Annotated in this window: 46 protein-coding genes, 10 tRNA genes, 3 rRNA genes, 1 other RNA gene and 1 riboswitch (2 of these 61 running past the window's edge); of the genes, 54 read left to right on the top strand and 6 right to left on the bottom strand. The window is 46.3% G+C overall.

The features are described 5' to 3' along the window. A riboswitch (cyclic di-AMP (ydaO/yuaA leader) is annotated at positions 1 to 38 on the bottom strand (it extends 101 nt beyond the left edge of the window). 214 nt (positions 39 to 252) lie between these two features. Both NSU15_RS00550 and NSU15_RS00555 read right to left on the bottom strand, forming a co-directional pair. Further along, complete coding sequence (locus NSU15_RS00550; RefSeq protein WP_339288740.1) at positions 253 to 1,050, bottom strand: hypothetical protein; 798 nt, start codon at positions 1,048 to 1,050, stop codon at positions 253 to 255. A 44-nt stretch (positions 1,051 to 1,094) separates the two neighbouring features. After that, positions 1,095 to 3,101: a M1 family metallopeptidase gene (locus NSU15_RS00555; protein ID WP_042123217.1), complete on the bottom strand. Its 2,007-nt coding sequence runs from the start codon at positions 3,099 to 3,101 to the stop codon at positions 1,095 to 1,097. Positions 3,102 to 3,204: 103 nt separating this feature from the next. Between NSU15_RS00555 and NSU15_RS00560 the strand changes: the two genes are divergently transcribed. After that, the gene (locus NSU15_RS00560) at positions 3,205 to 3,711 is read left to right on the top strand and encodes a YwhD family protein (RefSeq protein ID WP_042123218.1); all 507 of its coding nucleotides are present in this window, start codon (positions 3,205 to 3,207) and stop codon (positions 3,709 to 3,711) included. Between the two features lie 97 nt (positions 3,712 to 3,808). Here NSU15_RS00560 and NSU15_RS00565 read toward each other — a convergent pair whose 3' ends face one another. Both NSU15_RS00565 and NSU15_RS00570 read right to left on the bottom strand, forming a co-directional pair. Then, positions 3,809 to 4,282, bottom strand: a complete 474-nt coding sequence (locus tag NSU15_RS00565) for an AbrB/MazE/SpoVT family DNA-binding domain-containing protein (RefSeq protein ID WP_042123219.1) — start codon at positions 4,280 to 4,282, stop codon at positions 3,809 to 3,811. A 203-nt stretch (positions 4,283 to 4,485) separates the two neighbouring features. Further along, complete coding sequence (locus NSU15_RS00570; protein ID WP_339288742.1) at positions 4,486 to 6,546, bottom strand: PBP1A family penicillin-binding protein; 2,061 nt, start codon at positions 6,544 to 6,546, stop codon at positions 4,486 to 4,488. Between the two features lie 224 nt (positions 6,547 to 6,770). Here NSU15_RS00570 and NSU15_RS00575 point away from each other — a divergent pair, with 224 nt between their 5' ends. From NSU15_RS00575 to argS, 3 genes are all read left to right on the top strand, one after another. Next, positions 6,771 to 7,955 carry a hypothetical protein gene (locus NSU15_RS00575; RefSeq protein WP_339288744.1) on the top strand — a complete coding sequence of 395 codons (1,185 nt, stop codon included), beginning with the start codon at positions 6,771 to 6,773 and terminating at the stop codon, positions 7,953 to 7,955. A gap of 334 nt (positions 7,956 to 8,289) precedes the next feature. Continuing rightward, positions 8,290 to 8,733, top strand: a complete 444-nt coding sequence (locus NSU15_RS00580) for a DUF1934 domain-containing protein (RefSeq protein WP_060623897.1) — start codon at positions 8,290 to 8,292, stop codon at positions 8,731 to 8,733. Continuing rightward, positions 8,730 to 10,415: an arginine--tRNA ligase gene (argS, locus tag NSU15_RS00585; RefSeq protein ID WP_339288746.1), complete on the top strand. Its 1,686-nt coding sequence runs from the start codon at positions 8,730 to 8,732 to the stop codon at positions 10,413 to 10,415. Before NSU15_RS00580 ends, argS begins: the two co-directional genes overlap by 4 nt. Before the next feature lie 127 nt (positions 10,416 to 10,542). Here argS and NSU15_RS00590 read toward each other — a convergent pair whose 3' ends face one another. Beyond that, the gene (locus NSU15_RS00590) at positions 10,543 to 11,712 is read right to left on the bottom strand and encodes a S8 family peptidase (RefSeq protein ID WP_339291193.1); all 1,170 of its coding nucleotides are present in this window, start codon (positions 11,710 to 11,712) and stop codon (positions 10,543 to 10,545) included. 448 nt (positions 11,713 to 12,160) lie between these two features. On the opposite strand from NSU15_RS00590, the gene rpoE reads away from it, so the two are divergent. The 35 genes from rpoE (at position 12,161) to NSU15_RS00765 (ending at position 39,858) form a co-directional block, all read left to right on the top strand. Continuing rightward, the gene (gene rpoE, locus NSU15_RS00595) at positions 12,161 to 12,709 is read left to right on the top strand and encodes a DNA-directed RNA polymerase subunit delta (RefSeq protein ID WP_042123225.1); all 549 of its coding nucleotides are present in this window, start codon (positions 12,161 to 12,163) and stop codon (positions 12,707 to 12,709) included. Between the two features lie 326 nt (positions 12,710 to 13,035). Further along, complete coding sequence (locus NSU15_RS00600) at positions 13,036 to 14,643, top strand: CTP synthase (protein ID WP_076121335.1); 1,608 nt, start codon at positions 13,036 to 13,038, stop codon at positions 14,641 to 14,643. A 372-nt stretch (positions 14,644 to 15,015) separates the two neighbouring features. Then, the gene (locus NSU15_RS00605) at positions 15,016 to 15,402 is read left to right on the top strand and encodes a response regulator (RefSeq protein WP_042123230.1); all 387 of its coding nucleotides are present in this window, start codon (positions 15,016 to 15,018) and stop codon (positions 15,400 to 15,402) included. Between the two features lie 208 nt (positions 15,403 to 15,610). Then, positions 15,611 to 16,465 carry a class II fructose-1,6-bisphosphate aldolase gene (fba, locus tag NSU15_RS00610; RefSeq protein WP_036679934.1) on the top strand — a complete coding sequence of 285 codons (855 nt, stop codon included), beginning with the start codon at positions 15,611 to 15,613 and terminating at the stop codon, positions 16,463 to 16,465. 188 nt (positions 16,466 to 16,653) lie between these two features. Continuing rightward, the gene (locus NSU15_RS00615) at positions 16,654 to 17,907 is read left to right on the top strand and encodes a UDP-N-acetylglucosamine 1-carboxyvinyltransferase (protein ID WP_060623903.1); all 1,254 of its coding nucleotides are present in this window, start codon (positions 16,654 to 16,656) and stop codon (positions 17,905 to 17,907) included. 164 nt (positions 17,908 to 18,071) lie between these two features. Then, positions 18,072 to 19,424, top strand: coding sequence for a transcription termination factor Rho (gene rho / locus NSU15_RS00620; RefSeq protein ID WP_339288747.1), 1,353 nt, complete (start codon positions 18,072 to 18,074; stop codon positions 19,422 to 19,424). 25 nt (positions 19,425 to 19,449) lie between these two features. Continuing rightward, positions 19,450 to 20,727, top strand: a complete 1,278-nt coding sequence (locus tag NSU15_RS00625; RefSeq protein WP_339288748.1) for a radical SAM protein — start codon at positions 19,450 to 19,452, stop codon at positions 20,725 to 20,727. A 131-nt stretch (positions 20,728 to 20,858) separates the two neighbouring features. After that, on the top strand, positions 20,859 to 21,056 hold the full coding sequence (gene rpmE / locus NSU15_RS00630) for a 50S ribosomal protein L31 (RefSeq protein ID WP_042123239.1): 198 nt from the start codon (positions 20,859 to 20,861) through the stop codon (positions 21,054 to 21,056). 117 nt (positions 21,057 to 21,173) lie between these two features. Further along, an RNA gene (gene ffs, locus NSU15_RS00635) (signal recognition particle sRNA large type) lies at positions 21,174 to 21,442 on the top strand. A gap of 137 nt (positions 21,443 to 21,579) precedes the next feature. Beyond that, the gene (gene dnaX / locus NSU15_RS00640; RefSeq protein ID WP_339288750.1) at positions 21,580 to 23,355 is read left to right on the top strand and encodes a DNA polymerase III subunit gamma/tau; all 1,776 of its coding nucleotides are present in this window, start codon (positions 21,580 to 21,582) and stop codon (positions 23,353 to 23,355) included. A 47-nt stretch (positions 23,356 to 23,402) separates the two neighbouring features. Next, positions 23,403 to 23,714 carry a YbaB/EbfC family nucleoid-associated protein gene (locus NSU15_RS00645; RefSeq protein ID WP_036679924.1) on the top strand — a complete coding sequence of 104 codons (312 nt, stop codon included), beginning with the start codon at positions 23,403 to 23,405 and terminating at the stop codon, positions 23,712 to 23,714. 38 nt (positions 23,715 to 23,752) lie between these two features. Continuing rightward, complete coding sequence (gene recR / locus NSU15_RS00650; RefSeq protein WP_042123249.1) at positions 23,753 to 24,352, top strand: recombination mediator RecR; 600 nt, start codon at positions 23,753 to 23,755, stop codon at positions 24,350 to 24,352. Between the two features lie 137 nt (positions 24,353 to 24,489). After that, positions 24,490 to 24,741, top strand: coding sequence for a DUF2508 family protein (locus tag NSU15_RS00655; RefSeq protein WP_042123251.1), 252 nt, complete (start codon positions 24,490 to 24,492; stop codon positions 24,739 to 24,741). Between the two features lie 32 nt (positions 24,742 to 24,773). Next, positions 24,774 to 25,040, top strand: coding sequence for a pro-sigmaK processing inhibitor BofA family protein (locus NSU15_RS00660; RefSeq protein WP_042123252.1), 267 nt, complete (start codon positions 24,774 to 24,776; stop codon positions 25,038 to 25,040). 303 nt (positions 25,041 to 25,343) lie between these two features. After that, a 16S ribosomal RNA gene (locus NSU15_RS00665) occupies positions 25,344 to 26,901 on the top strand. Between the two features lie 124 nt (positions 26,902 to 27,025). Beyond that, a 5S ribosomal RNA gene (gene rrf / locus NSU15_RS00670) occupies positions 27,026 to 27,142 on the top strand. A gap of 43 nt (positions 27,143 to 27,185) precedes the next feature. Continuing rightward, a tRNA-Ile gene (locus NSU15_RS00675) sits at positions 27,186 to 27,262 on the top strand. Between the two features lie 20 nt (positions 27,263 to 27,282). Then, positions 27,283 to 27,358, top strand: a tRNA-Ala gene (locus tag NSU15_RS00680). A 167-nt stretch (positions 27,359 to 27,525) separates the two neighbouring features. Beyond that, positions 27,526 to 30,454, top strand: a 23S ribosomal RNA gene (locus NSU15_RS00685). Together the 16S, 23S and 5S rRNA genes with 10 tRNA genes alongside form the textbook arrangement of a ribosomal RNA operon. 82 nt (positions 30,455 to 30,536) lie before the next feature. Further along, a tRNA-Ser gene (locus NSU15_RS00690) sits at positions 30,537 to 30,628 on the top strand. Positions 30,629 to 30,658: 30 nt separating this feature from the next. After that, positions 30,659 to 30,735: transfer RNA gene (locus NSU15_RS00695), tRNA-Met, on the top strand. Between the two features lie 8 nt (positions 30,736 to 30,743). Next, positions 30,744 to 30,819: transfer RNA gene (locus NSU15_RS00700), tRNA-Val, on the top strand. A 33-nt stretch (positions 30,820 to 30,852) separates the two neighbouring features. Then, a tRNA-Thr gene (locus NSU15_RS00705) sits at positions 30,853 to 30,928 on the top strand. Between the two features lie 13 nt (positions 30,929 to 30,941). After that, positions 30,942 to 31,019 (top strand) — tRNA-Asp (locus NSU15_RS00710). Positions 31,020 to 31,084: 65 nt separating this feature from the next. Beyond that, a tRNA-Phe gene (locus tag NSU15_RS00715) sits at positions 31,085 to 31,157 on the top strand. A gap of 9 nt (positions 31,158 to 31,166) precedes the next feature. Continuing rightward, positions 31,167 to 31,252 (top strand) — tRNA-Tyr (locus NSU15_RS00720). 5 nt (positions 31,253 to 31,257) lie between these two features. Further along, positions 31,258 to 31,330 (top strand) — tRNA-Lys (locus tag NSU15_RS00725). Positions 31,331 to 31,479: 149 nt separating this feature from the next. Continuing rightward, a complete protein-coding gene (locus NSU15_RS00730; protein ID WP_042123254.1) occupies positions 31,480 to 32,574 on the top strand; it encodes a helix-turn-helix domain-containing protein in 1,095 nt (364 codons plus the stop codon). A 114-nt stretch (positions 32,575 to 32,688) separates the two neighbouring features. Then, the gene (gene ugpC / locus NSU15_RS00735; RefSeq protein ID WP_042123255.1) at positions 32,689 to 33,810 is read left to right on the top strand and encodes a sn-glycerol-3-phosphate ABC transporter ATP-binding protein UgpC; all 1,122 of its coding nucleotides are present in this window, start codon (positions 32,689 to 32,691) and stop codon (positions 33,808 to 33,810) included. Positions 33,811 to 34,020: 210 nt separating this feature from the next. Further along, the gene (gene hprK, locus NSU15_RS00740) at positions 34,021 to 34,959 is read left to right on the top strand and encodes an HPr(Ser) kinase/phosphatase (RefSeq protein ID WP_042123257.1); all 939 of its coding nucleotides are present in this window, start codon (positions 34,021 to 34,023) and stop codon (positions 34,957 to 34,959) included. Positions 34,960 to 34,971: 12 nt separating this feature from the next. Then, a complete protein-coding gene (gene lgt, locus NSU15_RS00745) occupies positions 34,972 to 36,003 on the top strand; it encodes a prolipoprotein diacylglyceryl transferase (protein ID WP_339288751.1) in 1,032 nt (343 codons plus the stop codon). Positions 36,004 to 36,008: 5 nt separating this feature from the next. After that, entirely contained in the window at positions 36,009 to 36,665 is a 657-nt protein-coding gene (gene ppaX, locus NSU15_RS00750) for a pyrophosphatase PpaX (RefSeq protein WP_042123262.1), read from the top strand. Then, positions 36,662 to 37,171, top strand: coding sequence for an acyltransferase (locus NSU15_RS00755; RefSeq protein ID WP_197069730.1), 510 nt, complete (start codon positions 36,662 to 36,664; stop codon positions 37,169 to 37,171). Before ppaX ends, NSU15_RS00755 begins: the two co-directional genes overlap by 4 nt. Positions 37,172 to 37,463: 292 nt before the next feature. Beyond that, positions 37,464 to 38,660 (top strand): acyltransferase, encoded by a 1,197-nt coding sequence (locus NSU15_RS00760; RefSeq protein ID WP_339288754.1) that lies wholly within the window; start codon positions 37,464 to 37,466, stop codon positions 38,658 to 38,660. 43 nt (positions 38,661 to 38,703) lie between these two features. Further along, entirely contained in the window at positions 38,704 to 39,858 is a 1,155-nt protein-coding gene (locus NSU15_RS00765; RefSeq protein ID WP_339288755.1) for an acyltransferase, read from the top strand. A 78-nt stretch (positions 39,859 to 39,936) separates the two neighbouring features. Here NSU15_RS00765 and gntK read toward each other — a convergent pair whose 3' ends face one another. After that, positions 39,937 to 41,457 (bottom strand): gluconokinase, encoded by a 1,521-nt coding sequence (gene gntK, locus NSU15_RS00770; protein WP_339291195.1) that lies wholly within the window; start codon positions 41,455 to 41,457, stop codon positions 39,937 to 39,939. A gap of 348 nt (positions 41,458 to 41,805) precedes the next feature. Here gntK and NSU15_RS00775 point away from each other — a divergent pair, with 348 nt between their 5' ends. The 15 genes from NSU15_RS00775 to NSU15_RS00845 all read left to right on the top strand — a co-directional run. After that, complete coding sequence (locus tag NSU15_RS00775) at positions 41,806 to 43,023, top strand: ATP phosphoribosyltransferase regulatory subunit (RefSeq protein ID WP_042131750.1); 1,218 nt, start codon at positions 41,806 to 41,808, stop codon at positions 43,021 to 43,023. A gap of 70 nt (positions 43,024 to 43,093) precedes the next feature. Further along, entirely contained in the window at positions 43,094 to 43,732 is a 639-nt protein-coding gene (gene hisG, locus NSU15_RS00780) for an ATP phosphoribosyltransferase (protein ID WP_339288757.1), read from the top strand. Between the two features lie 36 nt (positions 43,733 to 43,768). Continuing rightward, positions 43,769 to 45,079 (top strand): histidinol dehydrogenase, encoded by a 1,311-nt coding sequence (gene hisD, locus NSU15_RS00785; RefSeq protein ID WP_339288759.1) that lies wholly within the window; start codon positions 43,769 to 43,771, stop codon positions 45,077 to 45,079. Continuing rightward, positions 45,066 to 45,674, top strand: coding sequence for an imidazoleglycerol-phosphate dehydratase HisB (gene hisB / locus NSU15_RS00790; protein WP_339288761.1), 609 nt, complete (start codon positions 45,066 to 45,068; stop codon positions 45,672 to 45,674). The genes hisD and hisB overlap by 14 nt, the downstream gene beginning before the upstream one ends. A 1-nt stretch (position 45,675) precedes the next feature. After that, positions 45,676 to 46,299, top strand: a complete 624-nt coding sequence (hisH, locus tag NSU15_RS00795) for an imidazole glycerol phosphate synthase subunit HisH (RefSeq protein WP_339288763.1) — start codon at positions 45,676 to 45,678, stop codon at positions 46,297 to 46,299. A 42-nt stretch (positions 46,300 to 46,341) separates the two neighbouring features. Beyond that, positions 46,342 to 47,079, top strand: a complete 738-nt coding sequence (hisA, locus tag NSU15_RS00800) for a 1-(5-phosphoribosyl)-5-[(5-phosphoribosylamino)methylideneamino]imidazole-4-carboxamide isomerase (RefSeq protein ID WP_339288765.1) — start codon at positions 46,342 to 46,344, stop codon at positions 47,077 to 47,079. A gap of 617 nt (positions 47,080 to 47,696) precedes the next feature. Further along, on the top strand, positions 47,697 to 48,455 hold the full coding sequence (gene hisF / locus NSU15_RS00805; RefSeq protein ID WP_042123282.1) for an imidazole glycerol phosphate synthase subunit HisF: 759 nt from the start codon (positions 47,697 to 47,699) through the stop codon (positions 48,453 to 48,455). Continuing rightward, complete coding sequence (hisIE, locus tag NSU15_RS00810) at positions 48,452 to 49,162, top strand: bifunctional phosphoribosyl-AMP cyclohydrolase/phosphoribosyl-ATP diphosphatase HisIE (protein WP_042123284.1); 711 nt, start codon at positions 48,452 to 48,454, stop codon at positions 49,160 to 49,162. Before hisF ends, hisIE begins: the two co-directional genes overlap by 4 nt. 15 nt (positions 49,163 to 49,177) lie before the next feature. Beyond that, a complete protein-coding gene (gene hisJ, locus NSU15_RS00815; protein WP_076116249.1) occupies positions 49,178 to 50,005 on the top strand; it encodes a histidinol-phosphatase HisJ in 828 nt (275 codons plus the stop codon). 23 nt (positions 50,006 to 50,028) lie between these two features. Next, complete coding sequence (locus tag NSU15_RS00820; protein ID WP_042123288.1) at positions 50,029 to 50,979, top strand: ribose-phosphate pyrophosphokinase; 951 nt, start codon at positions 50,029 to 50,031, stop codon at positions 50,977 to 50,979. A 233-nt stretch (positions 50,980 to 51,212) separates the two neighbouring features. Then, a complete protein-coding gene (locus NSU15_RS00825; protein ID WP_339288770.1) occupies positions 51,213 to 52,952 on the top strand; it encodes a tetratricopeptide repeat protein in 1,740 nt (579 codons plus the stop codon). A 201-nt stretch (positions 52,953 to 53,153) separates the two neighbouring features. Then, a complete protein-coding gene (gene trxB / locus NSU15_RS00830) occupies positions 53,154 to 54,107 on the top strand; it encodes a thioredoxin-disulfide reductase (protein ID WP_076116253.1) in 954 nt (317 codons plus the stop codon). 299 nt (positions 54,108 to 54,406) lie between these two features. Next, positions 54,407 to 55,834 carry a glucuronate isomerase gene (gene uxaC / locus NSU15_RS00835; protein ID WP_076116256.1) on the top strand — a complete coding sequence of 476 codons (1,428 nt, stop codon included), beginning with the start codon at positions 54,407 to 54,409 and terminating at the stop codon, positions 55,832 to 55,834. Positions 55,835 to 55,891: 57 nt separating this feature from the next. Next, on the top strand, positions 55,892 to 56,896 hold the full coding sequence (locus NSU15_RS00840; protein WP_076116258.1) for a LacI family DNA-binding transcriptional regulator: 1,005 nt from the start codon (positions 55,892 to 55,894) through the stop codon (positions 56,894 to 56,896). 160 nt (positions 56,897 to 57,056) lie between these two features. After that, positions 57,057 to 57,671, top strand: the beginning of a protein-coding gene (locus NSU15_RS00845; RefSeq protein WP_076116260.1) for a tagaturonate reductase. Its footprint extends 855 nt past the window's final position; the window shows 615 of its 1,470 coding nt (coding positions 1-615); it begins with the start codon at positions 57,057 to 57,059; the stop codon falls past the right edge of the window.

Genomic DNA, 57,671 nt, shown 5'->3' on the forward strand with positions numbered 1-57,671 from the left:
CCCACTTCCCGGTGCAAGGAATTCGGCGTTTTATGCACCAGATAGTGACTTATCGACAAGACTACGACAAATACATGAAGTTATGTAGAAATCGTTTCAAATGATTACAAACTTGTTACCAATGGAACAGGACTTATTGTAACAAAGTCTTTACGATTTTGCAAATCCTCATAATTTGTCTATAACGCGAAAGAGTCCCAGCTCCTGATTCAGGAACCGGGACTCTTATATTATGTGCTGTAAGCCTTTAAATTATTGTGGAAATGCTTTACTGCGCCATAGATGATATTGAGCTGAAATCCCCCACATTTTGAAGAGTGTTGAGGGCAGTGATGAAAGTTGACGAATAAGAAGTGCTGGTAGGCCAGGACAGAAGATACCCGTTAGTCCGCACACTAGCAAAAGGACTAGGCCTGCTGCGCCAAGTATGATTGAAATGCCTATTGCTGGAATCAGCGACTTCAAACAAATGAATAGGGAGGAGAACATCCCCGTGCCGCTGGTATAACCAAACTGCATATATAGAAGGAACAGGCGCACGATAAAGATGTATATAAGCCATGCCAATACGTATGGAACTAGATGAAGCAACAAAGAGTAGTCTAGAAAGGAGGACAAGAATAGCCCGTACATTTTTGGAGCAAGCCAGTATAACGGAAGTAGAGCCAGTACCCATTCGATTAAACTAAAGATAAACACTGGCAATCCATAAAGCTTCATGCCGGGAAAAAAGAACAGGCCACGCTCTCCTTTTCGCTCCTGATGGAGTTCATGCAGTAATCCTGCCCTTATGAAGGGGGAGAGTAGCAGTCGCAAGATAACAAGCCCTAGGAACATCCATAACCAAGTACGTATCGCAGGATCTGTGTTCAAGCTGAACTGCCCTTCGACGTAATAGAGTAGTCTGCCCATTCCGCTGCCTCCAGCGTCTTTATCTGGATAGCGTATTAGAATTGGAACGATAGCAGACCGGATGAAGCCGTACATAAAGTAGCCCCAGAGCAGTCGATAGATGAAGAGCAGAATCAGAATATAAAATTGCTCCTTCATGCTTTGCCAGCCGCGGGTTATCGATGTTCTCACAATCATTCACCTCACCAGACAAGAGTTCCGAGCACGGTTTCAACTAGTTTAGTTACACTTAATGTCCAGCGGGAGAGCGTTTTAGGCTCTATTTCCGCCAGTCTGAAGTTATTAAGATGTTTGTTTTCTAAAAGAACGGTATGCTCAGGATCAATCTCAGCAGAGAGGAGAAGTTTATCGCTTAACAGCTGAAACGTAGTCTCTGCTCCTTCACCGTTCCAGACCCGCTCTGCCGCAGAACCGTCAGCGAATGTGAATTTAATGGGAACGTCAACGTAATGACTCCCTTTGTTTGTAATTTTCACTATGGATTCGTAGCTCTGAGCCTCGCTGCTGCCATTCTTTTTAATCGTAATCGTATCTACTGAGAAATCAGGAGCACCGCCACCATAAACATAATCCTCGAAATAAGGCTGCCACGATTTTTTGGTTACCTTCTCAACGACTTTTTGAAAATCAGATGTAGTGGGATGCTGGAAACGGAATTTACGTGCGTAAGTAGACATGATACTGTTCATTGCTTTAGCGCCTACTTGGCGTTCAATATCCTTAAGTACTAGCTTTCCGCGAATATATACATTTCGGCTATACGATTCTGCCCCGTCATATTTCCATGTCTCTAAGTTCAGCGGCTCTGATTTGGTCACCAGGCTAGATTGCAGAGGGAGATTAGCTTTGACACCATATTCCTGCTCCATGAGTTTGTCTTCAGCGTAAGAAGTGAAGCTTTCGTCTAACCAAGCCTCTTCGAATTCATTGCTGGCGACCATACCGTAGAAGTATTGATGGCCAATTTCATGAACGACGGTTCTCTCAAGTGAAGTATCAGGTGAAGAGTCCGTGGCTCCAAAGGCTGTAATGAGCGTAGGATACTCCATTCCTCCTGCACCATTGCCCTCCTTAGGTGGAACGATAATAGACAGAGTGGAGTAGGGATAAGGACCATACCATTTACTGAAGTAGGTCAGGGCAGCCTTAGCGGCCTGAAGGTATCGTTCCTTTAAGTCTTTGTGCAATGGATCGAGATAGACCTTGATCCGTACACCAGGTACTTCTGGTGTAGAGAAGGCTTCTTCAGCTACTGTGAAATCAGGGGAAGCCGCCCAAGCGAAGTCATGGACATCATCAGCGTAGAACTGATATATTTTTTGATCTTGTTTCAGTTTGGCATTCTTTACAGGAAATCCGGTCGCAGCTACCGTATAGTTAGAAGGAACTGCAATCGTTACATTAAAGATGCCAAAATCGCTGTAAAATTCAGAGGTGCCGTGATATTGATGTAAATCCCAGCCTTCTTCCTTAACCCCGCGTGTGCCCATAGGCTCGTATACACTAAGCTTTGGGAACCATTGCCCAGCCATCACGAAATTCCCTGATGTACCCATACGGGCAAATATTTTGGGAAGCTGGACCTCGTACTTTAGTTTAAGCGTGACACTTTCTCCTCCATTAACCGGTTGTGGGAGATGCACCTTTAGGAGTGTCTTATCGTTGACGTTACCATCGTCAGGTTGTACAAATTGTACTCGTTGCATTAGCGATGTTCCTTCTGTCGTGCGCAGATCGGTTAGAGTCATACTTCCGAAGCCGTTCTCTGGCATGGTGTCACCCCTGAGTGTTCCTCCGGATTCCTTCATAAAGGTAGTATCTGGTGAGGCAAAAGCATTTGGGTACATATGAAAATATAGATCACTTACAGGTTTTACACCGGGGTGTGTCCAGGTTACCGTCTCAGAAGCGATTAAGGTTTCTGTATCTGGAACAAGCTGAACATCGATGTGGTACTCGACAACCCGATGACTTAATGCTTCCTCTGCCGGAACGGGGGCGCTATCAGGAAGATTTTGCTGTGGTGCAGCAGCAGGAGCTGTGCCACTGGAGGACTTGGCCTCTTTTGAAACAAAGCTAGTAACAGAAGTTGTGGAGTTATCCCCCGAATAGACCCATATTCCTCCTAGTAGCACGAGGGCGGCCAGGGTCGCAAAGATGATAATGTACCTTAATGATAGTGACTTCATACTGTGATTCCTCCCGTGACAAGCATCTACGGGATGTATATGTTTGCAATCGCCGCATTATTAGCTAAAATTAAATTATTCGTAAGAGGAAGGGTGTGCACTCGTGGACAACATACAACCGGAGGGCAAGAAACAGATTGCCTTAAATATTGTGAATGCCAAAAGTAAACATAAAGGCTTTGGAGCAGGCTCTATTGAGCTCAATAACGTATCGCCTGTCATTATTGATGGCGGTGAAGCAGTCATTGATATCGGTGCCATGCATGCCAAGAGTAAGGTTGAAAAGGGTATTAAATTCTCCATGAACCGTGAAGATGTACCTAATGGAAGACAGGTTTGGGTGGTATGGGTAGCAGTGGACCGTACCCAGGATAGTCAATTCTATGGTGGAATAACAGCTTGTGAAATGTGGATTGATACGGAAGCGCGTCGTGGCTGGAAAATCCTCGCCGAGCATGTCAATAAGCTGGATGGGGCTCTAAAACGCAAAATCGATGTGGGAGGGCTTGGTGCAGTTGAAAAGGCTGCGCTAAAATCCCTCTTGATCTCTCATAATGAGGCATGGTGGACCGCATCCTCCGATGAACTCAAGGCTGCTCTGACCGAGTAGGAACAATCACCCGGTCAAGATTAAAGGATACAGTAAAAAGGCTTCGACACTCTGAAATAGGAGAGTCGAAGCCTTTTTTGCTATACATGAATTTAGTTTACGATTTGCTTCCCGTACTAAGTTTGCGTTTGAGTTGACTTACTCTGGCTTGACTGATCCCCAGGATTTCAGCAAGCTCTTTCTGATTGGCATATGGATGATCATCTATGGCCCGCTCCAGGCGTTGGCACATATCCTCTGTTTTCGTCTTCCGGATCGTGCTGCTGTGCTCTGACACTTCGCTAGCAAAATCTTGGCGCGTCTCCGGCGCTTGAGACATGCGTTCAGGATCGGCAATTTCTTTTAGACAGCTACTGCAAATAAATTGCTCTTTATAGTAGGTGACATGGTCGTGGCTTCTGCAAAACGTACATTCTGTCGAGGTGTACTTCCTGAGTATGATGGTGTTATCGTTTAATATAAAAAATTCGATAGGATCACCAATGTCGATATTACGAGTCATACGGATTTCTGCGGGAACCACAATTCTCCCAAGACTGTCTAAACTCCGGATCATGCCTGTATCCTTCATCCCATGTCCCTCATTTACATCTTTATATTTTGGTTGCTACTAACTATTATAGCAGTAATTGTGAGTTAAGAGAATGGGGTGATTACATAAAATGAAGCGGTTACATCCTTTGTGGGAGAAGTGAAAACTGAATTTGCCCATCCTATCAATTCTGCAATAAATAAGTTATAAAAAAGAAAAACCTCTTCAATAAATGAAGAGGGCTAATTCAACCACCAGCGCTTAATATTGTTCCACAGGGAACGATTTTCTTCAGCCGGATCTACTTTGCTTTGTGCATCATCGACAGCGGGACCTTTGCCGTGCTGATCACAGTATTCGGTGGGCTCAGTTCCACTAATGAAAGTCTCTAGTTCTTTTTCGGGACAGGCTGCTGTCGCTAGCTTGCCGGACTGCGGATTGATGTATACACTAACCACGCCATCTGGAATGGGGAAAATCTTAGGCGGGATATTTTCCAGAGCTTTTTCAGTGAACTCCGCGAAAATTGGAGCTGCCCGTCGACCGTCGGTAGTTGTAATGTCGCGCCCCTTGTCATATCCAACCCAAACAGCAGTGGATAGCTCGGGGGTGAAGCCTACCATCCAGCCGTCTGTATCCGTAGTTCCAGTCTTGCCGGCTACCGGACGTTTGATTATAGAAGCTACACGGTTCCCAGTTCCTCCAGTCTCGAATACTCCTTCCATTAAACGGGTTAACACATAGGCGGCAGAAGGTTCTACAACGGCTTCACCCTTTGGCTGTGGAGCTTCATACAGGACCACACCCTTTGAATCCGTTATTTTTAGTATGGCTGTGGTGAGCATTTTCTGACCACTGTTTCCTATAACAGCAAAAGCTGCAGCCATTTCTAGCGGACTGATTGGTGAGGTGCCGAGTGCCAGTGAAGGAACACTTTGAAGCGGACTGTCAATGCCCATCTTGGCTGCCATCTCGCTCACTTTATCCGCACCGATCTTCATGATTGTATTCACAGCATAAATATTGTCGGATGCTGCAATAGCTTGTCGCATGTTGATTTCCCCCAGATATTTATCCCCGAAGTTCCGAGGCTGGTAGGTTTTGCGATTGTTATCATAATGGAACATCGTTGGCTGGCTTTTGAAAACGGAAAGACCCGTCATCTCTTTGGAAGAGAGTGCTGCTAAATACATGATCGGCTTAAAGGACGAGCCAGGCTGACGAGTTGTGGCTAGAGCATGATTGTATTGGTTGGTACGATAATTTTTTCCGCCGACCATTGCTTTAATGTAGCCAGTTCGAGGATCAATGGAAACAAGAGCCGTCTCCAGATCACTCTTTTGATCCATCTCTTTGTCGACTGCTTGTTCTGCGGCATGCTGCATGTCAGGGTCTAGGGTAGTGTAAACATTTAGTCCCCCTTGCTCCAGCTCATCACTGCTGATGTGAAGAGATTCTGTGGCGAGATTGCGGATATAATCTCTGAAATAAGGTGCAGCCACAGTGGTATCCTTCTGGCCTTGTGGTTTTAGGTTCAAGTCTTCCTGCCCCGCCTGCCCCGCTTCTTCTTGCGTAATTTCTCCTAAATTAGTCATGACGGTCAAAATAATTTTTTGGCGTTTTTTAGCGTTGTCTAAATGATTGTATGGCGAATAGTAGGTCGGTCCTTTTGGAATCCCAGCTAGCATGGTACTCTCTGCTAAGTCTAAATCTGCTGCAGATTTGCCAAAATACATCTGAGAGGCTGCTTCAATGCCATAGGCACCATGACCATAGTAGATGTTATTTAAATACATGTTCAAGATTTCATCTTTGCTGTATTTCATCTCAAGCTGCATCGTATACAAGGCTTCTTTGGCCTTGCGCGTCCATGTCTTTTCGTGGGATAGATAGAGATTTCTCGCGAGCTGTTGAGTTAGCGTACTAGCCCCTTGTGTTCGATTTCCCTCTTCCAGATTGACGAGTACGGCCCGCGCCATCCCCTTCATATCGAATCCGGAATGCTCGTAAAACTTACGGTCCTCGACGGCTAGTGTGGCTTCAATAAGCAGGGGAGAAATTTGACTTAATTTGACCGGTTCACGGCTACGCCCGTCTGAGGTAAAGGTGGCAAGAATATTGCCTCTGGAGTCGAGTAGCTTGGAGCGCACATCGTCGCCAATGGGAGGAAGATCCTTTTGATATAGGTAACCGAGCAGAGCTCCCGTGGTCAGTAGAAACAATATAATCATGGCTAGCAGCAGCCGGAATAAACGGCGGAAGCGGCTTTTTCGTTTAGGTAGATTTGTTGATTCACGTGTCATGGCACCAGACTCCCTTCTCCTTGTATTATGGGATAGGAACTGGAAGGATATTCATTGTATAACTAGGCGATCTGTTAAAGGGACTATTACCAGAGGCGATTTAAATAGGAGATGACAAACTGTTTCCATTTTGTGACTATTCAATGGTGGATCATGCGTGCTTCAGGAGGTATAAAAGAGTAGAGATTGAAAGCGAGGGTATATATACAATAGGAGGTGTCACTATGAACTGGACGAAAAAGATTCACAGAACGACAATAACCGCCCTTTCGGCGACGTTAATAATGGTTTCAGGCTGGGGTGCATCAGCTTCTTCTGTACATGCTGCGGCATCAGCCGCGCCTGCGGCTTGCGGCACTGGAGACCATGGGCTACTACAGTCTCTGCAAAATAAGCATTCAGGAGACGTATCCACACCGCTTACCTTTTCTGATGTTCAGTTTTTGAATGGAGATATCGGACGGGCAGCAGGTAATGGATTTATGATTGGCACTTCTGATGGAGGCTGCAATTTTCAAGCGATTTATGAAGGCCAATGGAGCTTTAAACAGATTGATTTTCCCGATAACGTGCATGGTTTTGCCCTTGCTTCTGTAGAAGATGGTCAAGCTCGATATTTAATCAGTACCTCTAATGGCGGCTCAGAATGGAAAAGACTTTCGAATAAAGCGGTTAGCTTTGAAAGAATCGATTTTATCGACAGTAAGATTGGTTTTGGGTATAACAGGGCATCAACGTATTACACCAAGGACGGGGGACTTAGCTGGAGTAAGATTTCAACCCCATCCAATACACGCGGTGCTTATTTCAGTGATCGTAATACCGGCTGGGCCGTTGTAACTGTGCCTGGAACCGGCTATCGGGTAATGAAGACTACAGATGGTGGCAAAACTTGGAGTTTATCGTTAAAGGTAGCCTTTACCGATCCAGAGTATGGGCAGATCACTTCAAAGGGAGATCAAGTTGATGTGGTTCTCTTTGGCGGCTCAGGGATGAGTCAAACCTCATACTCCCTATATACAAGTACGAGTAAGGGTAATAGCTGGAATAGAGTGATCGCTCAGGAAACTGCTGGGGGTGGACCTGCTCCGGGTAGTGGAAAAGCTGTAGTAAATAAAGGGCCTGCGTCTGGCAGACCGGGAAATTTGGAGCTGATAGGGAACAGTACGACCTTCTTGGTGGGTTATTCCGACGCAGCAGAAAAAGTAGCGGTAGGACGCACGTATAACGGTGGTAAGCAGTGGACCAATCTTCCGGCGATTGCTGGGTATGATGGGGTAATCTCTTTCACTAGTAATAAAGAAGGCTGGCTGGCCGTTCGCGAGCGCGATTATGCATCGTTATATGTAACGAAAGATGGTGGCGCTTCTTGGCAGCTTAGGTTTTCGTTAAAAATTCTGTCCTTGTAATCGGTGATTTGTAAAGGTAGTAAGCGAGTTAACAGAGCGTTATAGTTAACTAGACGGTTCCTGAGGGGACCGTTTTTTTGTGATTATGAAGCCGGGTGCACTCATGTGCAGTTTTACTACATGTTCCAAGTGTGCTTTTATCCATCAATATGGTAAAATTTTATGAGCTAAGCTAGATCTATTGGATTCAAAGATTGAAATGCTTCTTTGAACTGGATATAGTGTACAATGGGAAAGCGAATAGGCCTTTGATAAAATATAAAAATGTTTAAGTTTCACGATAGACGTTTTTCTTATGCAGAATGCAGAGGCTTGCAGAATGGAGGAACGTGTGATGCCTGAATTACAGTCTGACAAATATGACGTCTCTATTACGCTCGTAAGCCTTCAAGAGGGTCAGCGGAATGTTATGAAAGCGAATGGAGAGGTAGTATCCAAAGGACCGCATCTATATATTCAATATGAAGAGTTAGAGCAGGGCCCTCGAGGAGAGGAAATTTCTGTTCGTACAACGATAAAAATTGCAGGCAATCAGCTAAAGCTAATCCGCCACGGTGGGATACAGTCGGAACAGAGCTTTCAATCCGGACGGCGTTTGCCGGGATTCTATCGTTCGCCATATACACAGTTTAATCTTTCTACAGAAACGAACAAGCTGGACGTGGTGCGCGAAGGGCGTTCCCTAACGGTAGCATGGGAATATGATTTGTACGTTTACGAGGAATTGTCAGGAAAGTTTGCTATTAGTTTGCATATACAGGAGGAACCGAAATTATGACACAGAGAAAGAATCCGTTGGAGCTTGTGAATGAACGGGTAAAAGAAGCCATTGCCGATGCAATTGTGAATGCAGGAATTGTTGCACCGGAAGAGGTTCCGGATATTGTACTGGAAGTACCAAGAGATAAGGCGCATGGTGATTTGGCTACGAACGCTGCTATGCAGCTGACCAAAATCGCAAAACGTAATCCGCGCCAGATTGCTGAGGCAATTATAGAGCATTTGGATACTAGCAGTGCTTCTATTGAAAAAGCTGAGATTGCCGGACCAGGCTTTATTAACTTTACATTGTCCAAGAGTTATTTGTACCCAGTTATCAGCCTTGTTGCTGAGCAGGGTGATGATTATGGCCGTATTAACGTCGGTCAAGGTCAGAAGGTTGAAATGGAGTTCGTCAGCGCCAACCCAACGGGTAGCCTTCATCTAGGACATGCTCGTGGTGCTGCTGTCGGCGATGCGCTTTGCAACGTGCTCGATTATGCCGGCTATCAGGTGACACGGGAATATTATATTAATGACGCCGGTAATCAAGTAGTCAATCTGTGCAAATCCATTGAGACTCGTTACCTGCAGGAGCTGGGTCAAGAAGCAGAAATGCCTGAAGACGGTTACCATGGTGAAGATATTAAGGGATTTGCTAAAGAGCTTGTGGCTGAAAAAGGCGATACACTACTCGAGATGAGCCCAAGTGACCGCGCAGCATTTTTCCGGAACTATGGACTGAATAAAGAGCTCGATAAAATCAAACGCGATCTGGGTCTATTCCGCGTAAACTTCGATATCTGGTTCAGTGAAACTTCGCTGTATGAGAATGGGGAAGTGCTGCGCTCGCTGGACGAGCTTCGTGATCGTGGAGAAGTATATGAGCAGGATGGGGCAACCTGGCTGCAAACGACTAAGTATGGCGATGATAAAGACCGCGTTCTGATTAAGAACGATGGCACATACACCTACCTTACACCGGACATTGCTTATCACAGCGATAAGTATGGCCGCGGTTACGATAAAATGATTAACATTTGGGGTGCTGATCACCATGGCTATATTCCGCGTATGAAAGCGGCGATGTCAGCTCTTGGCAATGATCCTGAGAAGCTAGTGGTTCTAATTGCTCAAATGGTCAGTCTGTTCCAGAATGGTGAAAAGGTTAAAATGTCGAAACGTACCGGCAAAGCGGTTACGATGGAAGATTTGATGGAGGAAGTAGGAATCGATGCGATTCGTTATTTCTTCACCATGCGCAGCATGGATTCCCATCTTGATTTCGATATGGATTTAGCGATCTCTACTTCTAATGAGAACCCTGTATTCTACGTTCAATATGCGCATGCGCGTATCTGCAGTATCTTCCGTCAGGCAGAGGAGCAAGGGATCTCCATTCCTGATTACGCTGAGATTGACTTCTCCAAGCTGACAGCAGTGCACGAATATGACCTGCTGCGCAAAATTGGTGAGCTCCCAGCAGAAATCGCTGTTGCGGCTGAAGGTTATGCTCCACATCGCCTCATCCGTTATGTATATGAGCTGGCTGCGATGTTCCACAGTTATTACAAAGCTGAACGTGTAATTACTGAGGATGCTGCCCAAACTGTGGCGCGTCTTGCATTGCTTGGTGCTGCTCGTACTACCATTGCTAATGTCCTGCGTCTTGTCGGTGTTTCTGCACCGGATCGCATGTAATTCAACATCAAACGACAAAAAATCCGCCTTCCGGTTCCCTCGGAGGCGGATTTTATTTTGTGCCGTTCTTCGCACCGGCACAAGCTGCGCTCACGTCAGAGTGACCCACCCGGGCACCGGGTGGGGTTTACACGTTCGCGGAGGCCGCCCGCTTGGCCCTCACTCCTGCCTTCAGCAGGCGTAGGGCATCGGCAGCGCCGCCGCCAAGGGATGCGCGTCGCTGCCCCTTGCGCAGCCGCACCGGGGATGCGGTGCGCCGCAAGAGCAGTTTCAGCTCCCTTGGCGAGAGCCCCGGTCGCACCGCGAGCAGCAGTGCAGCGGCTCCCGTAACATGCGAGGTCGCCATGGAGGTACCGCTCATCTCTTTGTAGCCCTCCTTCAGCCAACAGGAGGGCACGCCTTCGCCGGGGCCGTATACATCGATGTAAGAACCGCGGTTGCTGAAGCCGGCAACACGATGTCTTTTATCGATGGCACCCACGGCAATCGTCTCAGGATAACGTGCGGGGTAGTCTCCGCCACGCTTGCCATCATTCCCGGAGGAGGCAATGATAGCGATTCCGGCTCGGTACGCTTTTATAACCACATTATGAAGTGCTTTGCTTCTAGTTTTCATTCCGAAGCTCATATTGATGATATCGATTCTGTTCTGCACACACCAATCAATGCCCAGTACTATGTCCGACACATAGGCGGAGCCGCTATGATCAAAGGCCTTGACTGGATATAGCAACGCTCGTGGAGCTACGCCCATCATCCCGCGTGTTCCTCCTGCCGCAGCAAGCGTGCCGGCGATGTGAGTCCCGTGTCCATTATCATCTAGCGGCAACATCCCGCGGTGTAGTAAGTTGACTCCAGAGGCTAATGAATGCTTCAGATCGGGATGGCGGTAATCAGCACCTGTGTCGATTACGCCGATTTTAACGTGAACTCCAGTTGATTTAGACCATGCCTGAGGGGCATGAATGGCTTTCACTCCCCATGGGAGTGTGGCGGTTCCGCTCTTTTCGTTAGCTATAGAATGGATTTGTATTTGTAGATCCTCTTCAACATTTAGAAGGTCTGCAAATCGGCTCATTAGTTTTCCAGCTCCGGCAGCAGGCACAAAGAAGGCCCGAATCAGCGGAGATACCTGCACTTGCCGCAGCTCAGGCTGCTTCGCTTTCAGAGCCTTCCATTGTGTAAATGCTCCGGCATACTGGCGGGGATCATTGAAGGTAAGAATACGCCGCTCACCATTGTTGGGGGCAACCGATATTTCTTCAAGAAGCATGTGCCAAAATTTGTGATAGTCCATAGGATTTGCTGTCCCCTCCTCGGTGCCCTGCTGCCATATTGTATGAGTGGAAGAGGGGGTCCGAATGGGAACTTGCCCTTTTTTAACGAAATGGGCTGCCCATCGTGTCAAAAGACGGCGCTTTACATAAAATAGACAGAAGAGATTAACACTCTCTTTGTAACATCACGTAAGGAGCCGATCCTTGGCGTGGATACAGTCATGCGCGGAGGGTTTCCTCCGCCTTTTTTAATAATAAAAGGGAGTATGGGTACATATGTTTTAGATTTATTCTTCTTCAAGATAGAGACAGGTTTCTGCTACGGATAAGTGCTGGAGGGCTCTTTCTGTTAGCTGATACCGCTTTTGACTTGCAATTTGTTGTCAAATAGGTTTTACTTAGTTTTGTTAATGGATATTATTGAAATAAACCGTAATGTGAACAATGCGTGAGAGGAAGTGTCCTTTAGTGAGTACGCCACTCAATTTAAAGCTAGACCCTGAGAAAGTTAAAGAAATGCCGATGGTGGATTTGGCTTTTCTAGTCCTTAAGGCAGCCAATACACCCTATTATTACCGTGATCTGATGGTCGAGGTAGCCAAGCTGCGCGGCATGACCGATCAACAAAGCCAAGATACTATTGCCCAGTTATATACCGAGATTAACATTGATGGGCGTTTTGCCTGTGTTGGAACCAACCTTTGGGGATTGAAACGCTGGTATCCTCTAGAGCGTTCTGATGATCCGGTTGGTAACACCAAACGCGTACGTATCATCAACGATGAAGACGACGATTTGGAAGACGACGACTTTGCTGAAGAAGAAGAAAACTACGCTGCAGAAGAAGAGGACTTTGACGCTATCGACGAAGATCGCGACGACCTCTATTCCGACGACGACAGCGAAGAAGAAGTCGACGAAGATGTCGTGATCGATGAAGATGACATAGACGAAGATGACACAGATGAAGACGATGCAGAAGATGACTCAGATGAGGATGCCGAAGCTGACGAGTAAGATAAATAATTTCAAAGAGTCTCGCTGATGGTATAATTCCTCCCTTGACAGTGGGGGATCGTCAGAGTAAACTATTGCATGGGCTTATCATGTAAGTTAATAAACGCGTTTTTTAAAATAAAAAGTGCCCCGGTTCTACGGGTGTCACTTTTTTGTTTTTTTAGATGCAAAGTAGCTGTAGTTTTATGTAATTCGCGGGACGACGCCAAGTGTTTTCCCCAGTGAATCAAACTTTTGATTTCCCCTGTTTTGATGATAGTAAAACGGGTTACGATAAACACCATGCGCCGCTTTTATGTCTGGACTTTATTTAGGAGGGTTTTACAGTGACAAAGTATATTTTTGTAACGGGTGGCGTTGTGTCTTCCCTGGGCAAGGGCATTACCGCCGCTTCGCTGGGCAGGCTGCTCAAAAACAGAGGTCTAAAGGTAACGATTCAGAAGTTTGATCCGTATCTTAACGTAGATCCTGGAACGATGAGTCCTTATCAGCACGGTGAAGTATTCGTAACAGATGACGGTGCGGAGACTGACCTTGACCTTGGACATTATGAACGGTTTATTGATATTAATCTGTCAAAGAACAACAATGTGACGACAGGTAAGATCTATTCATCCGTAATCAGCAAGGAACGTCGTGGAGAGTATTTGGGCGGAACTGTACAAGTTATCCCACACATTACGAATGAGATCAAAGAACGCGTGTTCCGCGCAGGTCGCGAGACTAACTCTGATGTTGTAATCACAGAGATCGGTGGAACCGTAGGTGATATTGAGAGTCTTCCGTTCCTGGAAGCCATTCGCCAGATCAAGAGTGATATCGGACGGGAAAATGTGATGTATATCCACGTAACCTTGATTCCTTATATCAAGGCTGCTGGAGAAGTGAAGACAAAGCCGACACAACACAGTGTTAAAGAGCTGCGCAGTATCGGTATTCAACCGAATGTCATCGTGTGCCGTACGGAATATGAGCTTTCCGCAGATATGAAAGCGAAGATCGCACTCTTTTGCGATATTGATGCTAATGCTGTTGTGGAATGCCGCGATGCTTCAACGTTGTATGAAGTTCCATTGAATCTTCGTGATGAAGGATTGGACGAGATTGTTGTTAATCATTTGAAGCTTACAACACCTGCTCCAGATATGCGTGAATGGGAAAGTATGCTTGAGCGAATTCAAAAGCTAGAGAAAACAGTGGAAATTGCGATTGTTGGTAAGTATGTTGCCCTGCATGACGCTTATTTGAGTGTTGTTGAGTCCCTTTCACACGCAGGCTTTGCTTCCAATGCAGAAGTTAAACTTCGCTGGGTCAATGCAGAGGAAATCACAGATGAGAACGTGGACGAAATGCTGCGCGGTGTTGGCGGTATTCTAGTTCCTGGTGGTTTCGGTGATCGGGGAATTGAAGGCAAAATCTCCGCGATTCGTTATGCCCGTGAGAAATTGATACCTTTCTTCGGAATTTGCCTAGGTATGCAAGTTTCCGTAATCGAATATGGCCGTTCTGTTCTAGGTCTAAAAGGTGCGAATAGCTCCGAAATCGATCCGAACACACCGTATCCACTGATCGATTTGCTTCCTGAGCAAAAGGATATTGAAGATATGGGCGGTACTATGCGTCTTGGTTTGTATCCTTGTAAGATTGCTGAGGGTTCCCTGGCAATGTCTTGCTACGATGATGAACTGGTATACGAGCGTCACCGTCACCGGTATGAGTTCAATAACACGTACCGTGATGAGATTGAAAAAGCAGGTCTGGTTATTTCCGGAACCTCACCAGATGGTCGTTTGGTCGAAATTGTAGAACTTCCTGGACATCCATGGTTCTTGTCGGTTCAATTCCATCCGGAATTCACTTCACGTCCGAACCGTCCACAACCATTGTTCCGTGAATTTGTCAAAGCTTCTTTAACTCATTCCGAACAGCAATAGGTTGTAAACATAATCGTAACTTACGTGCGAGTTTTTAATTAAATCTGAAGAGCCTCCTATTGGAGGCTCTTTTTTTAATTATTAGAATGTATAAGTTGTTCACCGATCTTTTATGTCCAATATTTCTCGCTTAAACGCTTACTATCCTTATAAGGACGCCGAAGGCATTTATGCTTGTTTACCCATTTTGGAGAGTTCCGAAAATAACATCACTGCAATTCAGGCTCTTTATTTACCCATTTTATCCAATTAGAAGGATTTGGGCATTGAAGCACGAATAATAGGTTTCGTATGGAGTTAATTTCTGAAGGGGCCGTTAGCTGTGGAGAGCGCGGTATAGTCAATCTGGCTTAATCTCTGGGAGGGTGTTATATGGAAAAAAAGAAAGTGTTAATTGTCGATGATCAGAATGGGATTCGGATTCTTCTTATGGAAGTATTTAATAGCGAAGGATATACGACATTTCAAGCAGCTAACGGAAAACTGGCCTTAGATATTGTTCGCAGCGAGTCTCCTGACTTGGTTCTGCTGGATATGAAAATACCGGGAATGGATGGACTCGAGATTTTGAAGCATCTGAAAGAGCTGAATCCGTCCATTAAGGTCATTATGATGACGGCTTACGGAGAACTGGACATGATTAAGGAGGCTACCAAGCTAGGCGCATTGATGCATTTTACAAAGCCATTTGACATAGATGAAATGCGGGTAGCGGTCAATATGCATCTTCATAATAAGTCAGTAGATCAATGCAGTTAAAGTGACATTTCCTGTATTGATCCTATTTGGTTATGGTGATTATAACCAGGTTGAGTCTAATTGCTATACGGGCTGGATAAAAATCGTCCCACCGGGACATTTTTTTGTTTATCCTATTTAGTATTTGACTCAGGATGTGTTATAATAAGCCTGTATGTGATGTCGGTTTAAAAACATAGCCAACCAACATTCTTAGGAGGATGAAACCATGCCATTAGTATCTATGACAGACATGTTGAACAAAGCACTTGAAGGAAAATACGCAGTAGGTCAGTACAACATTAACAACTTGGAGTGGACTCAAGCTATTCTTGGTGCCGCTGAACAAGAAAAATCACCAGTAATCCTTGGTGTATCCGAAGGCGCAGCACGTCACATGGGCGGCTTCACTACTGTTGTTAAGATGGTAGAAGGTCTAATTATCGATATGAATATCACAGTTCCTGTAGCTATCCACCTTGACCATGGATCAAGCTTTGATAAATGTAAGGCAGCAATTGATGCTGGATTTACATCCGTAATGATCGACGGTTCCCACCACCCAATCGATGAGAACATTGATATGACTAAAAAAGTCGTTGAATATGCTCATGCTAAAGGTGTTTCCGTAGAAGCAGAAGTAGGTACTGTTGGTGGACAAGAAGACGACGTTATCGGCGGCATCATGTATGCTAAGCTGGATGAGTGCGTTCGTATTGTTAAAGAAACAGGTATCGACACTTTGGCTCCTGCTCTAGGTTCTGTTCATGGTCCTTACCATGGTGAGCCTAACCTCGGATTCAAAGAAATGGAAGAAATCCGTGACGCTACTAACATCCCAATGGTTCTTCATGGTGGTACAGGTATTCCTGAACATGACATCAAGAAAGCTATCTCCCTGGGTACTTCCAAAATTAACGTAAACACTGAGAACCAAATTGTGTTTGCAAAAGTTGTTCGCGAAGTTCTAGCTGCTAAACCGGATGCTTATGATCCACGTACATTCATCGCACCAGGTCGCGATGCGATCAAAGAAACCGTTATCGGTAAAATCCGCGAATTTGGATCCAATAACAAAGCCTAATCATTGTTAGCTTCCGCCACAGGTGGACAAGCAATTTGTAAAGGGCAGGGTGTAGCTCTGCCTAGTTGAATAGTTTGATGAGGAAAGCACACCGCTTAGCCGGTGTCTTTCCATTTTCATCACTAAAAAGTCCACAGCACGTATTGCCCGCACAGCTGCAATACACGTAGGGGGAAATTGATAAATCTATGGAAAAATTAATGATTGGCGGTGGACGTCCGCTAGAGGGCGTTGTAACCATCAGTGGAGCAAAGAATAGTGCTATTGCACTTATTCCTGCGGCGATTTTGGCCGAATCTGAAGTTGTTCTTGATAATTTACCGTCCCTTAGTGATGTAGCCGTTTACTCCGAAATCTTGCAAGAGCTTGGCGCAAGTGTATCTTGGTCAGGCAACCAGATGAAAATTGATCCTTCGCGTATTGTATCTATACCTATGCCTAATGGTCCGGTTAAGAAACTTCGAGCTTCATATTATATGATGGGAGCTCTACTTGGAAGATTCAAAGAAGCAACAATAGGTCTTCCCGGTGGTTGTAATTTCGAACCTCGTCCAATCGATCAGCATATTAAGGGATTCGAGGCACTGGGAGCAACAGTTACCAACGAACACGGTTCTATCCACTTATATGCTAAAGAACTACGCGGTGCGAAGATTTATTTAGACGTATCAAGCGTAGGTGCCACTATTAACATCATGCTGGCGGCTTCACGTGCCAAAGGCTCCACAATTATTGAAAATGCGGCTAAAGAGCCTGAGATTATAGATGTAGCAACCCTATTGAACTCTATGGGCGCTGTTATTAAAGGCGCTGGTACAGAAACCATCAGAATCGAAGGAGTTTCGGAGATGCACGGTTGCCGTCACTCCATTATTCCCGATCGGATTCAAGCAGGAACTTATATGATTGCCGCTGCGGCTACGCGTGGTAATGTGTTGATAGATAACGTTATTCCTAAGCACTTGGAAGCTTTAACGGCCAAGCTTTTAGAGATGGGCGTTGATATTGAAGAGCTTGATGAAAGTATTCGCGTTATAGGTAGAGCTAAATATGAGCACGCAGATGTCAAAGCGCTGACCTATCCTGGCTTTCCTACAGATTTACAATCTCCTATGACAAGTATGCTGACGCAGGCGGAAGGTGTTAGTGTACTTAGCGATTTTGTCTACAGCAACCGATTTAAGCATGTGCCAGAATTGGTACGAATGGGCGCAAAGATCCGCGTTGAAGGCCGTTCTGCAATTATTGAGGGTGGTAAGCTTAACGCTGCAAAAGTGAAAGCGACCGATTTACGGGCAGGTGCTGCTCTTGTCATTGCTGGGTTGACGGTAGGGGATGGAATCACCGAGGTGACCGGCGTAGAATATATTGACCGTGGTTATGATAATTTAGTGAGCAACCTTCGACAACTTGGTGCTCATGTTTGGCGTGAGAACGAATAAAATTAGGATATCCCGTTTGGAAGGAGTTTTATTTTGCTTATTTACCGCATATATCCTTCCAAAATGGGTATTAATATCCTAATGGGCATTTTAATAGACTCATCATTTTGCCTAGTAGATAGACTAGGGCGAACTCATTTAAAAATTGAATAGGTGGTTATTACATGGATCTTCAAATTTCCGATTTGGAAGAAATGAAGCTGACCGAGTTGTATAAGCTGGCCAAGAAATACCAGATCCCTTACTACGGACAGCTGAAGAAACGGGAACTGATCTTTGCGATCCTTCGGGCACAGGCAGAGCAAAGCGGTCTTATGTTTATGGAAGGCGTACTGGAAATTCTACCCGAGGGCTATGGATTTCTAAGGCCGATTAACTATTTGCCTAGCGCTGAAGATATTTATATCTCAGCCTCACAAATTCGGAAGTTTGATCTCAGAAGCGGAGATCTTGTATCTGGGAAATGCCGGACGCCGAAAGAAAATGAACGATATTTTGGCTTGCTTCAAGTCAATGCTGTTAATGGCGAGAACCCTGCTAGCGCAGCGGAGCGACTACATTTTCCAGCATTAACACCACTTTATCCGCAAGACAAGCTACCGCTTGAAACATCCCCTACTCATTTGTCTACCCGAATAATGGATTTGCTCGCTCCTGTAGGTTTGGGGCAGCGGGGTTTGATTGTAGCACCTCCTAAAGCAGGAAAAACGCTCCTCTTGAAAGAAATTGCCAATAGTATTTCCACTAATAATCCTGAGATTGAACTCTTTGTATTGCTAATAGATGAGCGTCCCGAAGAAGTAACTGATATGCAGCGTTCAGTAAAAGGCGAAGTGGTTGCATCGACGTTTGATGAGCTTCCAGAGAATCATATTAAAGTGGCCGAACTTGTGTTGCAAAGAGCTCTTCGTTTAGTTGAGCACAAGAAGGATGTAGTTATTCTTTTAGATAGCATTACCCGTCTTGCACGTGCGTATAATCTTGTGGTTCCACCATCTGGACGCACGCTTAGTGGGGGGGTTGACCCAGCAGCCTTTCATCGGCCGAAACGGTTTTTTGGCTCTGCACGGAATGTAGAAGAGGGCGGTTCACTTACTATTTTAGCAACTGCTTTAATTGATACCGGATCACGTATGGATGATATTATTTATGAAGAGTTTAAGGGTACTGGTAATATGGAGCTTCATTTGGACCGCAAATTGGCGGAACGCCGTATATTCCCTGCTATTGATATTCGTCGTTCAGGTACACGTCGTGAAGAAGTGCTCTTGAGCAAAGAAGAGCTTGATACGATCTGGGCGATTCGCAAAAATATGAATGAATCCTACGATTTTGTGGAGGGATTCATCAAAAAGCTGCGTGATACAAAGACTAATGCTGAATTCTTAGCATCATTTGACGTTGCGGGAGCTAAACAATCACCAAATGGAACTGCAAGTAGCGGAGGAACTTCCAACAGTGGTACGGCTGCTCGTCGCACAACACGGGCAAAGACTTCTTCAGTACCTACAACTTGAGAATTGATAATAAGAGGAGACTAACATGTATTTGGTATATGCCGACGGGCAAGGAAACGTATATGATCATCCAGAACTGTACGGGTTAGCCCGTAGTGGGGATATGATCGTTGAAATGTTGGAGGAAGAGTTAATTCCGCTGCCTGAAGGCGCCACTCTTGTGGGCTTGCCTAGTACGCGGGCTGTGGGTATGGATCCTGAGACAGGTGAAATGATGGCGTTGCCGGATGGCTCACAGGCTGTAGGCGCGCTGCTGCCTCAGGGCTATACTCGCTTGTGTCTTCCTGGGTATGTGAAGACAGATAAGTCTTACAAGCTTCCTCTGTTTGGGTATTCGGCTGTAGTGTGGAAGGATGGCGGGTTCTATGTTGCGGCGGACCCAACCGATAATCCGGAGAAGTGGAATCCGCTGAACTGTGATAAACAGGATCTTGAGGTAAGCGTTGGCGAATTGACCGCCAAATATCCTGATAACCGTCTCTATGAGCATCTTTCTAACTGTGCGCTTGGTTATGAATGCCTCACTTCCTCCAATACCTTTTTAGGGCGTTGGGAGGGCGGTGTACCTGTCTCTTATTCATGTAATGCTGGATGTTTTGGCTGTATTTCTGAGCAACCTGATGATAGTGGTTTTGTGTCTCCACAGACTCGGATGAATTTCCGACCAACCGTCAATGAAATTTCACAAGTTATGCTGGAGCATTTGAAGACCCCTGAATCGATTATCAGTTTTGGACAAGGCTGTGAAGGGGAACCTTCTACGCAGGCAAAACTTATTATAGAAGCAATTCGTGAAGTACGCTCGATTACTGACATGGGCTACATCAATATCAACACCAATGCTGGCTTAAGTGATCATATTCGTGGAATTGTCGATGCTGGGCTGGATCTGATGCGTGTCAGCACGATCAGTGCTCTAGATGATCATTACAATGCTTATTACAAACCACGTGGCTACACATTGGCTAATGTAGAGAAGTCTTTGAAATATGCTGCCTCGCAGGGTGTTTACACATCGATCAACTATCTGATTTTCCCTGGAGTAACTGATCGCGAAGAAGAGATTGAGGCGATGGTGGAGTTTGTAAGACGTACGGATTTGAAGCTTATTCAGATGCGTAATCTGAACATTGATCCAGAGAGTTATCTGGAGTTAATTCCTCCTGCTAAGGGTGAAATTCTAGGCATGAAGACTATGCTGGAAATTTTCAAGGACGAATTGCCGGATGTTGTTATTGGTTCTTACACGCATGTACCACCAGTAAATATGGCTCGGGTAAAGCAACAGCAGCTCAACATTTAATAGAGTAAATATACCAATGAATTACCAATGAAACATATTGATCAATTGAATTTTTCGTGCTAAAATACCACAGTGTAATCATATAACTCTGGGTCCGCATGAGGCTTAGGGCATGAGAGGTGAAATTCAAAATGCAAGCAGCAATTCAACCAAAGTATAACTTAACTAAGGTAACCTGCGCATGTGGCAACTCTTTCGAAGCTGGCTCTGTTAAACAAGAGCTTCGTGTTGAAATTTGCTCCAGCTGCCATCCTTTCTTCACTGGCAAGCAGAAGTTCCTGGATGCCGGCGGTCGCGTTGATAAATTCAAGAAGAAATACGGTATCTAATTGGAATAGTCGCTTAGCGGCTTAATGGTTAGATCGAGCCCCCAGCTTTCTCGCTGAGGGGCTCATTTTATGTCTTGGAGTTGATTTTTGTCCGAGCGTAAGCTATACTTAACTTCGCCGTGCTAGACGGGGAGGTAGCGGTGCCCTGTAACTCGCAATCCGCTGTAGCGAGGTTGAATTCCTGTTAGAGGTGCTATCGATGTGAGGCCTTGGTTCCTACGGGCTGTGTTGACGGTTGGGTCCTCCGCAATGAGTGCTTATGAACCTGGTCAGGTCCGGAAGGAAGCAGCCATAAGTAAGTTTACTCTTGTGCCGGAGGGTGGCCTAGCCCGAGCAGTCATGTAGGGTTGCCGCTTGGATCGTAGTCATCAATAACAGGTGCACGGTTTATAATTCTGTTTATAACAGCATCTTTGCCACAAGCAAAGATGCTTTTTGTTTTTGGTCAATAGCCGATGAATATAGTATAATAAATTTGCGACAAATGCCGGGAAAGAGGCAGCCTAAGAGAGGGTAATGCATAGTGGAACATATCGCGCTGTACCGTGCTTGGCGGCCGCAGTCGTTTCAAGACATGGTTGGACAACAGCACATTATCCAAACGCTGCAGAACGCAATTCGTGAACAGCGGGTTTCGCATGCCTATCTGTTCAGTGGTCCGCGGGGAACTGGTAAGACAAGTGCTGCTAAAGTCTTAGCGAAAGCGGTCAATTGTGAACGTGGGCCAGGTCCTGAGCCTTGCAACGAGTGTCCTTCTTGCTTGCGAATCACTGCGGGTAATGTGATGGATGTGCAGGAAATAGACGCGGCATCCAACCGGGGCGTAGAAGAGATTCGCGATCTCCGGGACAAGGTGAAATATGCACCTACCGAGGTGCGCCGTAAAGTGTATATTATTGATGAAGTGCATATGCTGACCACAGAAGCATTTAATGCGCTATTAAAGACATTGGAAGAACCGCCTTCACATGCAATGTTCATCCTTGCGACTACGGAGCCTCATAAATTGCCAGCGACGATTATCTCTCGTTGTCAGCGCTTTGACTTCCGTAGAGTAGCTTTGGAAGAGCAGACAGCACATCTAAGCGCTATCTGTGAGAAGGAAGGGATTATAGCCGATGTTAACGCATTGCAGTATATTGCCCGCCTTTCTGATGGGGGGATGCGCGATGCAGTGAGTTTGCTGGATCAGATTTCATCTTTTACAGATGGCAAAGTTACGTATGAACAAGTGCTAGGGATGACCGGAGGGATACCTTCTGAGCAATTTGCACGTCTTGCCACTGCCATTTTGGAAGGTGATATGGGTCTTCTGCTGGAGCTTGTTGAACAGCTTATGCATGAAGGTAAGAGTGCTGATAAATGTCTAGAGAATCTTATGTATTATTTCCGTGATTTATTGATGATTAAGATGGTACCCGGGGCCGACCAACTGACTGAGCGAGTGCTTAATCCCGCCGAGTTTAAAGATATGGCCACCGCATTTTCTCGGGATCGTCTGTTTCAGATCGTTGATACACTTAATAAGTACCTAGGTGAAATGAAGTATGCTACACATCCGCAGACGTTGTTTGAAGTTGCGTTGATGAAGCTTTGTAGCTTGCAGCAAGATGAAGGTGAGACAGTAACAGCTGCTCCGTTAGGTGCATTGCAAGCTGGATCAGGGGCGAATGCTCCTGCAGTCCACTCTGGTGAACTGGATCTGCTTAAGAGACAGATTGCTGCGCTGGAGAAAAAGCTGGAACAGGCATTGCAGTCCGGTGGTATTTCCGGAGGTGGGCGAGATGGTGCTTCTTCTGCGAAATCAAATTCAGCTCCAAGCTCTGCACCGAGAATCTCTGCACCCTCCAAAATGCCTCCAAATGTAGATAAGTTTATTGCTGGTAAGGATAGTCCTGATTTTGCAGCTATCTACAAACAGTGGAGTCTTGTCTTGCAAGGGGTAAAAGAGGAGAAGGTAACGGTTCATGCGTGGTTTGTAGACGGTGAACCTGTATCTGTAATGGAGGATGCAGTGCTTGTTGCATTCAAGAACACGATTCATCGCGATACAACGGAGAAGCCAGCAAACAGACAGGTCATTGAGAATGTGCTTGCAGCACGTCTTGGTAAACCTTATAGATTGGTTACTATTATGCAGCGTGATTGGAACGAAGCCGCTCAGAAGTCAGTGGGACAGCCTAGCAAAGAAGAGTTGCGGCTAGAGCATGAACATGATACTGCAGATGCGAAATCTGAACCTTGGATTGATGAGGCTATCCAGCTATTTGGAGAAGACCTTGTTGTCATAAAAGAGTAATGTAAGCATACTAGCGCAAATTGCGCATTCCAAAGGAGAGACGATGAATGAATAATATGAACCAAATGATGAAGCAAGTTAAGAAAATGCAGGAGCAAATGCTTAAAGCTCAAGAAGAACTAGGTGGCAAGGTGATTGAAGGTTCATCAGGTGGCGGTGTAGTTACAGTTCAAGTGAATGGTCACAAAAAATTGCTTTCTATTCAAATTAAGCCAGAAGCTGTCGATCCGGAAGATGTTGAAATGCTGCAGGATTTAGTAATCACTGCGGTTAATGATGCTTTGACTCAAGCTGAAGAGCTTGCGAACAATGATATGGGTAAATTTACTGGCGGAATGAAGATCCCAGGCTTGTTCTAATCACTCATTCCACTTTCGTCTAAAGGAGAATAATTAATTTGTATTATCCCGAACCGCTAGCCAAGCTGATCGATGCTTTTACGCGCTTGCCCGGGATAGGGCCGAAGACAGCCGCCCGGTTAGCTTTCCATGTGCTTAACATGAAAGAGGATGACGTCATCGATTTTGCTAAAGCGCTAGTAAGCGTCAAACGTAATCTTCATTATTGCTCCGTCTGCTGTAATATTACGGATACGGACCCCTGTAAGATATGTCAGGACAAAACCAGAGATCCTTCAGTGATCTGTGTGATCCAAGACTCTAAAGATTTGGTGGCAATAGAACGCACCAAAGAGTTTAATGGGTATTATCATGTTCTTCAGGGTGCAATTTCACCTATGGAAGGTATAGGCCCTGATGATATTCGCTTGAAGGAATTATTGACTCGTCTGAGTGATGAAAGAGTAAGTGAGCTTATCATGGCGACCAATCCCAACATTGAGGGTGAGGCAACGGCGATGTATATTTCTCGTTTAGTTCGGCCGTTTGAGATTAAAATCACCAGAATAGCCCATGGCTTGCCTGTTGGTGGCGATCTTGAATACGCCGACGAGGTTACCTTGTCCAAGGCGTTAGAAGGCCGTCGTGAGCTATTCTAGTAGCTCTAAAGTTGTGTTTTTCAAAAGGAGGCCCCTTGGGCTTCCTTTTTTTTGTTCTAAGTTTGTCCCTATCCCGATATGAATGAGAATAACGAGATGTAATTTTGCATCGAAATTATTCTGAGGAGGAATTGGTAATGGGATGGTGGAGCGTGTTGTGGCGGGGCGTAGATAAAGAACAGGGAAGAAGAGAGTCTGAGGGCTGGGAAACGTTATTGGAGGTTCGCAAGGCGCATTCAGAGTGGGAGAGAGCGTACCTAATGTTTGATGAAGCGTTGGGCCAAGATCAAATTGATTACGCTATTTATATTCTGGAGGCGGCAGAGCGTAAATATCAGATACATCTCAAGCATGCAAAAAGCATGGGGTTAAATAGCAGTCAGATGTAGGCACTAGTCAAAAGAATATAAGGGGGATTATTATGCTAAGAATGTTAGCTATAGGAGTACTAGTCTTATCGGTTGTGTTATTGAGTGTAATTGTATTCCGAAAAAAACTTGGATTTGGATGGCTCAGTTTATTCGGTGCTCATTTGGTGCTAGCTGCGCTCGCGATATATGTAGTGAATTTCTCGGGGTTGATCACACAGGTTCATATTCCATTAAACCCCGCAACCATAGGCGCAGTAACGATTCTTGGCCTTCCAGGAGTAGTAATGTTAATGGGATTAAGAATAATTTTGTTTTAAAGCTTGACGTGGGTTTGAAAAATATGATACATTAAGTCTCGCCCCTTTGGACAAGATGTTGATTAACAACTTGCTGAAACGGTAAGCGAAAAAAAGAAATTAAAAAAAACGCTTGACGAAAACAAAGGTGCTGTGATATATTATAAAGGTCGCTGCTGACAAGCAACGACAACGAAAGATGAGACATTGATCTTTGAAAACTGAACAACGAGTGAGTAGGAAATCACGAAAGTGAAATCCAAAATAAGAGAATTAATTTTCTCGTCAGATGTTTCAAAATGAGCATATCGCTCTTTTCAATACTAATTGGAGAGTTTGATCCTGGCTCAGGACGAACGCTGGCGGCGTGCCTAATACATGCAAGTCGAGCGGAGTCATTTTGAAAGCTTGCTTTCAAAATGACTTAGCGGCGGACGGGTGAGTAACACGTAGGCAACCTGCCCCTTAGACTGGGATAACTACCGGAAACGGTAGCTAATACCGGATAATTTCTTTTTTCTCCTGAAGAAAGAATGAAAGACGGAGCAATCTGTCACTGAGGGATGGGCCTGCGGCGCATTAGCTAGTTGGTGGGGTAACGGCCCACCAAGGCGACGATGCGTAGCCGACCTGAGAGGGTGAACGGCCACACTGGGACTGAGACACGGCCCAGACTCCTACGGGAGGCAGCAGTAGGGAATCTTCCGCAATGGACGAAAGTCTGACGGAGCAACGCCGCGTGAGTGATGAAGGTTTTCGGATCGTAAAGCTCTGTTGCCAGGGAAGAACGTCCGGTAGAGTAACTGCTACCGGAGTGACGGTACCTGAGAAGAAAGCCCCGGCTAACTACGTGCCAGCAGCCGCGGTAATACGTAGGGGGCAAGCGTTGTCCGGAATTATTGGGCGTAAAGCGCGCGCAGGCGGTCATTTAAGTCTGGTGTTTAAACCTTGGGCTCAACCTAAGGTCGCACTGGAAACTGGGTGACTTGAGTACAGAAGAGGAAAGTGGAATTCCACGTGTAGCGGTGAAATGCGTAGATATGTGGAGGAACACCAGTGGCGAAGGCGACTTTCTGGGCTGTAACTGACGCTGAGGCGCGAAAGCGTGGGGAGCAAACAGGATTAGATACCCTGGTAGTCCACGCCGTAAACGATGAGTGCTAGGTGTTAGGGGTTTCGATACCCTTGGTGCCGAAGTTAACACAGTAAGCACTCCGCCTGGGGAGTACGGTCGCAAGACTGAAACTCAAAGGAATTGACGGGGACCCGCACAAGCAGTGGAGTATGTGGTTTAATTCGAAGCAACGCGAAGAACCTTACCAGGTCTTGACATCCCTCTGAATCTGCTAGAGATAGCAGCGGCCTTCGGGACAGAGGAGACAGGTGGTGCATGGTTGTCGTCAGCTCGTGTCGTGAGATGTTGGGTTAAGTCCCGCAACGAGCGCAACCCTTAACTTTAGTTGCCAGCAAGTAATGTTGGGCACTCTAGAGTGACTGCCGGTGACAAACCGGAGGAAGGTGGGGATGACGTCAAATCATCATGCCCCTTATGACCTGGGCTACACACGTACTACAATGGCCGGTACAACGGGAAGCGAAGCCGCGAGGTGGAGCCAATCCCATCAAAGCCGGTCTCAGTTCGGATTGCAGGCTGCAACTCGCCTGCATGAAGTCGGAATTGCTAGTAATCGCGGATCAGCATGCCGCGGTGAATACGTTCCCGGGTCTTGTACACACCGCCCGTCACACCACGAGAGTTTACAACACCCGAAGTCGGTGGGGTAACCCGCAAGGGAGCCAGCCGCCGAAGGTGGGGTAGATGATTGGGGTGAAGTCGTAACAAGGTAGCCGTATCGGAAGGTGCGGCTGGATCACCTCCTTTCTATGGAGAATCGTCTTCTGCAATGAAGACATTCAAATCGGAAGTTAAACTTCCATAATAGAACCTTCGGGTTCGAACACTCACTCGTGTTCAGTTTTGAAAGAGTAAGTCTCTTTCATATGCGTTTGGTGGCGATAGCGGAGGGGTTCCACACGTACCCATCCCGAACACGACCGTTAAGCCCTCCAGCGCCGATGGTACTTGGACCGAAGGGTCCTGGGAGAGTAGGACGCCGCCAAGCGAACAACCACTTTGGTTGATTCACAATATTATATATGTTATATGGGCTTTTAGCTCAGTTGGTTAGAGCGCACCTCTGATAAGGGTGAGGTCGGTGGTTCGAGTCCACCAAGGCCCACCATATAACTTATATCCCTTTATGGGGCCATAGCTCAGCTGGGAGAGCGCCTGCCTTGCAAGCAGGAGGTCAGCGGTTCGATCCCGCTTGGCTCCACCATAATTTTTAAATTCAATACTTTCTTTAACATTGATCCTTGAAAACTGGATACCGAAACGAATTTGCGTTTTAGAACATCTTTTAGCAACTTGTGCAAACAAGTAAATGTTATTAGTGAGATGATTCCAAGAGAGATATCGTATGATATTTTCCTGCGGAAAAATCATGGTTAAGCTAATAAGAGCACACGGAGGATGCCTAGGCGCCAGGAGCCGACGAAGGACGTGGCGAACAACGAAACTGCCTCGGGGAGCTGTAAGCAAGCTTTGATCCGGGGGTGTCCGAATGGGGAAACCCAGCTGTGGTAATTCGCAGTTACTCACATCTGAATACATAGGGTGTGTAGAGGCAGACCAGGGGAACTGAAACATCTAAGTACCCTGAGGAAGAGAAAACAATAGTGATTCCGTCAGTAGCGGCGAGCGAACGCGGAACAGCCTAAACCTAAGAGCTTGCTCTTAGGGGTTGTGGGACGTCTCACATGGAGTTACAAAGGAATATGGTAGGCGAAGAGGTCTGGAAAGGCCCGCGATAGAGGTAAAAGCCCTGTAGCCTAAACTGTGTTCTCTCCGAGACGGATCCCGAGTAGTGCGGGGCACGTGAAACCCCGTATGAATCCAGCAGGACCATCTGCTAAGGCTAAATACTACCTGGCGACCGATAGTGAAACAGTACCGTGAGGGAAAGGTGAAAAGCACCCCGGAAGGGGAGTGAAATAGAACCTGAAACCGTGTGCTTACAAAAAGTCAGAGCCCTATTAATGGGTGATGGCGTGCCTTTTGTAGAATGAACCGGCGAGTTACGTTTAACATGCAAGGTTAAGTCGAGAAGACGGAGCCGCAGCGAAAGCGAGTCTGAATAGGGCGAATTAGTATGTGGACGTAGACCCGAAACCGTGTGATCTACCCCTGTCCAGGGTGAAGGTGCGGTAACACGCACTGGAGGCCCGAACCCACGCACGTTGAAAAGTGCGGGGATGAGGTGGGGGTAGCGGAGAAATTCCAATCGAACTCGGAGATAGCTGGTTCTCCCCGAAATAGCTTTAGGGCTAGCCTCGGTATAAGAGTAGTGGAGGTAGAGCACTGATTGGGTGCGGGGTCCGCAAGGATTACCAAGCTCAGTCAAACTCCGAATGCCATATACTTATTGCCGGGAGTCAGACAGTGAGTGCTAAGATCCATTGTCAAAAGGGAAACAGCCCAGACCATCAGCTAAGGTCCCCAAGTGTGTGTTAAGTGGGAAAGGATGTGGAGTTGCACAGACAACCAGGATGTTGGCTTAGAAGCAGCCACCATTGAAAGAGTGCGTAATAGCTCACTGGTCGAGTGACTCTGCGCCGAAAATGTAACGGGGCTAAACACACCACCGAAGCTATGGCTAGATACGTATGTATCTGGGGTAGGGGAGCGTTGTATGTGGGTTGAAGGTGTACCGTAAGGAGCGCTGGACAGCATACAAGTGAGAATGCCGGTATGAGTAACGAAAAGATCAGTGAGAATCTGATCCGCCGAAAGCCCAAGGTTTCCTGAGGAAGGCTCGTCCGCTCAGGGTAAGTCGGGACCTAAGGCGAGGCCGAAAGGCGTAGTCGAAGGACAACAGTTTGAAATTACTGTACCACCGTAATCCGCTATGAGCGATGGGGTGACGCAGGAGGGTAGTGACGCGGACTGATGGATATGTCCGTCTAAGCAGTGAGGCTGATGTGTAGGCAAATCCGCACATCATTAAGGCTGGGCTGTGATGGGGAGCGAAAATTGTAGTAGCGAAGGTCATGATCTCACACTGCCAAGAAAAGCCTCTAGCCAGGAGAAGGTGCCCGTACCGCAAACCGACACAGGTAGGCGAGAAGAGAATTCTAAGGCGCGCGGAAGAACTCTCGTTAAGGAACTCGGCAAAATGACCCCGTAACTTCGGGAGAAGGGGTGCCCCGGTAGTGTGAATAGCACGAGGGGGCCGCAGTGAAAAGGCCCAAGCGACTGTTTAGCAAAAACACAGGTCTGTGCGAAGCCGCAAGGCGAAGTATACGGGCTGACGCCTGCCCGGTGCTGGAAGGTTAAGGGGAGTGGTTAGGGGTAACCCGAAGCTATGAACCGAAGCCCCAGTAAACGGCGGCCGTAACTATAACGGTCCTAAGGTAGCGAAATTCCTTGTCAGGTAAATTCTGACCCGCACGAATGGCGTAACGACTTGGGCGCTGTCTCAACGAGAGATCCGGTGAAATTTTAATACCTGTGAAGATGCAGGTTACCCGCGACAAGACGGAAAGACCCCATGGAGCTTTACTGCAGCTTGATATTGAATTTGGGTACGATCTGTACAGGATAGGTGGGAGCCGTAGAAATCGGAGCGCAAGCTTCGGTGGAGGCGCCGTTGGGATACCACCCTGATCGTATCTAGGTTCTAACCTAGTGCCCTAATCGGGTACGGGGACCGTGTCAGGCGGGCAGTTTGACTGGGGCGGTCGCCTCCTAAAGAGTAACGGAGGCGTTCCAAGGTTCCCTCAGAATGGTTGGAAATCATTCGAAGAGTGCAAAGGCATAAGGGAGCTTGACTGCGAGACCTACAAGTCGAGCAGGGACGAAAGTCGGACTTAGTGATCCGGTGGTACCGCATGGAAGGGCCATCGCTCAACGGATAAAAGCTACCCTGGGGATAACAGGCTTATCTCCCCCAAGAGTCCACATCGACGGGGAGGTTTGGCACCTCGATGTCGGCTCATCGCATCCTGGGGCTGAAGTAGGTCCCAAGGGTTGGGCTGTTCGCCCATTAAAGCGGTACGCGAGCTGGGTTCAGAACGTCGTGAGACAGTTCGGTCCCTATCTGTCGTGGGCGCAGGAAATTTGAGAGGAGCTGTCCTTAGTACGAGAGGACCGGGATGGACGTACCGCTGGTGCACCAGTTGTTCCGCCAGGAGCATGGCTGGGTAGCTACGTACGGACGGGATAAGCGCTGAAAGCATCTAAGCGTGAAGCCCCCCTCAAGATGAGATTTCCCAATTAGTAAGACCCCTTGAAGACGACGAGGTAGATAGGTTGGAGGTGGAAGTGCAGTAATGCATGGAGCTGACCAATACTAATCGGTCGAGGGCTTATCCTATACTTAAAATGCAAATTCAATTCGGATTCAGTTTTCAGGGAGTCAAATTCCTGTTTGGATTGCTGTGGTACTGATATCGTTTGGAGAGATACCCAAGTGGCTATAAGGGGACCCTCTGCTAAGGGGTTAGACTGCGTAAGCGGTGCGTGGGTTCGAATCCCACTCTCTCCGCCATTTTCAATCCATAGCATTTCTAATTATTGTGGCGGTGTAGCTCAGCTGGCTAGAGCGTACGGTTCATACCCGTGAGGTCGGGGGTTCGATCCCCTTCGCCGCTACCATAATACCTGGAGGCTTAGCTCAGCTGGGAGAGCATCTGCCTTACAAGCAGAGGGTCGGGGGTTCGATCCCCTCAGCCTCCACCATTATTACTTTTTTAGAAACACTTTTTACACCGTGCCGGTGTAGCTCAACTGGTAGAGCAACTGACTTGTAATCAGTAGGTTGGGGGTTCAAGTCCTCTCGCCGGCACCATTATTACTAATGCGGAACCGTGGTGTAGTTGGCCTAACATGCCTGCCTGTCACGCAGGAGATCGCGAGTTCGAATCTCGTCGGTTCCGCCATTTTTTCCACAAGATTAGGGTGGGAAGTTTAATACTACCACTTTATTTTTATGTCAATTTAATATGGCTCGATAGCTCAGTCGGTAGAGCAGAGGACTGAAAATCCTCGTGTCGGCGGTTCGAATCCGTCTCGAGCCACTTTTCCCTGGGGGATTAGCGAAGTGGCCAAACGCATCAGACTGTAAATCTGCTCACGTACGTGTTCGGTGGTTCGAATCCATCATCCCCCACCATTTATGAGCCATTAGCTCAGTTGGTAGAGCACCTGACTTTTAATCAGGGTGTCGAAGGTTCGAGTCCTTCATGGCTCATCCCAAACAGAAAGTCATCACCATAAGGTGATGGCTTTTTTTGTGTTTTGAAGTTGTATTATAGTAGCGCGCTAATGTAGCGATTAACATAATATAAGAGAATATGCTAAAATAGGCGAAAAGAGCAAAAGTGGTGGAGCATGGTGACTATGGATAGTGAGACATTGCGGAAAAAATTAGAGCAGCTCACCGGAAAGAGAACCGGAATCAAGCAGTTAGGGAGGCAGCATTCAGCTTCTCTTTTTAGCATGGGATTAGAAGCGCAGGATCAGCTGGTAATCCATGAGGGCCATCTCTGGGCACCTTTGTATGAGAGTGACGGACGTATAACCGCCGTTTGGGTAGAAATGGAAGGACTAAGCTCTCTGGAAGTACAATTGGTCAATTATGCAGTTCGGAATTTTGCTATTGCACTTAAAGCTACAGGGCTTAGAGAAGAAGGCGAAGTTGAGGCGCGGCAGCTTGGCGCCTGGTTAAACACAGAGCTAGAGCAAGAGAAGAATGATACTGAGATTCCGGATGAGATGACCTTAAAGGGGCGTCTGTTCGGTGACATGATTCCATTCCTACTTAGTAGTGAGATTGCACACAGCCCACAGATAACTTATCGTTCACTGATGAAATTGTTGCGCAGCTATTTTGAGAACGAAATCCTGCTTATTCCTCTTCAAGAAAAGGAATGGTTAATTTTAGCCCGTAAAGAATTGCTTATGGGCGGGGATGATAAGGATGATGAAGAAGAGAGTGTAGATGATCTTCTAGCACAGACTAGTATGGGTTTACATGAGCTGATAGCAAGTGAATGGGTAGGTGTATTCCATTTGGCGGTGGCTCCGGCTATTGTCCCTGTTAAGGGATTAACAGGATCTGTGGCTTTGCTCAGGGAGACGATTGTACTTGGTCGTATTTTTCAAGTAGGAGAGTATATTCATTTACCTTGGGAGCTGCATTTGGAACGTTTGGTTAACAGCATACCTGACGTACGCCGTAAACAGCTGCTTGGACAAATTGGTGATTATTCCTCTGTACTATCAGATAAAGAAATGCTGCTGACCTTAGAGACTTTCTTCGAGATGGACTGTAATGTAAGTGAAACCGCCAAGAAGCTATATATCCATCGTAATACGCTGCTATACCGTCTGGATAAGATAAAACAAGAGACTGGGGCAGATGTAAGAAGCTTTGGAGACGCTGCTATTGTGAAGCTTACTATGCTTTTGTATAAAGTGACGAAAAGGAAATAGGTTTTTTGTGAACCTTACAAATAGCCATCGTGTCACGACTGGGGTAATATAAATGTACAAGGAAACAGAATTTTTATTTTAACTAATTAATAATTAACTCGAGGGGGAAATACAATGGCAGGCGTACGTTTAGAGCATATTTTCAAAAAATACCCGGGTTCAGATAAAGCGACAGTAATCGATATCAATCTTGATATTAAAGATAAGGAATTTCTAGTATTGGTTGGACCTTCCGGTTGCGGTAAATCCACAACTTTGCGTATGATCGCTGGTTTGGAAGAAATCTCTGAAGGTAAAATGTACATTGGCGATCGTGTAGTTAACGACGTTGCACCTAAAGACCGCGATATCGCGATGGTATTCCAATCCTACGCCCTGTATCCGCATATGAGCGTATACCAAAACATGGCTTTCGGTTTGAAACTTCGTAAAGTGAAGAAGGATGAAATCGACAAGAAAGTTCGCGAAGCTGCTAAAATTCTCGATATCGAGCATTTGCTAGATCGTAAACCAAAAGCGCTTTCCGGTGGTCAACGCCAACGTGTCGCTTTGGGACGCGCTATCGTACGTGATCCACAAGTCTTCTTGATGGATGAGCCTCTTTCCAACTTGGATGCTAAACTTCGTGGTCAAATGCGTGCTGAAATCACTAAACTGGTTAAGCGCCTTGAAACCACTTGTATCTACGTAACGCATGACCAAACAGAAGCTATGACAATGGGTGATCGCATCGTAGTTATGTATGATGGTATCATTCAACAAGCAGCTTCCCCTGAAGAGTTGTACAATGAACCTACAAACTTGTTCGTAGCTGGATTTATCGGATCCCCTACAATGAACTTTATCAATGGTACTTTGTCTGAAGTAAGCGGTTCTATCCGTTTCCGTGCTGAGAACCTTGATGTTGAAGTACCAGGCGGAAAAGCACAAATCATCCGCAACAAAGGTTACATCGGTAAAGAAGTAATCATGGGCGTTCGTCCAGAAGATATCCATGAAGAGCCAGTATTCTTGGAAGCTTCCCCGAACACAATCTTTACTTCATTGGTTGATGTTACTGAAAACCTTGGTCATGAAATGCTCCTTTACTTGAGCGGCCTTGGTAAATCTACTGTAATCGCTCGTGTAGATGGACGTTCCACTACTCGCGAAGGCAGCAAGCCAAAATTGGCTATCGATATGAACAAAATTCACTTCTTTGATAAAGAATCCGAAGCTAACATTTTGTTGGGATAAGATTGTAAAGATCTTTTCTCTCTTGATAAAGCCACCCGAAAGGGTGGCTTTATTGTTTAGATGGACCCTGTTTGGTTAGGCGCTAAGATTGCATTCATAGGCGTTATCAATTAAGATAGCAGGAGAATTACCTCCGGAATGTAATGAGATCGCTGCCAACCGGACGCAGTAAGCGGACAAATACCGCAGGTGACGAAAGGACGAACTTACATGGCTAAGAAAGTAAAAGTATCTGAATTGGTGCAGCATTTTCAATTAGAGGTTATTTCCGGCCAGGAAGGTCTAAAGAGACCCATTACGGTCGATGACCTGAATCGCCCTGGACTAGAGATTGCTGGTTATTTTGAATATTATCCAGAAGAACGTGTTCAATTGCTAGGCAAAACAGAACTCGCTTTTTTCTCCATGCTGCCCGAAGCTGAGCGGAAAAGTCGACTTCGTGGAATTTGTAATGACAACACACCTTGTATTGTAATTACACGTGGTTTGGATGTGCCTCAGGAGTTAATTGACATAAGTAATGAAAAGGCCCTTCCTGTACTTCGGAGCTCCATGGCTACGACTATTTTCTCCAGCCGGTTGACGAGCTTCTTAGAAGGGAAATTAGCCCCTACAGCGACGATCCATGGCGTACTTTGTGATGTATATGGGGTAGGTATGCTAATCACGGGTAGTAGTGGGATTGGTAAAAGTGAAACAGCCCTTGAACTTGTAAAACGTGGACATCGCTTGATTGCTGATGATGCCGTAGAAATCCGTCAGACTTCAGATAACCAATTGCATGGTACAGCACCTGAGTTAATCCGTCATTTACTGGAGATCCGTGGAGTAGGTATCATTAATGTAATGACACTTTTTGGTGCGGGTGCCATTCGTAATCATAAACGGATTACACTTGTTGTTAGATTGGAAGCTTGGCAGCAAGACAAGCAATATGACCGGCTTGGACTCGACGAGGAAACGACACGGATTATCGACACCGATGTTCCACTTGTAACGATTCCTGTACGCCCAGGACGTAACCTTGCTGTTATTATTGAGGTTGCAGCGATGAACTATCGCCTGAAACAAATGGGCTTTAATGCAGCCCTGCAGTTTACGAATAAGTTAACTGCGACCATATCTGAAGATATGGATGATCTCGATTAGGAGTGTGAGAGAATGTTCCCATTAGCACTAAATCCTATTGTCTTCTCAATTGGATCACTGCAAGTACACTGGTATGGATTAATACTAGGTTTCGGTGCACTCGCGGGGTTATATCTTGCGATCCGCGAGGGCAAACGGTTTGGTATCCCACAAGAATTCTTTATGGATATGCTGCTGCTAGGTGTGCCCTCAGCCATTATCGGGGCACGAATTTATTTTGTAGCATTTAAATGGGAGGATTATAAGGATAATTTAATAGATGTCTTTAAGATCTGGAACGGTGGCATTGCCATTTACGGTGCATTAATTGGAGCCATTATTTGTGGAATTATATATTTCCGCTATAAAGGCTACCCCTTCTGGCGTATCGTTGACATATGTGCACCCGGACTACTTGCGGGTCAAATGATTGGACGCTGGGGGAACTTTGTCAACCAAGAGGCATACGGCAGCGTGGTTGAAGAGTCTTTTTTACGGGATAAACTGCATTTACCTGACTTCATTGTGAACCAAATGTACATAGGGGATGCTTTTCATCATCCAACCTTCCTATATGAATCTCTTTGGAGCTTACTGGGCATCGCACTTCTCATGGTCCTCCGTCGACAAAAATTTGTGCGTGCCGGTGAGATCTTCATGTCTTACTTTATATGGTATTCCATCGGTCGTTTCTTCATAGAAGCCATACGTACGGACAGCTTGGCGTTTAATGGAAGTGCAGGCTTGGCATCCTTTATGAACGGATTGTGGAAACCGATGGAATGGCTAGGTTTTGAACAAGGATACTTGGACCCAAGCTATGGAAATATCCGTATTTCTCAGCTACTTGCTCTACTGATCATCGTTGCAGCTATACTGCTTATCATTATTCGTAGGGTCACCGGAGAGCCTAAAGCACATTATTCTGATCCTATCGTATGTACTAAACCGATCAAAGCAGATACCGTAGTGCCAGAAAGTGCAGTAAATACACCGCAGAAAGCTCGTCATGGGGCACAACCTGAACAAGGACAGCCTGCGGATGGAGATAAGAAGGAGCAGTAAAGCTTATGATAGAATGCGTTCTTTTTGATCTGGATGGAACGATTGTCGATACGAATGAACTAATTATTAGTTCGTTTATGTACGCGCTGAAGGACAATGGTCTGGCTCCACTCACCAGGGAAGAGATTATTCCGCATATGGGCACGACCCTTCAGCAACAGATGAGAGTCTTCTCTGGACTTGAGGATGTAAGTGGTGCGCTAGAAAGATCCTACCGTTCTTATAATTATGAACATCACGATGAGTTAGTGCGTCCCTTTCCTCAGGTGAATGAGACGATGGAGGAGCTCAAACGTCGTGGGATTAAAATGGGGATTGTAACCACAAAAATTCGTCCAACAACGATTAAATCACTTGAGATGTTTGATTTGCTAAAGTACATGGATACGATTGTGACGGTGAACGATGTTACTGAACCCAAGCCACATCCAGAGCCTGTTCTGACGGCAGTCAATAACCTTGGCGTTGATCCTCGTAAAACGCTTATGGTGGGTGACAGTACGGTTGATATTCAGTCAGCAAAAGCTGCTGGTGTATATGCGGCTGGCGTATCGTGGTCATTAAAAGGCGAAGAGACTCTCCGCAAGTATGATCCCGACTATATCATCCATAACATGAAGGATATTATAGAAATTGTGGAACGAGGAACGAGTGAATCGTGAGAAACGTAACCCGATATCCTGTAGAAGGTCATAACTCACTTTGGTACATTTACCGTACGGTCAGCCCATGGAAGGGTGTCCGCAACTTTATTTTTATTCAAATCGCACGTTATTGCCCGATTCTACCGTTAAAGAATTGGATCTATCGTCGGATTCTCGGTATGAAGGTTGGGAAGCATACCTCCTTCGGTCTGATGGCGATGGTGGATGTGTTTTTTCCGGAAAAAATCACGGTGGGTGAGAACTCTATTATCGGTTATAACACGACGATTCTGGCGCATGAGTATCTAATCAAGGAATATCGGCTAGGCGAAGTAGTGATTGGTGAAAATGTATTGATCGGCGCGAATACAACGATTCTTCCCGGTGTGACCATCGGTGATTGGGCAGTTATTGCCGCAGGATCAGTGGTACACAAGGATGTGGCAGCCGGCTCTTTTGTCGGAGGCAATCCGCTGCGAGAGCTGCGCCCGTCTTCATCGGAAGATTCCTTGGAACAAGTGTAAAAGATGCTTCGTAAACCCTGCAGTTTCATATTGCGTTTTTTTAGCGCAGGATCTGCAGGGTTTCTTGCGTCTTGGAGAAGCTTATTAAGGATACTTTAAGATCTTCTTAAGTTTTTCAAACAGATGCATTCGATATAATAATCGTTAGTGATAAGGCGAATCCCACGCTAGGCATTCAGCTTCTAATATCAGAATGTAAAATCAGCAGGTGCAGGCTTCCTGATATTTCAGTTTCAACATTCCGCTTAGCGTCTCTATGAACAACCATCATAGTAGAGAAGAGGAATAGAACATGAACACTGCGAGACAGGAAAGACTGCCCCAACTGGATATTTTCAGAGCATTAGCTATATTAGGTGTATTGCATGTGCATTCCTCATCTTTTGCTGCTGGAGAGCAGGCACTGCATTCTCCTTATTATTACTGGCTGAACTGGATGAACATTTTCTTTAAATTCGGCACGCCTTCATTTATTTTCCTTAGCAGCTTCGTATTGTTTTATAATTATTATGGTCGTCCTGTGACACGCAGCTTGATCATTAATTTCTATCGTCGTCGATTAAAGTATATTTTACTGCCCTATTTTCTAGCTTCTGTAGGGTACTATGCACTAACTTTATATGTGAACGGACGATTGACGCAGAACCTCGGAGACAACTTGTTAAGCTTTTCTAGAGCGTTATTCTCGGGTTCAGCCTATGCTCATCTGTATTTTGTGTTTATTAGTATTCAGTTTTATGTGCTTTTTCCAGTGCTGCTTAAGCTGTTGCAGAGCTCCCGATTCTTAGTGCGATGGGCGGTTCCGCTCGGGTTTGCTCTTCAGTGGGGGTTTATTTTCTGGAATAAGTACGAACTGCACATTGTTGAAAAAGGGAGCTTGGCGATCTCCTATTTAGCTTATTATATGATGGGTGCTTATATTGCCATTCACTTTGAGAAAGTGAAGCAATGGCTGATAAAGCCATGGACAGAGCTGCCTGCCAAGCAAAAGGGATGGACTGCCCTATTAGTGAGCTTGTGGTTAATTGCAGCCTTTATCCATGTGCAGCTATGGTATGTGGCCCGCCATTTTGGGGTGTGGACGGATTCGCTGTGGTACGAGCTGTTATGGAATGTCCATACGATATTGTCAGCGTTGGTGCTGCTGTATGCTGCATTTTTGATCCACCGTAGGGCTCCACGCAGGATGGTCGCTTTTTTGAATCGTCTGGGTGAGCTGTCATTTGCGATTTATTTGATTCATCCGCTATTGCTGGCGATATATCGCAGGTTCCGATATCATATTCCCCTAGAGTCGCTAACTTATGTTTTCTTTATCTATGGAGGACTTGCGTTTGCGCTGGGAGGAAGCTGGTTCATGGTGCAGTTTGCTTTTCGCCGAATTCCTAAGTCATGGATCTTCTTAGGGAGTATTCCTCGGTCTTTAGAGTCTAGTTCCAAGGTAAAGTCAGGACATGCCTCTGATGAGATGAGGAAGGTTAATACTTGATTAAGGCATCAATTGGATGCGGAGCTTAACAGGAGGAAAGATCATGAAACAAAAAGAAAGAATTCCGCAGCTGGATATTTTCCGCGCGATTGCTATTTTTGCAGTGCTAGCTATTCATGCGACTTCGCGAACGTTGGCGGAGACATTAGGAACAAACATGTTTCATCCGTTCTTATTTATTAATAAATTCAGCCAGTTCGCCGTACCTTCATTCATATTTTTAAGTGGGTTCGTGCTGTTCTATAACTATATTGATCGTCCACTGGGCGGAAAGACGCTGGGGAAGTTCTACAGTAGAAGGCTGCTTTATATTATTGTGCCCTATGTGCTATTCTCGCTGCTATATTTCGCTTTAAAAATGACGGCCGGTCATACATGGAGCTTACCTCCAGGGGAGATGGCTTCTAAGCTTTGGAAGTATTTATGGACAGGAACGGCATATACGCATTTGTATTACATTATTATCATTATTCAGTTCTACGTATTATTTCCGCTTATTCTGTGGTGTCTGCAAAGGGTTCGCCGTCTGGCGGCTTGGGCGCCGCTAATCGGATTAATTCTACAATGGGGTTTCGTACTACTGAATAAATACATGACTAATAACGGGTATTGGCAGTTGTCAAAAGGCAGTCTGGCAATCACTTATTTCTCGTATTTCTTGCTGGGTGCTGGGATTGCAGTATATTATTTTTCTTTGAAAAAATGGCTGGTGCCCTCACGTGAAGGCTGGCGCACTGGTAAAGGTCCGGTATGGATTACATTGTGGTTGTTATGGATCGTAGCAGGGATTGTTCATGTTGAGCTATGGTTTAACAACTATACGAAGAAAACAGTCATTAATAGTTTATGGTATGAGGGATTCTCTAACCTGCATGCGCTGCTCTCTTGCTTGGTGCTGCTGCAATTATCCTTCTTACTGTACGGAGCGGGCCGAAGCTTGCTTACAAGATTGTTGTTATCTGCCGGAGCCTGCTCTTTCGGAATTTATCTGCTTCACCCTTTACTGCTATTTTTCTATAGAAAAATACCGTTTCACGGGGGTTCTCTTGCCTATACCGCAGCAATTGCTGGGGGTTGGCTCTTTGCATTGTTAGGTTCATGGCTGGTAGTGGCTGTAGCCTTCCGATATCTTAAATCAGCTTGGATCATTTTCGGATCGGGTCCACAAAAAGCAAAAACGAATTCCAAAGGTGCGTAACTAAGTTATGCATTAATGGTAATAAAGAAAGCGTCGGTATTCCACCATTGGGTGGATTGACCGGCGCTTTTTAATTTATTATATTTGCCGCTGAAATTCTGCAATGGCTTGATACTGGCTTTCAAGGCTACGGTAAACAGAAATATAAATCGGTAGCAGCTGTTTGTATATTTTGGTATGTTCATCTATTGGATCATGCTTATAGGTTGAACCGATCATGTCAAACACCACATCAAAAGAATTGACTCGACCTGTTGCATAAAGGCCAAGTACAACCGCCCCGAGGCAGGAGCTCTCGATACTCTCCGGAATGACAACCTCCTGATCAAAGATATCAGCCATCATCTGCCGCCACACCGAGGAGCGGGCGAAGCCGCCTGTGGCTAGGATTCTGCTTGGGCGTCCGATTTGCTCTTCCATAGCAAGAAGTACCATATACATATTGAAGATTACGCCCTCAAGTACTGACCGAATCATATGTTCTTTATGGTGATTCATAGATAGGCCAAAGAAGGAGCCGCGGGCATCCGGATTCCACAGTGGTGCCCGTTCACCAGTTAAGTAGGGATGGAACAGAAGCCCACCGCTGCCTGGTGGAACCTGCTCCGCGATGCGGGTCAGCACCTCATAAGGGTCAATGCCAAGACGTTTGGCGGTTTCGACTTCGGAGGCGGCGAACTCATCCCGTACCCAGCGGAACAGCATACCGCCATTATTAACCGGTCCTCCGACCACCCAATGATTTGGAGTAAGGTTATAACAGAAGGTCCGTCCTTTGGGATCGGTGAGCGGGTGATCCACTACGGTACGAATTGCTCCGCTGGTTCCAATCGTAGCGGCCACTACACCGGGTTCAATGGCACCTACGCCGAGGTTGGATAAGACGCCGTCACTGGCTCCAACAACAAATGGGGTTGTAGGGAGCAGTAAAAGCTGCTCTGCCAGACCGGGAAGCAGTCCATGCATAATCTGCGTGGTGGGAACAAGCCGCGAGAGCTGATCCGCTGTGATATGGGCAATCTCTAAAGCTTCTTTATCCCATTCTAGATTCTTCAGATTGAGCATACCTGTGCAAGAGGCAATGGAATGATCAATGATGTATTCGCCAAACAGTCTTGCGAATATGTATTCTTTTATGGAAATAAATTTATAGGTTTGGTGGAATACATCAGGCTGCTCTTCGCGAAGCCACATTAGCTTGGTGATCGGAGACATGGGGTGTATAGGTGTTCCTGTACGTAGATATAATTCATGGCCGTTTAGCTCCTCCTTTAAACGAAGTGCGCATCCGGCGCTGCGATTATCAGCCCATGTGATGCAGGCAGTTAGGGCTTTACCCAGTTTATCAACTGCAATGACACTGTGCATGGCTGAGCTGAAGGAGACGAATAGGATTGCATCCGCAGAGACACCGCTTTGCCGCATGACAGCAGAGATAGTATGGAAGACTGCATTCAGGATTTGCTCTGGGTCTTGCTCCGCTATTGAGGGTAAGGGCTGATGTAAAGGATATCCTACATTAGCTTGTGCAACTATGGCTCCTTTTTCCTCGAAGAGAACTGCCTTGGTACTCGTAGTTCCGATATCAACGCCAATCATATAGGATTTAGTCACGCATTAGCCCTTCTTTCTAGTTGTGGGTAGATTTTTAGAACACAAATTACAGAATTATGAAGTACAATCATATTAGCTCATTATAGTATTGGATAAACGTGGAGGCAAAATAAAGGGATTCCCAAGTTTTGGTTCGAAGTACATAAGTGTTTAATTCAGACAAGCTTAAGCATACAAGCATTTGAAATGAAGTTATAGGCTTTACCCCGTTTGATTGACGAAAAAGCAGTGAACATGATACGATATTGAAAATACTTTAATTTGCTACCACTTTACCATAGTAAAGTAAACATAAACAGTATCTAATGATAACTGACGAGGTGAACAATGAAGATGTCCAAACCAAAGGGATTTGAGAAGCCGTCTGGCGTTCGGGACTATCTGCCCCGGGCCGTAACAAAATTACGCAAAATTGAGAATGATGTCCTGCATTGTATGAGTCGCTGGGGTTATCAGCAAATGATGACTCCGACGCTAGAATATTACGATACGGTTGGCGTGGCTAGCTCAACGTCCGACCAAAAGCTTTATAAATTGCTCAACAATCGTGGTCAGGCGCTAGTGCTTCGTTCTGAAATGACTGCTCCAGTTGCCCGAGTTGTCGCATCTTTATTGAAGGATGAGCCATTACCATTGCGGTTATCCTATCACGCTAATGTCTTCCGTGCCATAGAGGAAGAAGCAGGGCGGGAAGCGGAGTTCTTCCAGACAGGGGTCGAGCTGGTAGGTGATGACTCACCTGAGGCTGATGCTGAAGTAGTAGCGCTCGCGATTTCATCGTTGCAGGCTGCGGGTGTGAAGTCTTTTAAAATCGCTATGGGGCATGTCGGTTTTCTGAATGGTTTATTTCAAGAGGCACTTCCAGAATTACCGGAGGTTCAAGAGGAGCTGAAGAGTCATTTGCTGGGCCGTGACTATGTCTCTTTCCGTGAGACCTTGCGGAGACTGGATCTGACGGAAGCTCAGAAGAATGAACTGGATGGATTGCTGCGTTTACGTGGGGGTAAGGAGATTTGTGGACAGGCACTAGAGCTTAGCAGTCATCCGCTTGCCCGTCATTCGATAGACCATTTGTGTAAGGTATGGGAGGTACTAGTCTCTTACGGGGTATCACAGCATGTACTGATTGATCTGACGATGATCGGGGACTTTTCCTATTATACAGGTATGACATTTGAAGGGTATGCAGCAGAATTAGGATTTCCGGTATGCAGTGGAGGTAGATATGACAATCTGCTGCAGCAGTTTGGCCGTCCGATCCCATCCACAGGGTTTTCTTTAAAAACAAATCGCATTCTCGATGGTGTGACCGGCTCAAACGAAGAGGAAGAGTTGCCCATCTTAATCCAATACGATGCTACTCGCAGAAAAGAAGGTCTGGAAGAGGCAACACGCTTGCGGTCGGAAGGTCACGCAGTAGTGACTAGATTGGCAGCAGGACCAGAAGAGCTTGAAACGGTGAAGCGTCTGGATACGGACACAGTCGAAGCAGAGGGTGTGCGGTACGGAGAAATTTATACCTTTGTGTCTTTTATAAGTGAGCATGGCTGAGGATATCGCTAGTAAGAATGAGCGGTTAAGATAAATTTTGCATGGAGATGGAAAAGGAGGCAACTTAACGATGGCACAGATTTTGAAGGTCGCTATGCCTAAAGGTCGGATTTATGAAAAGGCTGCTGAGCTGTTCCGCCAGGCAGGTCTCCCGATTCCACCAGATGGTGAGGCATCCCGCAAGCTTGTTATTCCACTGCCTGAGGCAGGGATGGAGTTTATATTAGCGAAACCAGTAGATGTACCTACATATGTAGAATATGGTGTGGCGGATATTGGAATCGTGGGCAAGGACGTATTGCTGGAGGAAGATCGTGATGTATATGAGCTGCTTGATCTTGGCATTGCTCGATGCCGGATGTCGATCATTGGATTGCCGAACTGGCAGCCGGGAATTCAGCAGCGTGTGGCGACGAAATATCCGAATGTAGCATCAAAGTATTTCCGGGAACAGGGACAACAGGTCGAGGTTGTGAAACTAAATGGTTCAATTGAGCTTGCGCCGCTGATTGGTCTCGCTGATCGTATCGTGGATATGGTAGAAACCGGGCAAACGCTGCGGGATAATGGGTTAATTGAAATGAAGAGCATATTCGAAATTACGAGCCGCCTTGTGGCCAATCGTGTGAGCTATCGGATGAAAAATGAAGAGATACAGCGGCTGTGTGACCGATTACAGGCGGTTATAGGGGAACCAAATTTACGGTAGGTGACAGATGTTAAGGGGTAAAGGGAGGAACCGGCGATGAAGGTTGTATCGAGCAAGGATTTTAAGCTAGAGCGAGAAGTCGAGTATGGAACGCCAGAGCAAAATCAGGCGGTAAAGGAAATTGTATTCGCGATTAAAAAAGAAGGAGACACGGCGCTTCTTCGCTACACGGAGCAATTTGACGGTGTTGCGCTTACGCCTAATCAGCTACGGGTAACCCCGGAAGAGCTTCAGGCGGCATATGGTCGAGTAGAAGAATCTTTCGTATTCGCTATTCAAGCGGCCGCAGCAAATATCCGGGCTTTTCATGCTAGACAGAAACGGAATTCGTGGATGGACTTGCAGCCTGATGGTACGATTCTGGGGCAGATTATTCGTCCGCTGAAGCGGGTAGGGGTATATGTTCCTGGCGGCAAGGCAGCTTATCCTTCCTCGGTGCTGATGAACGTGATCCCTGCGCAGATCGCGGGCGTGCCGGAGATCGTTATGGTAACCCCGCCATCCACCGGCGGCAAAGAAGGAATTGATCCTTACATCCTGGTCGCTGCCGCAGAAGCAGGTGTGAATGAAATCTACCGTGTGGGCGGAGCGCAGGCGGTAGCTGCTTTGGCTTTTGGGACGGAGAGCATAGCACCGGTAGATAAGATATGTGGACCCGGCAATATATACGTTGCGCTGGCGAAACGCGAGGTATATGGCGCCGTGGACATCGACAGTATCGCGGGACCAAGCGAGATTGTCGTGCTCGCAGATGAGACCGCTGAGCCGGCCTATGTCGCAGCGGATCTGCTCTCGCAGGCCGAGCATGACGAGATGGCCTCAGCGATTCTGGTTACGCCATCGCAGAGCTTGGCGGATAGTGTGGCAGCCGAAGTGGAGCGTCAGCTACAGGAGCTGCCCCGTCAGGCGATCGCCCGTTCATCCGTAGAGAATTACGGCGCGATCATTGTTGTGGAGTCTATGGAGGAGGGAATCTCCGTAGTGAATCGTTTGGCACCAGAGCATCTAGAGATTGTTGTCGAGGATCCGATGGGTCTTGTGGGCAGCATCGAGAATGCTGGAGCGATCTTCCTGGGAGCATATAGTTCCGAGCCCGTGGGCGATTATTTTGCCGGACCAAATCATATAATCCCGACCAATGGTACAGCACGGTTCTCGTCACCAGTGGACGTGGATGATTTTATAAAGAAATCAAGTCTGATCTATTACAGTAAGGAAGCCCTCCTGCGGGATGGGAAGACCATTATAGAGCTCGCACGCCGCGAGGGGTTAGAGGGCCACGCACGAGCCATTGAGATTCGACTCAAGAACGAAGGAAAAGGTGGAGACGGATATGGAGAACAATAATGAACAGGCCTTGCGCCAAGCAGGACTAAGCCGTAAAACAAACGAGACGGATATTAAGCTGTCTCTTAACGTAGATGGAAGTGGAGTTTCCGAGCTGGAGACGGATGTTCCTTTTTTGAATCATATGCTGGATTTGTTTACGAAGCACGGTCAGTTTGACCTATCTGTACAGGCCCGTGGAGATATCGAAATTGATGATCACCACACGGTTGAAGACATTGGAATCTGCCTAGGTCAAGCATTGTACGATGCACTAGGTGATAAAAAAGGAATCAAACGTTATGCGAGTGTTTTTGTACCGATGGATGAGGCGTTGGCACAGGTTGTAATCGATATTAGCAATCGGCCGCACTTTGAATATCGCGCAACGTATCCTTCACAGCAGGTGGGCAGCTTTTCGACGGAGCTTGTTCAGGAGTTCTTATGGAAGTTCGCACTGGAAGCTCGGATTACGCTGCATGTGATCGTACACTACGGTTCTAACACACATCACATGATTGAGGCTGTTTTCAAGGCTCTCGGACGTGCGCTCGATGAAGCGACACTGATTGACCCGCGTGTGAAGGGTGTACCTTCTACGAAGGGAGTGCTGTAGCATGACTGTTGCAATCGTCGATTATGGCATGGGCAACCTGCACAGTGTGAACAAGGCGGTAGAACGTCTCGGTTATGAGTGTGTTGTGACAGGGGATGCCGAGCAAATTCTTGCTGCTGATAGTGTCATTCTGCCAGGTGTCGGTGCATTTGGCGATGCGATGGAGCAGCTGCGGGAAAGCGGTTTGGATCTAGTGGTCAAACAGGTAGCAGCCGGAACCCAGCCGCTGCTTGGCATTTGTCTTGGCATGCAGCTGCTATTTAGCAGCGGTGAAGAGCATGGCAGCCATGAGGGACTTGATATTCTCTCAGGTTCGGTGGTGCGGTTCGCTCCTAGAGATGGTTATAAAGTACCGCATATGGGGTGGAACAAGCTGAGCTTTAGGCAGCCGCAAAGTCCGCTTTTTGCAGATCTTGATGAGGGTCATGTGTACTTTGTACACTCTTATCATGCGCTAGTAGCGAATGAGAGTGATCTGCTGGCTGTCACCGATTATGGTTACCCAGTCACAGCTATAGTGGGGCAAGATAATGTGTTCGGCATGCAGTTTCATCCGGAGAAAAGCGGGGAGCTGGGCATCAAGCTGCTGGGTAATTTTTTGGAATTAAAGGGACAGCGGGCGTAAGCCGCGCTATAAATATAATGTAACGAAAGTGGGGAGCGCCAAATGTCTTCTTTTATTGTATATCCGGCGATTGATATCCGGGATGGAAAATGTGTCAGGCTGCAACAAGGGGATTACAGTCAGGAAACGATATACAATGATAGTCCACTGGAAGTGGCGAAATCATGGGAAGAGCAAGGCGGAAAGTTCATTCATTTGGTGGACTTGGACGGTGCGAAAGCAGGTCATCCTGTGAATGATGCGATTATCGGCGCTATTGCTGCTAATGCTAATGTGCCTGTTCAAGTAGGCGGTGGCCTTCGTAATCTTGCGGATGTGGAAAAATTGCTCGGACTTGGCGTTAGCCGCGTTATTATCGGCACTGCTGCAATTAATGACCATGCTTTTACCGAAGCGGTATTGGCTAAATACGGTGATAAAGTAGCTATCGGCATTGATGCGCGCAACGGGTTTGTTGCGACACACGGCTGGTTGAACACCTCTGAAGTACGGGCCGAGGATCTTGCTAAGGAACTGGCTGCAAAAGGAGCGGAAACGTTCATTTACACCGATATCTCCCGCGATGGGATGATGCAGGGTCCAAACGTGGAGGGCATTGTGTCCATGGCGAAGGTCAGCGGCAAAACGGTGATCGCTTCCGGCGGAGTCACCAGTCTTGATGATCTGTTACGTCTAAACGTGCATAGCGGTAGCGGTGTGGGTGGAGCTATTGTTGGCAAGGCGTTGTACACGGGCAATATCGATCTTTCCAAAGCTTTGCAGGCACTCGGGCAGAAGTAGTGCTGATTATGTGCGTTAGTTGACCAACCTGACTAATTAACTCGTTCTTACTCTGTGAAAAATTGCATTTATAGGGGTTTTGGTTGTATTTAGTGCAATAGAACGTTGAACTAGGCTTATAGTCACCAGCTACCGAGTGACTAAGTTGGTAGAACGGGACAGTACTCCTCAGATGGATGATATAAGTGTACTTCATACAACTATTATTCCAGTTAAGAGCGTGTTTGCTAATTTAATTGTATTTCGTGCAGCTATAAATGAGAGTTGAGCTTATATCTAAGCTCATTCCCAGATTTAATTGTACGAAATGCAGTTAAACGCCTGGTTTGCTTTACCGACGATGAAATAACTGCACGTTGTGCAACTAAATGAGTCGATTATTTCATGAGCGCGAGCCCACAGGCCGCCTATATGAATGTGGTCTTGCAGGTGTCGCGAGTCCGTCGTCCTGCTAGGAGCAAGAGTCGTGGAAACATAGTGATTATAGAGTGAGTATTGAAGTTGGTCTCGCTTATGCCAACAATCCGGATGTCCAGAGGGCCGTAGCCCTTGGTGCCCCCCTTGGCTAAGGGGGATCGAAATGGTTTAGGGAAACACATGGAAAGGAGGAACATTTAATGTTAGCAAAACGTATCATTCCCTGTCTTGACGTTAAGGATGGACGGGTAGTCAAAGGCGTTAACTTTGTGAATTTGCGTGATGCCGGAGATCCGGTAGAATTGGCGGCGCTGTATGACCGTGAGGGCGCGGATGAACTGGTGTTTCTCGACATTTCTGCTTCTGTAGAAGGTCGAGCGACTATGATTGAAGTAGTGCGGCAGACCGCAGGTGAAATCGCCATTCCTTTCACAGTGGGTGGAGGGATCTCTACACCTGATGATATGAAGCGGATCCTACGTGCAGGCGCAGACAAAATCGGTATAAATACGGCAGCAATTACTAATCCACAGTTAATTCTGGAAGGTGCACGCCGTTTTGGCTCTCAATGTATTGTGGTAGCAATAGATGCTAAATATAACGAGGCCTTTGGTGAATGGGAAGTGTATACGCATGGTGGTCGCAAGCCCACTGGTATCCGTGCTTTGACCTGGGCCAAGGAAGCTGAGAAGCTGGGTGCAGGTGAGATTCTACTCACTAGTATGGATGCAGATGGTACAAAAGATGGCTTCGATTTGAAGCTAACCTCAGCTGTAAGCGACTTGCTCAGTATTCCTGTGATTGCTTCCGGCGGCGCTGGGAAGAAGGAGCATTTTTACGATGTATTTACGGAAGGGAAAGCCGATGCGGGACTGGCGGCGACCATTTTTCACTATAAAGAGATTGCTATTAATGACTTAAAGGCAGACTTGAAGCAAAAAGGGGTAGAGATCCGATGAGCGAAACAGAAAAGAATACATCCAGCCAAAAAGAAGCGCTGGCCGGCATTCGTTGGAATGAAGCAGGGTTGGTGCCTACCGTTGTACAGGATGCTAACACACTAGAAGTTTTGATGGTTGCTTATATGAATTCGGAATCATTACAGCTCTCGCTGGAAAGTGGTCAGACATGGTTCTGGAGCCGCTCACGCAGTGAGCTTTGGCACAAAGGTGGAACCTCAGGCAACACACAAGCGATTACATCCATATCCTATGATTGTGATAGCGATACATTGCTTGTGAAGGTTGTCCCTGAAGGACCGGCTTGCCATACTGGAGCTACGTCGTGTTTTTTCCGTGAGATTCCTTTGAATAACCAAACCAAGGAAGCTCAAAAGTCGTCTCCTGGTAATACGGATGGCGAGCGTTTTGCTGTTCTTGGTGAGCTGGAGCGCGTGATTGCTGAGCGGGAGGTAGAGCGTCCGGAAGGTGCGTATACCACTTATTTGTTTGATAAAGGCGTGGATAAGATCCTCAAAAAGGTAGGCGAGGAAGCCTCCGAGACCATTATTGCCGCCAAAAATAAAGATAACGCCGAGCTGCGTCTTGAAGTTAGTGATCTGATCTACCACTTACTAGTACTGCTGCAGGAGCGCAAGCTTCCGCTGGATGAGATCATGGAAGAATTGAGTACCCGCCACGAGCGCCCACGCCGGGACCAGTACTAGGGAGGGAACTGACGGATGCATATCGATTACCACACGCATCATGAGCGCTGCGGTCATGCCGTGGGCAAGCTTGAGGAATATGTGCAGCGTGGGATAGCGCTTGGACTGCAGCAGTTAGGGTTGTCGGACCACTTGCCGCTCATCCATGTCGATCCCGCTAGCTATTACCCTGAAATGGCTATGCCAATGGCCGAACTGCCTCGTTATGTGGAGGAATGCCTGACGCTGAAGGAACGCTACCGAGGAGTCATAGATCTGCGGGTGGGGCTGGAAGCGGATTATATTGAAGGATACGAAGATCAAATTCGTGAGATTTTATCTCCTTACCCATGGGATTATCTGATAGGTTCCGTGCATTTTCTTGGGGAATGGGATATCACAGACCATCGACAGGTTCATGGCTGGGAAGGCAAGGATGAACTAGAGGTATATCGTCTTTATTATGATGCTGTAAAGAAGTCGGCGTTATCAGGATTATATGATATTATAGGACATATGGATGTTATTAAACGGTTCGGTTATGGTCCACAGACACCAGAAGGAAAAGCAGAGGTGAAAGCGCTGGAGCTGGATACCTTAAAGGTTATAGCGGATAGCGGCATCGCCATGGAGCTGAATGCTTCAGGACTTTCCAAACCATGTGCTGAGATGTTCCCGGCGGAACACCTGCTACAGGAGGCTTTTAAGCTCGGTATACCGCTTACGCTCGGCTCGGATGCACATGACCCTGCCAAGCTTGGTGACGGCTTGCAAGAGGCACGCAGCATGCTGTGGCACACAGGTTTCCGTGAACTGGCTGTATTTGAGGGACGCCGCCGTACCGCTGTTCCGTTCAAACTATAATTTATAATCCGCAGGAGGGTATTATGCATCATCAACAATTACGTATTTTTTCCGGTTCGTCGAATCCAAAGCTGGCGGCAGATATTGCAGAGCGACTTGGTGTTGAATTGGGGCAGATTAAGCTGACCCGTTTCATGAGCGGCGAGATTTACGTGCATTACGAAGAGAGCATCCGGAACTGCGACGTATTTTTGGTGCAATCCCTATCCCATCCCATTAATGAGATGTTCGTGGAACTGCTCGTGATGATAGATGCCGCCAAACGGGCATCGGCGCGTACAGTTAACATTATTGTACCGTATTATGGATACGCTCGGCAGGAACGTAAGTCTGCACCTCGTGAACCGATCTCGGCTAAGATGGTAGCAGATGTACTTACGACTGCAGGCGCAACCCGTGTGATCACTATCGATTTGCATGCAGCGGCAATTCAAGGCTTTTTCAACATTCCGGTCGATCATCTGACTGCACTTGATTTGATCAGCAGTCATTTGAAAGCCAAGGCTATGTCTGATCTGGTCATTGTCTCCCCGGATGCCGGACGTGCATCTATGGCTGAGAAGCTGGCGAATAAGCTGGATTCCCCTTTTGCCATTATGATTAAGAAGCGTCCTGCCCATAATGAATCGGTAATCACTCATGTCATTGGCGATGTCGAGGGACGTACACCGATCATTATCGAAGACCTGATTGATACAGGAACTACTATTGTGAATGTCGTAGAGGGTTTGAAAGAGAGAGGTGCGAAGGACAGTATCGTCTGTGCGACGCATGGATTGTTCTCAGGACCTGCGTTGCAGCGGCTTGACCATCCCTCTGTTCAGGAAGTGGTCATTACCGATTCTATCGCGCTGCCAGATGATCATTCAAGTCGGTTTACGGTCTTATCGGTTGCACCGATGCTTGCGCAAGCAACACGCATTATTCTTGAGGGCGGTTCGATCGACAAGCTTTTCAGAGACGCGGGAATTTAATTCCCCGTCTTTTTTATTTTTTACTTGAGAAAGTTGCTGTTAATGGAGTGGTAGAGTCTTTCTCAACTTGAGAATCTCACGGTCACATGTGGTATACTGTGTGAAGATAGCCGCACCCATAAAGGGAACGGAATAGCGATTAAGTTTGGAGCTCCGGTATACCCTATTGGGCGCCGTTCTCCTATTTTTTCGTTAGTATAAGGAAGCTTCTTATAAGGGGGTGCCTTGCTTCCATGATGGAGAGAACTTCAGAGTATGATGCGGAGAATGGTAATGTTATTCCTGTCACTCTGAATGCCAATTTTTTCTTTGAAAGAGCCGTTCGGTCCTTGGATCGCTTTCAATATGATAAGGCATTAAAGAATTTTCGCAAAGCTGTAGAGTACGAACCGGAGAACCCGGTAAATCATTGCAACGTAGCAGGCGTATTATCAGAGATGGGTAATTATGAGGCGTCTAATGACATTTTGACCCATGTCCTAGAGAATATTGATCCTGGAATGACGGAATGTTATTTCTATATGGCTAACAACTTCGCCAATATGGAAAGCTATGAGGAGGCCGAACGTTCACTCGTTACTTATCTCGAAGAAGATGTGAACGGTGAATTTCTGGCCGAATCGGAAGAATTGATGGAACTTCTGCAGTATGAGCTGGATCGTCCTGCGCCGCTTATCCGGATTAGAAGCCGGGAAGGGGTAATAGAGCATGAGCGGGCCCGAGCGCTGTTGGAAGAAGGCAAGTTTACACAAGCCGTAACTTTGCTTGAAGAGATTGTGAGCAATACGCCAGACTTCTTGGCGGCGCATAACAACCTAGCCCTTGCGTATTTCTATATGGGGCGTTTCACCAAAGCCAAAGAATGCATCATGCGGGTGCTTGAACAGGACTCAGGGAATTTACATGCACTCTGTAACTTGGCGATCTTTCTGCAGTATGAAGGTGACCGGGGGCAGCTAGCTGGATTGTTACGTCTGTTAGAGACAACTATTCCTTTTCACCAGGAGCATTTGTTCAAAATGGCCACTACCATGGGGATTCTGGGACGGCATAGAACCGCCTACGGTCATTTTCGACGCCTGCTGAAGGATGAAGAAGTCGGCGGTGACGCCAGCTTGTACCATTATTGTGCAGCGGCAGCTAGCAATAGTGGTCTGTACACAGAAGCTCAGCGTTGCTGGCAAAAAGCTGCTAAGCTGGATCCGGAATCGGCTGTGCCGAGGTTTTTTCTGGCTCAGCTGCAGCAAGCGCAGGGAGAAGGTAAAGTGCTCTCTCCTATTAGCTACAACTATCAGCTCCCCTTTCAAGAGCAGCTGAAGCTGTGGAAAGACAATAAGGGCAGCTTTGCCGAAGAGGTGCGGAACAATCCACTGCTCCGATCTTCTTTCTTCTGGGCGCTTCGCTACGGCGATGCCAATACGAAGCTTCAGGTGACGGAAGCTCTGCGCTGGATCGAAGATGAAGAAATGTCCGAGATTCTGCAAGGACTTTTGAAGCAACAGCCTTTACAGGAAGAAAAGCTTCAAGAAGCCGCACTTCTCAGTCTGCAACGGCTGATTGGTAGTGTTCCGGAGGAAAATGTACTTCAGGAAGCCAAAGAAACGCCTACTGCACGTCTGAAGGGATTGCCGGATTGGAGAGAAGATTGGCAAAAAGTCATTGATCAGACAGTAAGTATGATGGACCGGAGATTCGATGCCGTCCAGAAAAAGGATGCTGAATTACTCTGGAAGCAATTCGTGAGCAGCATATATCCGGATGTTCCTTTTATCCGACAAACGGAAGGCTGGTGTGCGGCCTTAGAATATCTGATCGCAAAAATGCATAACCTTCCAGTCACCTACCGTGAGGTAGCTCAGCGCTACAACGTTTCTGTATCGATGGTCAGTCGCTATGCCCGGCGTATCGATGATGAATGCAGCTTTCAGGGAAGTGTGAGCGACAGTCTTCCCCCGTTTACTGAGAATATCTAAATTATTAATGCAGTATTTCGTAGAGACGGAGCCTTCTTTCTAATGAGGGCCCGTTTTCTTCAAAATATAAGGAAGTACAAGTTCTACACCTTTACTTTATGTCTTATATTTCTCACTTAAACGCTTATCGTTAATCGTTCTTATAAGGACACCGAAGGCGTTTAGGCTTGAAATAAATCCTATTGTGAGGAGGCCACTGTTATGTACAAAACGATTGTAATCGGAACAGGCCCGGCCGGGCTTACTGCTGCTATTTATTTGGCACGTGCCAACCTTAACCCACTTGTAATTGAAGGGATGCAGCCTGGTGGACAACTGACAACGACAACGGAAGTGGAGAACTTTCCAGGTTTTCCAGAGGGGATTCTCGGCCCGGATTTAATGGACAACATGCGGAAGCAGGCTGAACGTTTTGGTGCTGAATTCAAGAATGGTTGGGTGGACTCCGTCGATTTTTCACAGCGTCCATTTAAAGTTACAGTAGATGGATTGGGTGTATTAGAGGCAGAGTCGGTGATTATCTCTACCGGTGCTTCTGCCAGATATTTAGGAATACCAGGGGAGCAGGAGAATGTAGGCCGTGGGGTCAGCACTTGTGCTACTTGTGACGGTTTCTTCTTCCGTAATAAGAAGATCATCGTGATCGGTGGTGGAGACTCCGCGATGGAGGAAGCCAGCTTCCTAACAAGATTTGCTTCCAGTGTAACCTTGGTTCATCGTCGTGATGAGCTTAGGGCTTCAAAGATTATGCAGGATCGCGCACGTGACAACAGTAAGGTTGCGTGGGCGCTTAATCGCACACCGCTTGAGGTTACAACGGATGAGTCCGGTGTTAAAGGGCTAAAGGTTCGGAACAATGAGACAGGTCTTGAGGAACTCATCGAAGCAGACGGAGTGTTTGTCGCGATCGGACATACTCCGAATACGGGTTTCTTGGGTGGTCAGATTACCACGGATACTAACGGTTATATCGTGGTGAATCCAGGTACTACTGAAACGAACATTTCAGGCGTATTTGCTTGTGGTGACGTACAGGATACCCGTTATCGCCAAGCGATTTCTGCAGCAGGCACCGGCTGTATGGCAGCAATGGACGCTGAGAAATATCTTGAAGGCACAATGGTGCATGACTGGAGCGAAAACTTGGGTGATTAATAGCTAAGTTTAATCGGAATGATTTCAAGCAGGTGATCCTTTCTTAAAGGGTCGCCTGCTTTTTTGTGACAGGAAGCTAGTTGATGGTTAAAATAACTGTAACAATATCCTTCAAAAAGGACTTGCGCATTTTTAAAATAGGTTTACAATAAGATTGTAATGTTAACGTGAACAATTAATGAAAAGCAATTGTCTTTAGATTTAATTATATTACTAATAAGAAATTCTAAAACCAATAAATGTTCACGTTAAACTAAATGCAACTCCCATTATGATTATAAAGGAGAGCAGCAAATCTCATGAGCAGAAAATTCATGGATGAGAACTTCTTATTGTCCAATGAGACAGCAATTCAGCTGTTTCATACCAATGCGAAAGACATGCCGATTATCGACTATCATTGCCACCTCAGTCCACAAGAGATTTATGAGAACAAGACGTTTAACAATATTACCGAAGCTTGGCTGTATGGTGACCATTACAAATGGAGAGTGATGCGGGCAAATGGTGTAGAAGAGAAATACATTACCGGTGACGCCAGTGACTATGATAAATTTCTAGCCTGGTCCAGAACCGTTCCTAAGATTATCGGGAATCCGCTTTATCATTGGACACATTTAGAGCTGCAACGTTTCTTTGGTGTATATGATCTGCTAAATGAGGTTAATGCGCCGAAGATTTGGGATGAAGTGAATAATCAGCTGCAAGGGGAAGGGTATGGAGCAAGAGATCTAATTGTTAGATCGAAAGTTACTGTTGTATGCACCACAGATGACCCTGTAGATACTCTGGAATATCATGAAAAAATCAGTCACTTGAGTGGATTTAATGTCAGCATAGTTCCGGGGTTCCGTCCAGATAAAGCCCTTGAAATCAATCGACCTACCTTCAAACCTTGGGTAGCTCAGCTAAGCGAAGTCTCAGGAATGGATGTTGAAAATTATTGCCAGTTTCTAGAAGCATTGGAGAGTAGAGTGAGATTCTTCCATGCCAGAGCGGGACGTGTATCCGACCATGCTTTGGATGCAGTTATGTTTGAGCCAGCTACCTTGGAGGAAGCTACGGCAATATTTGCTAAGGTGCTTCGTGAAGGCACTGTAAGCGAGAGTGAAGAAAAGAAATATAAAGGGTTCACACTTGTGTTCCTAGGTAAATTATATAGCGAGCTGGATTGGGCAATGCAATTCCATATTCATGCGCTGCGCAATAATAACAGCGTAATGTTCGGACGTCTCGGTCCTGACACGGGTTATGATTCCATCAATGATGGTGTGATTGCTAAGCCGCTGGCAGGTCTGCTAGATGCGCTGGATCGTGAGAACGCGCTGCCTAAAACAATTTTGTACTCACTGAATCCAAATGATAATCATGTCATTGCTGGGTTAATGGGCTGCTTTCAAGGAGGCGGAATTCCAGGGAAGATTCAATTCGGAACGGCATGGTGGTTCAATGACAATAAGGATGGCATGCTGGAACAAATGAAGACGCTCGCCAACCTCGGTGTACTTAGCCAATTTGTCGGGATGCTAACAGACTCCAGAAGCTTTTTATCGTATACCAGACATGAGTACTTTAGAAGAATTCTATGTGATCTTATAGGCTCCTGGGTAGAGACTGGGGAAGCCCCAGATGATATGGAACTGCTGGGCGGTATGGTTGAGAACATCTGTTACAATAACGCTGATCATTATTTTAATTTCTCGAAACAGGCATTGGTGACTAGGTAATCGTTATGATATCCTTACATGGAATAGCCAAACCCGTTTGATAAGGAAGGTTGACCCATGGCACCTACAATCAAGGATATCGCCAAACTGGCGAATGTTTCACATACAACTGTATCAAGAGCACTTAACAACAGTCCCCTAATTAAAGAAGTTACACGTAAAAAAATCGCCGAGATCGCTGCGCAAGTGGGTTATGTCCCCAATTACAATGCTAAAAGCCTTGTGATGCAGCGATCATACACCATTGGCTTGTTCTTCACGAGTATCGCCAACGGCACAACGTCTGGTTTCTTCTCTGACACGATTCGTGGTGTAAATAGTGTCATAGATGTAGAGTATAATCTGTTCATCCGTGGGATCGATGATTATGCGGAATATTCCTCTATTCATCGCAAACGCTTTGATGGAATTATTCTAATGAGCCAGAGTGAAGCAGATAATAAATTCATTTACCATGTGGTCCAACAAGGCATTCCAATCGTTGTGCTGAATCGGCAGATAGATGATCGCTCCATTATTAATATCATCTCGAATGACCGGGAAGGCGCTTATCATGCAGGCAAACACCTGATTGAGTCCGGGCATCAAGACATTGCGATCATTGAAGGTGTTGAGGGCTTTAAATCCACACAGGAACGCAGAGACGGTTTTATAAAAGCATTGATTGACCATAATATCCCTGTGCGTAACGACTATATGAAAAGTGGTAATTACGATATGCAAAGCGGATATGAGGCGATGGGCAAGCTGCTGGATTTAGAAAAACCACCAACGGCAGTATTTTGTTCCAATGACGATATGGCGATCGGAGCTATGAAATCTGTATTCGAGCGAGGGCTGCAGGTGCCGAAGGATGTCTCTATTGTTGGTTTTGATGATATTGGTTTTTCGCTTTTTGCGAATCCATCGCTTACCACGGTCAAACGTCCGATTGAGAAGATCAGTGAGCAAGGTGCACGCCAGTTGTTAAGCTTAATCAAGGAACCTACAGAACAAGATGGACGAATCTCGATCGAGACAGAGCTTATTGAGAGAGAATCGGTTAAGAAGCTGTCAAAATAGTAGGTGGACGCGTATGGCACTCAATCCTTTACAATGGTAAAGGGTTTTAGATAAAATTTTCACGTGTGCATAAATTCATAAAAATAAAAATATAAATAATACATTATATAGTTTGTTTAATTAGTTTATCGTGTGCATTAATGAATAGGAGGCGTTTACATTGAAAAAATTGAATAGCGATAGTTGGAAAGCCTACAAGCAATACCCCGAAAAGGTCCTGCAATTTGGTGAAGGCAATTTCATGCGTGCTTTTGTAGATTGGCAGATTCATACGATGAATCAAAAAACGGATTTCAATGGTGGAGTGGTGGTTGTACAACCGCTGGGCAACGGACTTGCAGAAATGCTAAATGCCCAGGACGGTCTATATACGCTTTATCTCCAAGGAATCAAAGACGGAGTAGCGGTAAAAGAACATGAGGTCATCAACTGTATTACGAGAACGCTTAATCCTTTTGCCCAGCATGAGGAGTATATGAAGCTTGCCGAGAATCCAGAGCTGCGCTTTATCGTGTCCAACACCACTGAGGCGGGAATTGCTTTTGAAGCAGGCGACAAGTTAACCGATGCTCCGCAGAGCAGTTTCCCGGGCAAGCTGACAGCCTTATTGTATAAACGTTTTGAATTTTTTAATGGGGATGCTTCTAAAGGTTTTATCATCATTCCATGCGAGCTGATTGACCGAAATGGTGATGAGCTTAAGAAGGTTATTTTAAAATATGCGGACCTTTGGAATCTTGGAGAGGGCTTTGTAGACTGGTTGAACGAAGCCAAC

The organism is Paenibacillus sp. FSL E2-0201 (genome assembly GCF_037963325.1).
Lineage (GTDB): Bacteria > Bacillota > Bacilli > Paenibacillales > Paenibacillaceae > Paenibacillus_AQ.

What these genes read in the sequence shown, in the direction of transcription:
- ppaX (WP_042123262.1), top strand. Translation starts at nt 36,009, where the DNA reads ATGATAGAATGCGTTCTTTTTGATCTGGATGGAACGATTGTCGATACG.
- hisIE (WP_042123284.1), top strand. Translation starts at nt 48,452, where the DNA reads ATGAGCGAAACAGAAAAGAATACATCCAGCCAAAAAGAAGCGCTGGCC.
- NSU15_RS00825 (WP_339288770.1), top strand. Translation starts at nt 51,213, where the DNA reads ATGATGGAGAGAACTTCAGAGTATGATGCGGAGAATGGTAATGTTATT.
- NSU15_RS00625 (WP_339288748.1), top strand. Translation starts at nt 19,450, where the DNA reads ATGTATTTGGTATATGCCGACGGGCAAGGAAACGTATATGATCATCCA.
- rpmE (WP_042123239.1), top strand. Translation starts at nt 20,859, where the DNA reads ATGCAAGCAGCAATTCAACCAAAGTATAACTTAACTAAGGTAACCTGC.
- NSU15_RS00550 (WP_339288740.1), bottom strand. Translation starts at nt 1,050, where the DNA reads ATGAAGGAGCAATTTTATATTCTGATTCTGCTCTTCATCTATCGACTG.
- fba (WP_036679934.1), top strand. Translation starts at nt 15,611, where the DNA reads ATGCCATTAGTATCTATGACAGACATGTTGAACAAAGCACTTGAAGGA.
- NSU15_RS00645 (WP_036679924.1), top strand. Translation starts at nt 23,403, where the DNA reads ATGAATAATATGAACCAAATGATGAAGCAAGTTAAGAAAATGCAGGAG.
- hisF (WP_042123282.1), top strand. Translation starts at nt 47,697, where the DNA reads ATGTTAGCAAAACGTATCATTCCCTGTCTTGACGTTAAGGATGGACGG.
- hisA (WP_339288765.1), top strand. Translation starts at nt 46,342, where the DNA reads ATGTCTTCTTTTATTGTATATCCGGCGATTGATATCCGGGATGGAAAA.
- rho (WP_339288747.1), top strand. Translation starts at nt 18,072, where the DNA reads ATGGATCTTCAAATTTCCGATTTGGAAGAAATGAAGCTGACCGAGTTG.
- NSU15_RS00565 (WP_042123219.1), bottom strand. Translation starts at nt 4,282, where the DNA reads ATGAAGGATACAGGCATGATCCGGAGTTTAGACAGTCTTGGGAGAATT.
- hisJ (WP_076116249.1), top strand. Translation starts at nt 49,178, where the DNA reads ATGCATATCGATTACCACACGCATCATGAGCGCTGCGGTCATGCCGTG.
- NSU15_RS00605 (WP_042123230.1), top strand. Translation starts at nt 15,016, where the DNA reads ATGGAAAAAAAGAAAGTGTTAATTGTCGATGATCAGAATGGGATTCGG.
- NSU15_RS00655 (WP_042123251.1), top strand. Translation starts at nt 24,490, where the DNA reads ATGGGATGGTGGAGCGTGTTGTGGCGGGGCGTAGATAAAGAACAGGGA.
- hprK (WP_042123257.1), top strand. Translation starts at nt 34,021, where the DNA reads ATGGCTAAGAAAGTAAAAGTATCTGAATTGGTGCAGCATTTTCAATTA.
- NSU15_RS00765 (WP_339288755.1), top strand. Translation starts at nt 38,704, where the DNA reads ATGAAACAAAAAGAAAGAATTCCGCAGCTGGATATTTTCCGCGCGATT.
- NSU15_RS00840 (WP_076116258.1), top strand. Translation starts at nt 55,892, where the DNA reads ATGGCACCTACAATCAAGGATATCGCCAAACTGGCGAATGTTTCACAT.
- hisB (WP_339288761.1), top strand. Translation starts at nt 45,066, where the DNA reads ATGGAGAACAATAATGAACAGGCCTTGCGCCAAGCAGGACTAAGCCGT.
- NSU15_RS00615 (WP_060623903.1), top strand. Translation starts at nt 16,654, where the DNA reads ATGGAAAAATTAATGATTGGCGGTGGACGTCCGCTAGAGGGCGTTGTA.
- argS (WP_339288746.1), top strand. Translation starts at nt 8,730, where the DNA reads ATGACACAGAGAAAGAATCCGTTGGAGCTTGTGAATGAACGGGTAAAA.
- gntK (WP_339291195.1), bottom strand. Translation starts at nt 41,457, where the DNA reads ATGATTGGCGTTGATATCGGAACTACGAGTACCAAGGCAGTTCTCTTC.
- hisG (WP_339288757.1), top strand. Translation starts at nt 43,094, where the DNA reads ATGGCACAGATTTTGAAGGTCGCTATGCCTAAAGGTCGGATTTATGAA.
- hisH (WP_339288763.1), top strand. Translation starts at nt 45,676, where the DNA reads ATGACTGTTGCAATCGTCGATTATGGCATGGGCAACCTGCACAGTGTG.
- ugpC (WP_042123255.1), top strand. Translation starts at nt 32,689, where the DNA reads ATGGCAGGCGTACGTTTAGAGCATATTTTCAAAAAATACCCGGGTTCA.
- uxaC (WP_076116256.1), top strand. Translation starts at nt 54,407, where the DNA reads ATGAGCAGAAAATTCATGGATGAGAACTTCTTATTGTCCAATGAGACA.
- trxB (WP_076116253.1), top strand. Translation starts at nt 53,154, where the DNA reads ATGTACAAAACGATTGTAATCGGAACAGGCCCGGCCGGGCTTACTGCT.
- NSU15_RS00730 (WP_042123254.1), top strand. Translation starts at nt 31,480, where the DNA reads ATGGATAGTGAGACATTGCGGAAAAAATTAGAGCAGCTCACCGGAAAG.
- NSU15_RS00555 (WP_042123217.1), bottom strand. Translation starts at nt 3,101, where the DNA reads ATGAAGTCACTATCATTAAGGTACATTATCATCTTTGCGACCCTGGCC.
- NSU15_RS00575 (WP_339288744.1), top strand. Translation starts at nt 6,771, where the DNA reads ATGAACTGGACGAAAAAGATTCACAGAACGACAATAACCGCCCTTTCG.
- lgt (WP_339288751.1), top strand. Translation starts at nt 34,972, where the DNA reads ATGTTCCCATTAGCACTAAATCCTATTGTCTTCTCAATTGGATCACTG.
- NSU15_RS00570 (WP_339288742.1), bottom strand. Translation starts at nt 6,546, where the DNA reads ATGACACGTGAATCAACAAATCTACCTAAACGAAAAAGCCGCTTCCGC.
- NSU15_RS00775 (WP_042131750.1), top strand. Translation starts at nt 41,806, where the DNA reads ATGTCCAAACCAAAGGGATTTGAGAAGCCGTCTGGCGTTCGGGACTAT.
- NSU15_RS00760 (WP_339288754.1), top strand. Translation starts at nt 37,464, where the DNA reads ATGAACACTGCGAGACAGGAAAGACTGCCCCAACTGGATATTTTCAGA.
- hisD (WP_339288759.1), top strand. Translation starts at nt 43,769, where the DNA reads ATGAAGGTTGTATCGAGCAAGGATTTTAAGCTAGAGCGAGAAGTCGAG.
- NSU15_RS00820 (WP_042123288.1), top strand. Translation starts at nt 50,029, where the DNA reads ATGCATCATCAACAATTACGTATTTTTTCCGGTTCGTCGAATCCAAAG.
- NSU15_RS00660 (WP_042123252.1), top strand. Translation starts at nt 24,774, where the DNA reads ATGCTAAGAATGTTAGCTATAGGAGTACTAGTCTTATCGGTTGTGTTA.
- NSU15_RS00590 (WP_339291193.1), bottom strand. Translation starts at nt 11,712, where the DNA reads ATGGACTATCACAAATTTTGGCACATGCTTCTTGAAGAAATATCGGTT.
- NSU15_RS00580 (WP_060623897.1), top strand. Translation starts at nt 8,290, where the DNA reads ATGCCTGAATTACAGTCTGACAAATATGACGTCTCTATTACGCTCGTA.